Origin of the sequence: Nitrosomonas sp. Nm58 (assembly GCF_900107335.1) — a bacterium.
Taxonomy (GTDB): Bacteria; Pseudomonadota; Gammaproteobacteria; order Burkholderiales; family Nitrosomonadaceae; genus Nitrosomonas.
Genome location: NZ_FNPQ01000021.1, coordinates 1 through 52,555, shown reverse-complemented (window position 1 = coordinate 52,555; position 52,555 = coordinate 1). Strand labels below are relative to the sequence as shown.

General features: G+C 45.3%; 49 protein-coding genes and 4 pseudogenes. 21 read left to right on the top strand and 32 right to left on the bottom strand.

The window, feature by feature from the left end; genetic code table 11:
* Window positions 1-187: 187 nt before the first annotated feature.
* Window positions 188-1,129 carry an IS701 family transposase gene (locus tag BLW34_RS09530; RefSeq protein ID WP_143037902.1) on the bottom strand — a complete coding sequence of 314 codons (942 nt, stop codon included), beginning with the start codon at window positions 1,127-1,129 and terminating at the stop codon, window positions 188-190.
* A gap of 404 nt (window positions 1,130-1,533) precedes the next feature.
* Between BLW34_RS09530 and BLW34_RS09525 the strand changes: the two genes are divergently transcribed.
* From BLW34_RS09525 to BLW34_RS16930, 3 genes are all read left to right on the top strand, one after another.
* Window positions 1,534-4,077 (top strand): hypothetical protein, encoded by a 2,544-nt coding sequence (locus BLW34_RS09525; protein WP_090578745.1) that lies wholly within the window; start codon window positions 1,534-1,536, stop codon window positions 4,075-4,077.
* A 148-nt stretch (window positions 4,078-4,225) separates the two neighbouring features.
* A complete protein-coding gene (locus tag BLW34_RS16935; protein WP_256203723.1) occupies window positions 4,226-4,945 on the top strand; it encodes a transposase in 720 nt (239 codons plus the stop codon).
* A gap of 15 nt (window positions 4,946-4,960) precedes the next feature.
* Entirely contained in the window at window positions 4,961-5,761 is an 801-nt protein-coding gene (locus BLW34_RS16930; RefSeq protein ID WP_256203722.1) for a transposase, read from the top strand.
* Window positions 5,762-5,783: 22 nt separating this feature from the next.
* On the opposite strand, the gene BLW34_RS09510 is transcribed toward BLW34_RS16930, so the two are convergent.
* Both BLW34_RS09510 and BLW34_RS17400 read right to left on the bottom strand, forming a co-directional pair.
* Window positions 5,784-5,996 carry a hypothetical protein gene (locus tag BLW34_RS09510; RefSeq protein WP_177166005.1) on the bottom strand — a complete coding sequence of 71 codons (213 nt, stop codon included), beginning with the start codon at window positions 5,994-5,996 and terminating at the stop codon, window positions 5,784-5,786.
* A gap of 42 nt (window positions 5,997-6,038) precedes the next feature.
* A complete protein-coding gene (locus BLW34_RS17400) occupies window positions 6,039-6,218 on the bottom strand; it encodes a hypothetical protein (protein WP_143037901.1) in 180 nt (59 codons plus the stop codon).
* On the opposite strand from BLW34_RS17400, the gene BLW34_RS16120 reads away from it, so the two are divergent.
* A complete protein-coding gene (locus BLW34_RS16120) occupies window positions 6,166-6,345 on the top strand; it encodes a hypothetical protein (RefSeq protein WP_177166002.1) in 180 nt (59 codons plus the stop codon). The genes BLW34_RS17400 and BLW34_RS16120 overlap by 53 nt on opposite strands.
* A gap of 36 nt (window positions 6,346-6,381) precedes the next feature.
* Here the strand turns inward: BLW34_RS16120 and BLW34_RS17395 are convergent.
* A pseudogene (locus BLW34_RS17395) lies at window positions 6,382-6,546 on the bottom strand (Arm DNA-binding domain-containing protein); the annotation flags it as partial.
* A gap of 176 nt (window positions 6,547-6,722) precedes the next feature.
* Here BLW34_RS17395 and BLW34_RS09500 point away from each other — a divergent pair.
* Both BLW34_RS09500 and BLW34_RS09495 read left to right on the top strand, forming a co-directional pair.
* On the top strand, window positions 6,723-7,178 hold the full coding sequence (locus BLW34_RS09500) for an EVE domain-containing protein (protein WP_090578739.1): 456 nt from the start codon (window positions 6,723-6,725) through the stop codon (window positions 7,176-7,178).
* 76 nt (window positions 7,179-7,254) lie between these two features.
* Window positions 7,255-8,055 (top strand): sulfite exporter TauE/SafE family protein, encoded by an 801-nt coding sequence (locus tag BLW34_RS09495; RefSeq protein ID WP_090578735.1) that lies wholly within the window; start codon window positions 7,255-7,257, stop codon window positions 8,053-8,055.
* Between the two features lie 8 nt (window positions 8,056-8,063).
* Here BLW34_RS09495 and BLW34_RS09490 read toward each other — a convergent pair whose 3' ends face one another.
* Genes BLW34_RS09490 through purE form a run of 3 tightly spaced genes read right to left on the bottom strand, consistent with a single transcriptional unit; the run spans window position 8,064 to window position 10,624 of the window.
* On the bottom strand, window positions 8,064-8,960 hold the full coding sequence (locus BLW34_RS09490) for a phosphoribosylaminoimidazolesuccinocarboxamide synthase (RefSeq protein WP_090542708.1): 897 nt from the start codon (window positions 8,958-8,960) through the stop codon (window positions 8,064-8,066).
* A 39-nt stretch (window positions 8,961-8,999) separates the two neighbouring features.
* The gene (locus tag BLW34_RS09485; protein ID WP_090578732.1) at window positions 9,000-10,136 is read right to left on the bottom strand and encodes a 5-(carboxyamino)imidazole ribonucleotide synthase; all 1,137 of its coding nucleotides are present in this window, start codon (window positions 10,134-10,136) and stop codon (window positions 9,000-9,002) included.
* Window positions 10,133-10,624: a 5-(carboxyamino)imidazole ribonucleotide mutase gene (gene purE, locus BLW34_RS09480; RefSeq protein WP_090578728.1), complete on the bottom strand. Its 492-nt coding sequence runs from the start codon at window positions 10,622-10,624 to the stop codon at window positions 10,133-10,135. Before purE ends, BLW34_RS09485 begins: the two co-directional genes overlap by 4 nt.
* A gap of 157 nt (window positions 10,625-10,781) precedes the next feature.
* Here purE and BLW34_RS09475 point away from each other — a divergent pair, with 157 nt between their 5' ends.
* From BLW34_RS09475 to BLW34_RS09435, 10 genes and pseudogenes are all read left to right on the top strand, one after another.
* Entirely contained in the window at window positions 10,782-11,216 is a 435-nt protein-coding gene (locus BLW34_RS09475; protein WP_090578725.1) for an ExbD/TolR family protein, read from the top strand.
* A gap of 93 nt (window positions 11,217-11,309) precedes the next feature.
* Window positions 11,310-11,948, top strand: coding sequence for a superoxide dismutase (locus BLW34_RS09470; RefSeq protein WP_090578722.1), 639 nt, complete (start codon window positions 11,310-11,312; stop codon window positions 11,946-11,948).
* Window positions 11,949-11,960: 12 nt separating this feature from the next.
* Complete coding sequence (hisG, locus tag BLW34_RS09465) at window positions 11,961-12,608, top strand: ATP phosphoribosyltransferase (protein ID WP_090578719.1); 648 nt, start codon at window positions 11,961-11,963, stop codon at window positions 12,606-12,608.
* A 51-nt stretch (window positions 12,609-12,659) separates the two neighbouring features.
* A complete protein-coding gene (gene hisD / locus BLW34_RS09460) occupies window positions 12,660-13,958 on the top strand; it encodes a histidinol dehydrogenase (protein WP_090578716.1) in 1,299 nt (432 codons plus the stop codon).
* A 25-nt stretch (window positions 13,959-13,983) separates the two neighbouring features.
* A complete protein-coding gene (gene greB / locus BLW34_RS09455) occupies window positions 13,984-14,577 on the top strand; it encodes a transcription elongation factor GreB (protein WP_090578714.1) in 594 nt (197 codons plus the stop codon).
* Between the two features lie 171 nt (window positions 14,578-14,748).
* Window positions 14,749-14,844 (top strand): annotated as a pseudogene (locus BLW34_RS16925) (IS1595 family transposase); the annotation flags it as partial.
* Window positions 14,845-15,162: 318 nt separating this feature from the next.
* Window positions 15,163-16,479 carry a 30S ribosomal protein S12 methylthiotransferase RimO gene (rimO, locus tag BLW34_RS09450; RefSeq protein WP_090578711.1) on the top strand — a complete coding sequence of 439 codons (1,317 nt, stop codon included), beginning with the start codon at window positions 15,163-15,165 and terminating at the stop codon, window positions 16,477-16,479.
* A 41-nt stretch (window positions 16,480-16,520) separates the two neighbouring features.
* On the top strand, window positions 16,521-16,973 hold the full coding sequence (locus BLW34_RS09445; RefSeq protein WP_090578708.1) for a SixA phosphatase family protein: 453 nt from the start codon (window positions 16,521-16,523) through the stop codon (window positions 16,971-16,973).
* 41 nt (window positions 16,974-17,014) lie between these two features.
* Complete coding sequence (locus BLW34_RS09440) at window positions 17,015-17,554, top strand: pseudouridine synthase (protein WP_090578705.1); 540 nt, start codon at window positions 17,015-17,017, stop codon at window positions 17,552-17,554.
* Between the two features lie 139 nt (window positions 17,555-17,693).
* Window positions 17,694-18,878 (top strand): DesA family fatty acid desaturase, encoded by a 1,185-nt coding sequence (locus BLW34_RS09435; RefSeq protein ID WP_090578702.1) that lies wholly within the window; start codon window positions 17,694-17,696, stop codon window positions 18,876-18,878.
* A gap of 102 nt (window positions 18,879-18,980) precedes the next feature.
* Here BLW34_RS09435 and rng read toward each other — a convergent pair whose 3' ends face one another.
* From rng to BLW34_RS09390, 9 genes are all read right to left on the bottom strand, one after another.
* Entirely contained in the window at window positions 18,981-20,435 is a 1,455-nt protein-coding gene (gene rng, locus BLW34_RS09430; protein WP_090578699.1) for a ribonuclease G, read from the bottom strand.
* Window positions 20,436-20,469: 34 nt separating this feature from the next.
* A complete protein-coding gene (locus BLW34_RS09425; protein ID WP_090578696.1) occupies window positions 20,470-21,093 on the bottom strand; it encodes a Maf family protein in 624 nt (207 codons plus the stop codon).
* 105 nt (window positions 21,094-21,198) lie between these two features.
* A complete protein-coding gene (gene rlmH, locus BLW34_RS09420) occupies window positions 21,199-21,666 on the bottom strand; it encodes a 23S rRNA (pseudouridine(1915)-N(3))-methyltransferase RlmH (protein ID WP_090578693.1) in 468 nt (155 codons plus the stop codon).
* Window positions 21,667-21,683: 17 nt separating this feature from the next.
* Window positions 21,684-22,037, bottom strand: coding sequence for a ribosome silencing factor (rsfS, locus tag BLW34_RS09415; protein ID WP_090578690.1), 354 nt, complete (start codon window positions 22,035-22,037; stop codon window positions 21,684-21,686).
* Window positions 22,024-22,710 carry a nicotinate-nucleotide adenylyltransferase gene (gene nadD / locus BLW34_RS09410; RefSeq protein WP_090578687.1) on the bottom strand — a complete coding sequence of 229 codons (687 nt, stop codon included), beginning with the start codon at window positions 22,708-22,710 and terminating at the stop codon, window positions 22,024-22,026. Before nadD ends, rsfS begins: the two co-directional genes overlap by 14 nt.
* Window positions 22,711-22,790: 80 nt before the next feature.
* A complete protein-coding gene (gene aceF, locus BLW34_RS09405) occupies window positions 22,791-24,140 on the bottom strand; it encodes a dihydrolipoyllysine-residue acetyltransferase (RefSeq protein ID WP_090578684.1) in 1,350 nt (449 codons plus the stop codon).
* 81 nt (window positions 24,141-24,221) lie between these two features.
* Window positions 24,222-26,879, bottom strand: a complete 2,658-nt coding sequence (gene aceE / locus BLW34_RS09400) for a pyruvate dehydrogenase (acetyl-transferring), homodimeric type (RefSeq protein ID WP_090578681.1) — start codon at window positions 26,877-26,879, stop codon at window positions 24,222-24,224.
* Between the two features lie 60 nt (window positions 26,880-26,939).
* A complete protein-coding gene (gene folD, locus BLW34_RS09395) occupies window positions 26,940-27,797 on the bottom strand; it encodes a bifunctional methylenetetrahydrofolate dehydrogenase/methenyltetrahydrofolate cyclohydrolase FolD (RefSeq protein WP_090578678.1) in 858 nt (285 codons plus the stop codon).
* Between the two features lie 183 nt (window positions 27,798-27,980).
* A complete protein-coding gene (locus tag BLW34_RS09390; protein ID WP_256203714.1) occupies window positions 27,981-28,628 on the bottom strand; it encodes a hypothetical protein in 648 nt (215 codons plus the stop codon).
* A 209-nt stretch (window positions 28,629-28,837) separates the two neighbouring features.
* Between BLW34_RS09390 and argS the strand changes: the two genes are divergently transcribed.
* From argS to BLW34_RS09375, 3 genes are all read left to right on the top strand, one after another.
* On the top strand, window positions 28,838-30,589 hold the full coding sequence (argS, locus tag BLW34_RS09385) for an arginine--tRNA ligase (RefSeq protein WP_090578673.1): 1,752 nt from the start codon (window positions 28,838-28,840) through the stop codon (window positions 30,587-30,589).
* A gap of 23 nt (window positions 30,590-30,612) precedes the next feature.
* A complete protein-coding gene (locus tag BLW34_RS09380; RefSeq protein WP_090578670.1) occupies window positions 30,613-31,221 on the top strand; it encodes an SPOR domain-containing protein in 609 nt (202 codons plus the stop codon).
* A 69-nt stretch (window positions 31,222-31,290) separates the two neighbouring features.
* Window positions 31,291-31,932, top strand: coding sequence for a thiol:disulfide interchange protein DsbA/DsbL (locus BLW34_RS09375; protein WP_090578667.1), 642 nt, complete (start codon window positions 31,291-31,293; stop codon window positions 31,930-31,932).
* Between the two features lie 163 nt (window positions 31,933-32,095).
* On the opposite strand, the pseudogene tnpA reads toward BLW34_RS09375, so the two are convergent.
* From tnpA to ilvD, 10 genes and pseudogenes are all read right to left on the bottom strand, one after another.
* Window positions 32,096-32,463: pseudogene (tnpA, locus tag BLW34_RS09370) on the bottom strand (IS200/IS605 family transposase).
* Between the two features lie 241 nt (window positions 32,464-32,704).
* Window positions 32,705-34,852: a RelA/SpoT family protein gene (locus tag BLW34_RS09365; protein WP_090578664.1), complete on the bottom strand. Its 2,148-nt coding sequence runs from the start codon at window positions 34,850-34,852 to the stop codon at window positions 32,705-32,707.
* A 332-nt stretch (window positions 34,853-35,184) separates the two neighbouring features.
* The gene (rpoZ, locus tag BLW34_RS09360; RefSeq protein ID WP_090542658.1) at window positions 35,185-35,388 is read right to left on the bottom strand and encodes a DNA-directed RNA polymerase subunit omega; all 204 of its coding nucleotides are present in this window, start codon (window positions 35,386-35,388) and stop codon (window positions 35,185-35,187) included.
* A gap of 50 nt (window positions 35,389-35,438) precedes the next feature.
* Entirely contained in the window at window positions 35,439-36,044 is a 606-nt protein-coding gene (gene gmk, locus BLW34_RS09355) for a guanylate kinase (RefSeq protein ID WP_090542656.1), read from the bottom strand.
* 153 nt (window positions 36,045-36,197) lie between these two features.
* Window positions 36,198-36,662, bottom strand: a complete 465-nt coding sequence (gene msrA, locus BLW34_RS09350; RefSeq protein WP_090542654.1) for a peptide-methionine (S)-S-oxide reductase MsrA — start codon at window positions 36,660-36,662, stop codon at window positions 36,198-36,200.
* Window positions 36,663-36,827: 165 nt separating this feature from the next.
* Window positions 36,828-37,139 carry a c-type cytochrome gene (locus BLW34_RS09345; protein WP_090542652.1) on the bottom strand — a complete coding sequence of 104 codons (312 nt, stop codon included), beginning with the start codon at window positions 37,137-37,139 and terminating at the stop codon, window positions 36,828-36,830.
* A 19-nt stretch (window positions 37,140-37,158) separates the two neighbouring features.
* A complete protein-coding gene (locus BLW34_RS09340; protein ID WP_090578661.1) occupies window positions 37,159-39,228 on the bottom strand; it encodes a thioredoxin domain-containing protein in 2,070 nt (689 codons plus the stop codon).
* Between the two features lie 287 nt (window positions 39,229-39,515).
* Complete coding sequence (locus tag BLW34_RS09335) at window positions 39,516-39,704, bottom strand: hypothetical protein (protein WP_090578658.1); 189 nt, start codon at window positions 39,702-39,704, stop codon at window positions 39,516-39,518.
* Window positions 39,705-39,753: 49 nt separating this feature from the next.
* Window positions 39,754-40,089, bottom strand: coding sequence for a transposase (locus tag BLW34_RS09330; RefSeq protein ID WP_177166004.1), 336 nt, complete (start codon window positions 40,087-40,089; stop codon window positions 39,754-39,756).
* Window positions 40,090-40,178: 89 nt separating this feature from the next.
* Window positions 40,179-41,852, bottom strand: a complete 1,674-nt coding sequence (ilvD, locus tag BLW34_RS09325; RefSeq protein ID WP_090578652.1) for a dihydroxy-acid dehydratase — start codon at window positions 41,850-41,852, stop codon at window positions 40,179-40,181.
* Window positions 41,853-41,961: 109 nt separating this feature from the next.
* On the opposite strand from ilvD, the gene lgt reads away from it, so the two are divergent.
* Window positions 41,962-42,777: a prolipoprotein diacylglyceryl transferase gene (gene lgt / locus BLW34_RS09320; protein WP_090578648.1), complete on the top strand. Its 816-nt coding sequence runs from the start codon at window positions 41,962-41,964 to the stop codon at window positions 42,775-42,777.
* 53 nt (window positions 42,778-42,830) lie between these two features.
* On the opposite strand, the gene BLW34_RS09315 is transcribed toward lgt, so the two are convergent.
* From BLW34_RS09315 to BLW34_RS17390, 6 genes are all read right to left on the bottom strand, one after another.
* The gene (locus tag BLW34_RS09315; protein ID WP_177166003.1) at window positions 42,831-43,712 is read right to left on the bottom strand and encodes a universal stress protein; all 882 of its coding nucleotides are present in this window, start codon (window positions 43,710-43,712) and stop codon (window positions 42,831-42,833) included.
* A 65-nt stretch (window positions 43,713-43,777) separates the two neighbouring features.
* Entirely contained in the window at window positions 43,778-45,754 is a 1,977-nt protein-coding gene (locus BLW34_RS09310; protein ID WP_090578642.1) for a monovalent cation:proton antiporter family protein, read from the bottom strand.
* 195 nt (window positions 45,755-45,949) lie between these two features.
* Window positions 45,950-46,780: a posphoenolpyruvate synthetase regulatory kinase/phosphorylase PpsR gene (locus tag BLW34_RS09305; RefSeq protein WP_090578639.1), complete on the bottom strand. Its 831-nt coding sequence runs from the start codon at window positions 46,778-46,780 to the stop codon at window positions 45,950-45,952.
* The gene (ppsA, locus tag BLW34_RS09300) at window positions 46,777-49,149 is read right to left on the bottom strand and encodes a phosphoenolpyruvate synthase (RefSeq protein WP_090578636.1); all 2,373 of its coding nucleotides are present in this window, start codon (window positions 49,147-49,149) and stop codon (window positions 46,777-46,779) included. The genes BLW34_RS09305 and ppsA overlap by 4 nt, the downstream gene beginning before the upstream one ends.
* A 371-nt stretch (window positions 49,150-49,520) precedes the next feature.
* Window positions 49,521-51,245 (bottom strand): cation:proton antiporter domain-containing protein, encoded by a 1,725-nt coding sequence (gene ybaL / locus BLW34_RS09295; RefSeq protein ID WP_090578633.1) that lies wholly within the window; start codon window positions 51,243-51,245, stop codon window positions 49,521-49,523.
* A gap of 326 nt (window positions 51,246-51,571) precedes the next feature.
* Window positions 51,572-51,676: a hypothetical protein gene (locus BLW34_RS17390; protein ID WP_371263929.1), complete on the bottom strand. Its 105-nt coding sequence runs from the start codon at window positions 51,674-51,676 to the stop codon at window positions 51,572-51,574.
* A 260-nt stretch (window positions 51,677-51,936) separates the two neighbouring features.
* Here BLW34_RS17390 and BLW34_RS09285 point away from each other — a divergent pair.
* A pseudogene (locus BLW34_RS09285) lies at window positions 51,937-52,555 on the top strand (IS4 family transposase); the annotation flags it as partial.

Sequence of the window (52,555 nt, the reverse complement as noted above, 5' to 3'; positions counted from 1 at the left end):
TCGTATGGCCCTGATCCAATACCAGACTGATCGCATCTAATTTGTATTCCTTTGTATATTGCTTCCTCGTTACCATTACTTCCTCCAGTTAAGCTATTTTCTCTTAACTGGAATGTCCGGATTCATTAAACCAGGTCATAAAACCATATTTTCCTGATACGTTGTGTGCAGCTATCTAACCCACACTCTACTTTAGACATTCACCCACCACCCTTGCGTCGCCTGAGCGGTGACACAAGCTGGGAATGAAACGAGTGAGATTGATATTATTTGCTGGTGACAGCGATGCTACACTCGCAGTCTTGGGTCGCCACGCTGTTCTGGGCAAGTGAATATCGAGGATTTCTGGCTGAAGCCGTCCCTGAAAACAAGTAAAGTAAAATTCCATGCGCAGCCACTGCGCCACCAAACCGCCGGTCAGGGGTTGTTTGTTGCGCCATGGCGCTACGACCTCGACAGGAAAAGCTTCTTCCACGATCAGGCTCAATAGCTGAACCAGCGTCCACGCTGTCGAGCGAATCTGCATCCATAACTCCAGCACAGTGCGTTTCTGCTGCCACAAATTGTTCACGCCCCACCACCGCTTCAGGTTGTGAAACAAGGGCTCGATGCCCCAGCGGCGTGCATACAAATGCAGTATCTCCTTGGCACGCAAATCCGTTTCGGTTGCCAATAGCAAACGTACTTTTGACCAATGCTGTTTGTCCGTATCGTAGAATTCGCACCATACCGCGCGCACCAGCGTCCCTTTGAGAAAACGCGCCATTGCCACCACGGTGCGCAGACGAACCAACTGCTCCTTGCCATATAGTGTCAGCTTGACTTCGGTTACCGGCAAATTCCGGATTGCCTCGGGCGTCATTTTGATCCCATAGGTTTTGGGTCGTCCGCGTCCAGACTTGGGTACACCGTCTGGTGGCAGGAATAATGCGGTATCGCACCGTGCTTGACCGATGATCGGCATCTTGCGCGACAGCAGCGGCAATACCAGACGCGCCCGCATGAACCAGGGGCATCGAACAGTAGCCGGACGGGCTTGTTCATCATATAGGTCGTCCAGTGACGGCCTCTGGTAATGGCGCTGATCGCGCGGGTCACCCAACCTTCTGGAGAAATCAGACAGCCACACAGCAATTCAACAAAAGTGGCACGAGCGCGCAACGGCACGGCGGTGAGTAAATGGGTAATCCAGCTTGACAGGCGAAGACGGGCAGTTTGAGCGTAGGACATAGAGCATCAAATGAGGAGTAAAAGCTTCCTTCATTGGTCGCCACCCTGCGTACGCCAAAAACCCGCGTATGCAGGGTGGCAACCGCGCAACCTTTCCTTCTGTCAAGTAATTTTGCTCATTTTGCGAATATTTTTTACGCCTCGTATCGCTACTTTACTTCTGCCTTAATCGCAGATTCTTGGATGCTGAATGTCTAAAGGAGTAAAGTTGAACGAGTACAATGTACTATAACTATAGATCGACTCATTCACAGATAACCAAAGCTAGGCATGGTCAATTTTTAAATAAATGAGGTTTTGCCAATGGATAATAAAAAGTTCAAGGAAAAAATTTCAGCTGTTTTGAATAGGTCATCGGCAGCTGAAAAGCGAGATTTCAAGCGGCCTGTCAGCTGGTTGATGGGGAGGGAGCTTTTAGCAGGTCTTAAGTATATAACTGCTTATATATTTATGGGCGACAAACAAGATCCTAGAGATTGGATGTATGCCAAAACTATTACACCACCACGCTGCAATAACGGCGATCAAGAGTCATATTGGTTTGATTATATTGCCGATACCGGTGACGGTATGCGGGCTGTCTATAATATAGCCTACCTATGCATGAGCGATGTTTGGATTAAAAATATAAATACCCCCGGTCAAGATCAGGTCTCATTAATACCAGATAATGGATTTGAGCAGCGCTTGCCGCGCGGTGAATTCTTATTTGTGGGTGGCGATACGGCCTATCATATCGCAGACATAGCCTCTTTGAGAGAGCGCTTTCAGATCCCTTTTAATTGGGCTTATCAGGATATCAGTATTTCCAGGGTGGTTGACCAGCGCCCCATTTATGGCATACCAGCTAATCATGATTATTATGATGCTCTGGATGGCTTTAACCGGCAGTTCTGTCATCCGATCACAGACGATACCACTGATCCCTCATGTAAGCTTGATGATCTCAAAGATCCGCAGCTTGGTTTATACGGCTTTAAGCGCACCCAAACAGCAAGTTATGTTGCTTTACATTTGCCATTCGGATGGCAGCTATGGGGGCTTGATTCACAAGAAGGCAAAATGGACAAGCGCCAGCAGGCCTTTTTTGTGTCTGGTTTTTATCCAAAGCTAGTAAAAGACGGCACATTATTCGATGAGAACAAGAAAGACGAGGTTTTACAAACGCTTAAAGATTCTGCTCCCAACAAACTTATTATTGCGACACCTGAACCGAGCACCGTATTTGGCAAGCCTGCTACAAAAGACGACCAAATCACAAAAACATTTGAGCGATTAGGTTTAGAACCCAGTTTCTTAAATGGTGGCAAACTGAACCCTGACAAATGTCGCTTAGATATATCCGGTAACATCCACCACTACGAACGCTATTGGGGCACTACACCAAATAATAGTATGTCCAGTAATTATGCTTCCGTTGTCGCCGGTGGTGGAGGCGCATTTTTGCATCCTAGCCATACTGATGTGGCGGAAATCGAAAAACAGTCACTCTATCCAAATCGTAAAGATTCTCATATCGAAATTACCCAGAAAATCCTTAATCCGTGGAATATTTTTCACGGCGGGTATATTTGGTTGGCGGGAGCTATCATTAGCTTGATCACTTACTTTGCCGTGACTATTCCACAAAGTACTTGGTCTTTGTTCGAGCTTATTCCTGATAATCTAAGACCAACTATAGAAAACCAGGATTTATTGGCACGTATTAGATTGGCTCTCGACACTTCCACTAGTGCGCAAAATACTGAGCCCTTTTTAGGGTGGTATTTGTTCGATCTTATTTACATTTTACTGCTAGTTGGGTTTTTGGCTTATTGGTGGATGCGAACACCTGATGTTTTTAAATTATATAAATATAGTGATGCTAAGGAGGGGTGGTCTCGTAGCATTCTGAAGTTTATAGCACCAATTGTATTTGCGTTTATTTTCCTAATAGCTTTAATTTATTGGCACATAGAACTTTATCCACTGCCATTTCTAGCAGGATTGCTAATTGATTTGTATTTTATTGCGGCAGTGCTAATTTTTAGCCTAAGTCGCCGTTATAGCGATATTTTGATCGATCGTTCCAAGCTCCATCGGGAAACCTTGAAAGATTTAATGCCTTTATGGGTATTGGGAATAATCGGTACCGTTTATGCCGGATTTGGTTTTTTGCATTATGGCGTTTATAAGTCATCAATTATGAGTTTCGATCTGTTGGTAGCCGTCATTTGGTCATTGGCAACGATAGGCTTAGTTGCCCTTGCTTTCTTTGGTGGTGGCAAGCTGAGTTCGAATACTGCTGAGAAGGCTAAGTTTGCTGCAATTGGCCTTTGGCACTCTATATTGCAAGTAGTTGTACCCGTCTGTTTGGCTTTGTATGCCAGTTGGACAAATTTGTTGGTTATTTCCCTTATCACTGTTGCAGTTACCTTGGTTGCTGGTTATGTATTTACCCGTGAACGCTTGGTGAAGGACTTGTCAAAGGAGGACCAGAGCAAAATTGGTAATTGGTTATTTGCCGCATGGGGTATCGTTGGTGTAGTTGTACTTTTGGCAGCAGCATGGGGTGGACCCGTTGCTGTAGATAGCTGGCGTTTGCTAGCAGTTTTTGTGTTAGGTGGGTTGTTCAGTTGTATTTGGTTTGGCTGGTATTTAGCGGTATCGTTGGCGTTTAATGGTCACAATAATGAAGCCGGCGGAGGTGCGCGTTCTGAAAATTACCGACACATGATCCGCTTTAAGCTAACCGAAGATACCCTAACTGGTTATGTTATTGGTATCGATACGCCGGTTGAGAATCTTTCTACGAAGCCACCCAAATTCCGTTTAGTTGATGTATTTACCTTACAAGCTAAAAAATAGCGTTGGGATATGGAGGTTTCTGTACAGGAAAATCCATAAGTAGAGCTTACTCAAAAAGTATAAATAACTGATTATATTTATGATATGTTTAATTTTTTGGTAAAATAGTGCGCGTAAATAAGTGAAATGACACCAAAAACTGTGCACCATGATTCGCTATAAAAGTCAAAAACAACTCATGCTCGGAGGGTTTGATACACCACCCGACATAATTCTTGATCCCGAAAATCGCTGGGTAAAGCTGAGTGATTGCATTCCATGGGACGAATTGGCCGAGAGCTACTATAAGACGCTATCTCCAACGTTAGGCCGTCCAGCGAAAGATGCGCGTATCGTGATTGGCGCAGTCATTATCAAGCATAAATTATCGATTTCGGATGAAAAGTCTGTTGAACAGATCCGGGAGAATCCTTACCTGCAATATTTTATTGGCCTGAAAGGATTTCAATCGAAAGCAGCCTTCGCACCCTCACTACTGGTCGAGGTACGTAAGCGTATGGGGCAAACGGTATTTGATGAATTTCATCAAGCGATTATTGAAGCAGTTGAGTATAGCAGGGCAAAGAAGCCTGTAAAAGCTGACGATGATAATGAAGGTGGTGATGCTGCATTGAATCGCAGCGAAGCTGATTGCAGTGACAATGCTGCAATGATTACTGCAGAGCAATCTTTGGCAGATGAATCTCCGCGCAATCACGGCAAATTGATACTTGACGCTACCGTTGCAGAACAGGCGATACGTTTTCCAACGGACCTTGGGCTGTTGAATGAAGCGCGTGAATTGAGTGAACGTATCATTGATGAACTCCATGCAAAAAGCAATCGACTACAGAAAAAGAAGCCACGTACCTATCGCGAGCTTGCCTGATCAGCCTATCTCAGCTTGGTCAAGCTTAAGCGCCTCTCAAACAAAAAACGCCGCGCTGGGATCAGGAAGCAATTGCAGTTTCTGCGTCGGAGTTTAGGTCATATTGAAGAGATGTTAACGGAATACCCGCATGGTACACTCCTACCGTTACCCAATTGGTTGCTGCGTCGCTATTGGGCATTGCCGCATCTGTACCATCAGCAATATGAAATGTACAAAACCAATACCAGACGCTGCAATGACCGCATCGTCAGCATCAGTCAACCGTATATTCGGCCAATTATCAGGGGCAAGCAAGGCAAGACAGCAGAATTTGGCGCCAAAATAAGCGTGAGTCTGACAGGCGAAGGGCTGGCGCATGTTGATAAGCTTCACTGGAACGCTCAACATGAAGACCATGACCTAAAAGATCAAGTTGAAGCATACCAACAGCGTTATGGCCTTCATGTTGAGCGTTCCAAGCGCGAGCTATCGAATGGTGGAGGACAGGAGCCGTTTGACGCGCTATTGATGTTCAACGCGATCCTGCTTGGTCAGTGGCATAGTTTGTCGGATGCTGCGTTGGAGCAAGCGCTGTGCGTGTGGATTGATTTTTTACATTTTCGCGGTTTGTCCTTGTCAGATGCGATACCGGACGAAACCACCCTGTGCCGGTTCCGTAACCGCCTGGTGATCAACGACAGGCTGGCTGGTCTTCTGGCCTCTATCAATGAGCAGATTCAATCACACGGCTTGATGGTCAAGGGTATGACGGGTGCGGTGATTGATGCCACCCTGATTGAGTCAGCGGCACGTCCTTTCAAGAAGCAAAACTAACACATTGGTTTTGCTGAAAATATTAAACGGTCTCAGTAATAACGGGAGTAAGATTAAACCCCAGCTTCCGAGTGCGTACTGTCAGATGATGCAACAGGCGTTGACGGTATCGCTCATCAAAGTCATCCTGCCCCTTATCGACGTACTCGGTTCCTTTCGTTAGCATCGTGTAGATCAAGCGCGCCAGTTTGTGCGCTGTCGCTGTGATTGCCTTTGCCTTGTCGAGCCCTGCCACATAATCTCCTATAATAGGCACCCAGTGCAGACTGACTGGATTTCAATGAAACCGTCGCCATGCGCAGTGTGTCACATCGCAGATTTTCTTGTCACCTATGATGTCGGCCAACCGGTTAAGTCGATAACAAGTCGAGGGAGCACTCTTTTTTCCTGTTATGATCTTCTTCATGAATAACTCGACAGCTTCGTTGAATATCGGCAATGCAGCCTCAGCTTCCAAAGCCGCTTGCTTCGTGCTGCAATTTCTCGCTCCTCAGCTAATACCGCCTCCCATTCTGCAACCGGATCGTGCCCAGTTCGCCCCTAACAGCTTTCCAGCATCCGGCGATAGATCGAGCCTGGGTTAGTGTTTGCTGACCATGCTTTAGCCAATCGGATATACTTTCACTTGGTGCTGACCGGCGAGAATACCTCCCTATAGTGTATTTTTTTCGCTTTCCCTGAAATTCATATTCGATTATCCATGTTTTGGTTCCGTGTGGCCTTATTCGTAGAAACAGTGCATCGCCATCACCTAATAAGCGATCGCGTTCTGGATCAGGCTTCATGGTCTCACAACTCACAGTAGATAATTTCCCCATGGACTCTCCTTGGGTGGGATCTTTGGGGGGAATATGGGTGGGATTCTATATGGGCAACACCGGAATAATCGAGACAATGTATTACCAAAAAATCAAGCAATAATGAGACAAATGAAACTAATTAGGAATAAGATGGAGTATATATGCGTTACTGGCTAATGAAATCAGAGCCAACAGAAGTCAGCATCGATGATCTGGCTGCAAGACCCGGACAGACCGTTGCCTGGGATGGGATAAGAAATTATCAAGCGCGCAATTTTATGCGTAATCAAATGCAGATTGGCGATCAGGCGTTTTTCTATCATTCCAGTTGCGCCGAACCCGGCATTGTTGGCATCACGACAGTTTCCAAGCTTGCTTATCCCGATGCCACACAATTCGATCCCCAAAGCAAATACTACGATCCCAAGGCTACACCAGAAAGTCCACGATGGTTTAATGTTGAGGTCACACTCGCCCAAAAAACCCGCCTGATTTCCATCAAGGAATTGAGAAGCTATTCTGAACTCGCCAACATGAGAATCCTGCAAAAAGGCAACCGCTTATCGATTACGCCGGTCGACCCGGCAGAATGGGCATTTATTGTGAGTATCTTATAAAGTTGTTATTTTCATTACTCACATCGATGTTATTTTTATCATTAAAAGCTCAGGCTAAAGAACTGGGTTGAACGGCATGGAATGGTGGCTGGTTTATCTATTGCTAGGAGGGACGATCGGTTTTCTCGCCGGCCTGCTGGGAATTGGCGGTGGCCTGGTCATGGTGCCGGCACTTACTTTTATCTTTACAGCACAGGATTTTCCGCCTGAGCGCATTCTGCATCTCGCGCTAGGCACTACCATGGCGACCATTGTTTTCACTTCGCTTGCCAGTCTGCGCATGCATCATGCGCATGGTGCAGTTAACTGGTGGATCGTCAAGTATCTTTCTCCAGGCATTATTCTGGGGACGCTGGTTGGCTCCACGCTTGCCGGATCACTGTCTACCCAGGCATTGGGCATTATCTTCGTTATCTTCATTTATTATGCCGCAACCCAGATGTGGCTAAAAATTAGGCCTACTTCCAGTCACGTCTTGCCTGGCAAAGTTGGGATGATTGCAGTGGGCAGCCTGATAGGCGCGCTATCCAGCTTAGTCGCGATAGGAGGGGGATTATTGACTGTACCGTTCCTTTCCATGTGCAATGTCAAGCTTCAATATGCGATTGGAACGGCTGCTGCAGTGGGTTTTCCGATTGCAGTAGCAGGTACGCTTGGTTATATCATCAATGGCATGTTACAAGCACAATCCCTACCCGACTCTAGCTTGGGCTATATTTATCTACCCGCACTTGGCTGGATTGCCATAGCGAGCATGCTCACTGCTCCACTGGGCGCCAGAGTTACGCATAGCATGCAATCGGCGACGCTCAGAAAAATATTTGTGATACTGCTTTATTTCCTGGGGACTAAAATGCTGCTCAACCTTTTTCAATAAAAATAAATTTACAGGCTTTCAGTCAACCGGCGTAATGCTTCATGATATCGTTTCACCGTTTGCGCGAGAATGTCATTCGGAATAACGGGCGCAGGCGGTTGTTTGTTCCACTTAAGTTGCTCCAGCCAATCACGAACAAACTGTTTATCGTAGCTCGGTGGATTTTTTCCGGGCTGATACTGATCAGACGGCCAGAAACGTGATGAATCTGGCGTCAATACTTCATCGATCAAATAGAGATTGCCTGCATGATCTTGACCAAATTCGAATTTGGTATCGGCGATGATCACGCCTCGAGTCGCAGCATAATCGGCGGCCTCAGTATACAGTGCGATGGCTTTGCTGCGCACTTCTGCAGCCAGCGTTTGCCCCAGCAATTGTTCGCATTCGTCAAACGAAATGTTTTCATCATGTTCACCCGCCATCGCCTTGGTTGAAGGCGTAAAAATGGCACCAGCAGGTAATTTTTCCGCTTCCTGCAAACCCCGAGGCAGCGTAATGCCACTGATAGCGCCTGTTCGCTGATAATCCTTCCAGCCCGAGCCTACAATATAACCTCGCACGATCGCTTCTATCGGCAAAGGCTTGAGTCGTTTGACGACAAAGGCACGATCGACCACCTGCGCGCGCTCTTCCTGTGACACCACTGACTCAGGCAGAATACCCGTCAAATGATTGGGCAGGATGTGGTTTAGTTTCTCAAACCAGAAATTAGATAATTGCGTCAGCACCTTGCCTTTTCCTGGCACCGCTGTTGGCAGCACCACATCGAATGCTGATAGGCGATCTGTCTGGACAATTAATAATTTATCTTGATCGACGGCATAAATATCGCGCACTTTGCCGCGGTGCAGCAAAGGCAGGGTTTTTATGTGGGTTTCAAATAAGGCCATTGAATCGCTCATGGAATGTAGATTCTGATTAAATTTCAGGAAAAGATTAAGTCAGTCATTTCTTAATGACGCCTTGATGGCCTCAGCTTGCCGCAAAGCCTGTTCAATCGTTTCGGCAAGAACAGTGAAATGTCCCATTTTCCTGCCTGATCTCGCCTCTCGCTTACCGTACAAATGCAGCTTGGCAGCAGGATTACGTAACACCTTGCGCCAATCAAGCTCTCTCGATCGCCACAGGTCTCCCAGTAAATTCACCATCACGGCGGGTGTGAGCAGCGCCGTATCGCCCTGCGGCAATCGGCACAGAATGCGCACTTGCTGCTCAAATTGGGAAGTGATGCAGGCATCGAGCGTATAGTGACCACTGTTGTGCGGGCGAGGTGCAATTTCATTGATGAGTAACCGGCCATCGGCAAGTACAAAGAACTCGATACAGAGCACGCCGCGGTAATCAAGCTTGGCCGCTACCTCTGTGGCCATTTTTCTGGCTTGTTGGGCAATCTCTTCCGGTATCCTCGCAGGAATGATACTCATATCGAGAATACCTTGCGAATGGTGATTTTCTGCTACCGGAAACAGACTGATCTCGTCATCAAAGCCACGTGCAACGATCACGGAAATCTCACAAGCAAGTGGCAATAACTGTTCCAGCACACAAGGCTGTTGTTGTAGGCTTGCGAAGGCATCCATCAGTTCATGGGGAGCATCTATTCTCACCTGCCCTTTGCCATCATAGCCAAACTGGCTGACCTTAAGGATACCAGGAAAAAATGCTGCGTTGATCTCACCCGACAAATCATCGCTATTGCGGATAACCATAAACGGAGCAACAGAGAAACCATTTGCTGCCAAAAACTGTTTTTCCAGCATACGGTTTTGTGCAATGGAAACACTCCGTGCATGAGGACTTACAACGCAATGTTGCTCCAGAAACTGCAGCGCCTCAGCAGGCACATTCTCAAATTCTGTGGTCACCCCTGCGCAGGTAGCGCTCAATTCGCGCAAAGCATCAGGATCATGGTAATCCGCGCACAAATGTCGCTCTGCAATATTGCCAGCAGGGCTGTCCTCAGAAGGATCCAAAACAGTGACGCGATAACCCATGCTCTGAGCGGCCATGGTAAACATGCGTCCAAGCTGTCCTCCGCCCAGCAGGCCAAGCATCGCACCTGGCATAATGCTGCTCATGATTCAGGCAATGTCATAGCAGCAACTGAAGCGGCTTGAGCTGCACGAAATGATTCGAGGTGCTCCGCAAGTGCTCTGTTACCGATCGCCAACAATGCAACTGCAAAGAGTCCAGCATTAGCTGCGCCCGCTTCCCCAATGGCAAAAGTAGCAACTGGAACACCTTTGGGCATTTGAACAATGGAAAGAAGCGAATCGACGCCTTGCAGCTGCTTGGAAGTCACCGGCACACCGAGTACCGGCAAGGTCGTTTTGGCGGCGATCATGCCAGGTAAATGCGCAGCGCCTCCCGCCCCTGCAATAATGCACTGTACGCCACGTTTTATTGCTGTTTCGGCAAATTCAAACATGCGATCCGGCGTGCGATGCGCTGAAACGATCAAGGTTTCGTGTGAAATATTAAAATCCTTGAGAACCTGGACAGCATGTTGCATGACACTCCAGTCACTGCTACTGCCCATGACAACACTTACTAATGGATTATCCATTCAGAACGGAATAATGTATTAAAAAATCATTGAAGATGACGAAAGCGGTAATAATAAACTAGAATTTGGTTTTCAAGCCGGATGTTTTAACAGTTTACGCCGTGTCTTGTGGTAACCTCACCTGTATGAAATGCATTAACTGGCAATAAACAACCCTATGAATTTTCAACGCGGTCAAAAAAAAGAAGAACCAGAGATCAATCTTGTCCCCATGATCGATGTACTACTGGTCATCCTGATTTTTCTGGTGATTACCACGACATACTCAAAATTTGCCGAGCTCGAGATTACGCTACCAGAAGCAACCGCCACAGAAATTGACAAAAATATCAAACAATCCAATACCATCGATGTTACAGTGAGTGCAGCAGGCAGCTACACCATTAACCTAGTGCCGATAACCTTTTCCAGCATTGAAGGATTACGTGACGAATTACAAGCTGCTGCCAAGGATGAGAAAAATCCAGTTATCATTATCAATGCAGATGCAAAAGCTACTCACCAATCTGTCATAACAATCATGGAAGCTGCTCGGCTTGCCGGGTACAATCAAGTAACATTTAGTACTGAAGCAAAAAATAACACCGAGTAATTTATTGTGACTTCGGATAATATTTTTTCTTAATCAATCATTATTCATACGCTAATGACTTCTTTATTCAATTTTATTTTTAAAGGAAGAAAAATGAGCAATAATCTGGAAAATTTTTCTCAAACTGCACAATCTGGCAGCACTTACGTGCTGGCCCCCCTGCCCTATGCAGATAATGCATTGGAACCGGTCATCTCTGCTCATACCCTGAGCTTCCACTATGGCAAGCATCACAAGGCATACGTGGATAATTTAAACAAACTCGTTGCAGATACTGTATTTGCAGGACAATCACTGGAAAAAATCATCACCGCTACGGCTGGTCAAGCAGATAAAACAGGTATTTTCAATAATGCTGCACAAGTCTGGAATCATATGTTTTACTGGCATAGCCTCAGTCCCAAGGGTGGTGGTGAACCTCCCGCGGCTTTGAAACAAAAAATCGAAGCTTCATTTGGCAGTGTAGACGCCTGTAAAAAGGAGTTTGCTAATGCAGCCGTAACACAATTTGGCAGCGGTTGGGCCTGGCTGGTGCAGGAAGGAGATAAACTCGCCATCGCCAAAACCAGTAATGCTGATTCTCCACTTACAAAAAACATCAGACCGTTGTTAACCATTGATGTTTGGGAACATGCCTATTATCTGGACTATCAGAATCGACGACCTGATTATGTCAATACGATTCTTGATAAATTGATCAATTGGGAATTCGCCGCTGCAAACCTGAGTTAATTTGCCGGATTTATGACGCATATCACCATTGCGCTTTCGAAGGGTCGTATTTTCGAGGATACGGTCCCTTTTCTGAAAGCAGCCGGGATCATCGCACAGGATGATCCTGAAACCTCACGTAAATTAATCATCGCAACCAATAACCCACAGGTGCGTATCATCATGGTGCGCGCCTCAGATGTTCCGACTTACGTGCAGTATGGCGCAGCCGATCTGGGTGTAGCTGGTAAAGATGTCTTGCTGGAGTATGGCGGCGCGGGTCTTTATCAGCCGCTTGATTTGCAGATTGCCTGCTGCCGCATGATGGTTGCTGCACCTAAGGATTTCGATTACGAATCAGCTGTTTTTCAAGGCGCCCGGCTACGGGTCGCCACCAAATATTTAAAAACTGCGCGTGATCATTTTGCTGAGAAAGGGATGCATGTCGATCTCATCAAATTGTATGGTTCAATGGAGCTTGCGCCGCTGGTTGGTCTGGCTGACGCGATTGTCGATCTCGTTTCGAGCGGTAATACCCTGAAAGCCAATCACTTGAAAGCTGTTGAGGAAATCATGCCCATTTCAGCGCAATTGATTATTAATCAAGCAGCACTAAAACTAAAACGCGAGGCAATTCAGCCACTCCTTGAAGCATTTCGATCTGCAATTAAAGTAGATTAAATAGGCTCAAGTATCACTATACTCAAACCGTGCAACCATTATTCAAGCCCTATGATAAAGCTTAACCGATTGTCTTCCACCGACGCCAACTTTGATGAAGCACTGAGCGCCTTATTGGCTTTCGAAAGCACCCAGGATGAAACCGTTAACGAGACAGTGATCCACATTCTGGCTGATATCAAAAGACGTGGAGATGACGCATTACTTGACTATACCCGTCGCTTCGATCATTTAGAGGTCTATTCGATTGCAGAAATTGAATTACCTCAAAGTGACTGGCAGCGATCGCTGCAACAACTGCCATCTAACGAAAGAGAAGCGTTAGAACAAGCTGCACGGCGGATACGCGCATACCATGAGAGACAATTGTCTCAATCCTGGCAATATACCGAACCGGATGGCACATTACTTGGGCAAAAAATCACTGCGCTGGATCGCGTAGGATTGTATGTGCCTGGTGGAAAAGCCTCCTACCCGTCCTCCGTTCTGATGAATGCCATCCCGGCCAAAGTAGCAGGTGTTAACGAGCTGATCATGGTAGTCCCGACTCCTCGTGGTGAAAAAAACGATTTGGTGCTTGCAGCAGCGGCTATCTCCGGAGTAGACCGCGTTTTTACGATAGGCGGCGCTCAGGCAATTGGTGCACTGGCGTATGGCACGGTGACCATACCCAAAGTCGATAAAATCGTTGGACCTGGAAATGCTTATGTCGCAGCTGCCAAACGCTTTGTTTTCGGGCTGGTTGGCATCGATATGGTCGCGGGTCCTTCAGAAATCCTGGTGATTTGTGATGGAAAGGTTAATCCAGATTGGATCGCCATGGATCTATTTTCGCAAGCTGAGCACGATGAACAAGCGCAATCCATTTTGCTTTGTCCGGATCAAGGCTTTCTTGATGCAGTTGCTGCAAGCATTACTCGACAGCTTGAAATCATGCCGAGAAAAGAAGTTATCCGCGCTTCACTAGAAGGACGCGGCGCCTTGATTAAAGTACGCGATTTGGAGGAAGCATGCATAATCGCTAACCGAATCGCCCCGGAACATCTGGAATTATCAGTGGACCAGCCAGAGCAATGGGTCGGTAAACTGAAACATGCGGGTGCAATTTTCATGGGGCATCATACTTGTGAAGCATTGGGAGACTATTGCGCCGGACCGAATCACGTACTGCCGACTTCTGGTACAGCACGGTTTTCTTCGCCCTTGGGTGTTTACGATTTTCAGAAACGCACCAGCCTGATCCAGGTATCCCCGCAGGGTGCCTCTACCCTCGGCGCCATCGCCTCTACCCTGGCCAGGGGTGAAGGACTGCAGGCCCATGCCATGTCTGCTGAATTCCGCTACAAATAGTCATTTGAAGTAAAGCAGAGCATACATGAGCAAAGCGTTTGTAAAAGAAACCGATACAACGGACGAAATTGATGAAGAAGCATCTGTTTCGCCACTACCCACGGGCAGCAAAAACTATATTACCCCAGGCGGCCATGCTCGCCTGACAGAAGAATATCTATGGCTGCTCAATAAGGAACGGCCTGATGTCACCGCAACGGTTGCATGGGCTGCTGGCAATGGCGATCGCTCCGAAAATGGCGATTACCTCTACGGCAAGAAACGGCTACGTGAGATAGACAAACGACTGCGTTTTCTATCCAAGCGGCTGGATATGGCCGAAATTGTCGACCCGACCGCGCCACGCGAAGATTCTTCACGCATCTTTTTTGGTGCTACTGTCTGCTACGCTGATCAAAACAGCCATGAAAAAACTGTTTCCATTGTCGGAATCGATGAAATCGACCCCTTGAGAGGTTATATCAGTTGGATCTCTCCAGTAGCGCGTGCGCTGATTTCTGCGCGTGAAGGCGACAGCGTCACCCTGCGCACCCCTTCGGGTATCGAAAAACTCGATATCCTGTCAGTCGACTATCAACCGATTGCTATCCTGCCTTTTAAGCCAGTTACCTCAAAATAGCTCCCCCCTCTAAATATTAAGTAAGTAAGCTAAAAGTGGGACCACCCAGCATTGCTAGCCATACGGCAAGTTCTTAGCGTTTAAATGCATGCAATGAAAAAGTTAGGTATTATTTGTCACCCTGTTAACCTGGTAAGAAGTCACTAAGTAATCGCGGGTGTTTATCATGCCCAGAAGATCAATATCTATGACAGCCAGCTTAAAGTGTGGATGCGCCGATTTCATGGTATTGCAACTCGCTGCCTAAGCCATTACTTCGGCTGGCGGTGATTAATTGTGTGATATAACATATGCTTCATTCCTGCGGAGTATCTTGTCAACTGTACTGGACATCCCTTCCTAACAATTAATGATGATATAGCCATACTATTAAGGAACTTGTGAATATAGATATCGTCTACTGATCATCTTTTAAAAGAACCCGCCAATTGAAATCAGCTTATTTAACGACAAATTTGTTTTAAAATAGTAAGCAAATCTCAGAAAGATGCAGATAGCAGGTAAGTATTTACCCCTGATTATCTCGCTTCCTTAATAACTTTAATTAATCACTCCTGAACCTTTAGTAATAAAAAAAGAATGAATATGCGCAATAAAATCCCACGTGTTGGCTTTGTTTCACTCGGTTGCCCCAAGGCTACCGTTGATTCCGAGCGCATCCTGACGCGTCTGCGGGCGGAAGGTTATCTTATTTCACCCAACTACGAAGATTCAGATCTGGTTGTGGTCAACACTTGTGGTTTTATCGACAGCGCTATTGCCGAATCGCTCGATGCTATTGGTGAAGCGCTCACTGAAAACGGCAAAGTCATTGTCACCGGATGCCTTGGCGCAAAAGGAAATATCGTGAAACAGGCACATCCCAACGTGCTGTCGGTCACGGGCCCACAAGCTACCGATGAAGTCATGGAAGCCATTCATACGCATTTACCCAAACTGCACGACCCTTATGTTGATCTGGTGCCGCCTCAAGGAATAAGACTGACACCCAATCATTACGCCTATGTAAAAATTTCTGAAGGCTGTAACCATCGGTGCACCTTTTGCATCATTCCCAGCATGCGTGGCAATCTCGTCAGCCGCCCTGTCGGGGATGTCATGCAGGAGGCGCAAAGCCTGGTCGAGGCTGGCGTTAAAGAATTGCTAGTCATTTCCCAGGATACGAGCGCCTATGGGGTTGATCTGAAATACCGAACTGGTTTCTGGGGGGGCAAGCCAGTTAAAACACGCATTACTGAGCTCGCGCAGGCAATGGGAGAATTGGGCGTATGGGTACGCTTGCATTATGTCTACCCCTATCCGCATGTTGATGAGCTCATCCCGCTAATGGCAGAGGATAAGATTGTTCCCTATCTGGATATTCCCTTCCAGCATGCGAATGCGCGCATTCTGAAATTGATGAAACGCCCCGCTGATAGCGAAGACGTGCTTACTCGCATACAGCAATGGCGCGCCATCTGCCCTGATATCACGCTACGGAGTACGTTTATCGTTGGCTTTCCGGGTGAAACCGAAGCAGAATTCGAGGAGTTGCTAGATTTTCTTAAAACCGCTCAACTGGATCGTGTCGGTGCGTTCATGTATTCACCAGTTGAAGGTGCAGCTGCCAATAGTTTACCCAATCACGTTCATCCCGAATTGCAGCAAGCGCGTTTAGCGCGCTTGATGGCGTTACAGGAAGAAATCAGTGCTCAGCGCCTTGCACAAAAAGTGGGTAAAACCTTACAAGTGCTTGTTGATGAGGTCGATGAGCAAGGCGCAGTTGCACGCAGTCATGCTGATGCACCGGAAATCGATGGGCTAGTCTATGTGGAAAACGGTCAATCATTAGGTCAGGGTGATGTAGTAAAAGTACGTGTTACGCATTCTGATGAGCATGATCTATGGGCGGAAATCATTTGATTGATTAGCGATAACCATTATCTATCTTAAAGGAGAACATTTTGGAGCTTATATTATGGCGCCATGCAGAAGCAGAGGATGGATTCCCCGATGCTGCACGCAAACTGACTGAAAAAGGGTTAAAGCAAGCTCATAATATGGCTCAGTGGCTCAAACCCAGATTACCTAAGAAAGCACGCATCATTGTCAGTCCTGCTAAGCGTACTCAGCAAACTGCTCTGGCACTCAGTAATGATTTTGAAACGATTCAGGAAGTAGGAACCAGTGCAACCGTTGATATGATTCTCACCGCTACTAACTGGCCTTACACTGATGGCGCGGTACTTGTTGTAGGTCACCAGCCCACTTTGGGGAATATTGCTGCTTCATTGATCTGCAACAGCCGCGCCAGCTTTGGTATCAAAAAAGGAGCAATCTGGTGGTTTAGCTATAAGCAAAGCGCTGATACTGAAAATACTATCCTGCGCGCTGTCATGAATCCGGACATGGTGTAAATAAACATAAAGCAAACACATTCTCTTTCTTGAATTGAGCCATGGCACGCTTGATTCTTTTCAATAAACCTTATGGTGTAATTTGTCAGTTTACACCCCAGATTGGATATCAATCATTAAAAGATTTTGTTCCAATACCTAATTTTTACCCGGCCGGGAGACTGGATATCGATAGCGAAGGGCTGGTATTACTCACCGATGATGGAAAACTACAGCATAAAATCAGCAATCCAAGGTTCAAGCAACCCAAGATATATTGGGCGCAAGTAGAAGGTACACCCAATCAATCAGATCTTCAGCAGCTATGTGAGGGAATAATATTGAAGGGTTATAAAACCCAACCTGCAAAAATTCGTTTAATGGGTGAACCGACTCATCTTTGGTCACGAACCCCACCAATACGTTTTCGCAAAAATATTCCTACCTCCTGGATAGAACTTACCCTTACTGAAGGAAAAAATCGGCAGGTACGGCATATGACGGCAGCAATCGGGCTTCCTACGCTGCGATTGATCCGAATTGCTATTGGCAAATACACACTGACTGATCTTGATCCAGGTAAGTGGCGTATTCTTGAATAATTTACTACTTAGGGTAACCAGTAAAAAATTGGAAAATTCCTATAATAAAAATGTCACGAAATTTCTTGACTAACCTTATACATCTCTTTAGATTGCATCATTAGACATAGCTAGATTTTAAAGGAGGAATAAAACTAATATGGACATAGTTTCAGCACTATCAGGATTAATTGATCTACCATGGTGGGGATATATCATTGTTACTTTGGTAATTACCCATATCACGATTGCCGGCATCACAATTTACTTGCATCGCCATTCGGCCCACAGGGCATTGGATTTGCATCCTATCCCCAGTCATTTCTTTCGTTTCTGGCTATGGTTGACTACCGGTATGGTTACAAAAGAATGGACTGCGATTCATCGCAAGCATCATGCAAAATGTGAAACTTTGGATGATCCACACAGTCCTCAGATTTTTGGTATTAAAAAAGTGCTGACTGAAGGAGCAGAACTTTATCGGTTAGAAGCAAAAAACAAAGAAACCATGGAAAGGTATGGGCACGGTACACCAGATGACTGGATAGAACGTAATGTTTACACAAAATATAGCGCATCCGGCATTGGGCTATTACTGATCATTCATTTCATTCTGTTTGGTCCTATTGGAATTACCATATGGGCAATTCAAATGCTCTGGACACCTGTGTTTGCTGCAGGTGTTATCAATGGTATTGGGCACTTCTGGGGATATCGCAATTTTCAAGCAGAAGATGCCAGTCGTAACATCGTTCCTTGGGGCATCCTGGTTGGAGGCGAAGAATTACACAACAACCACCACGCCTACCCTACTTCAGCCAGATTATCCAATAAATGGTTCGAATTCGATATTGGCTGGATGTACATACGCATTCTGGAAATGATGGGATTGGCAACTGTCAAGAAAACCGCACCCAAACTTAACATCAACAAAACCAAAACTGAATGTGACTTCGATACTCTTCAGGCAGTTATTGCTCATCGTTATGAAGTGCTGGCAAAATATTCGCAGTCTCTCAAAGCAATGCTCAAGAAGGAAGTGGAACATTTACGAGAAGCCGCTACCCATTATGGAATAGATGGAAACACATTGAAACGGTGGATACTGGCAGATGCCAAAACCTTACAAGAAGATGAACGCATCAAACTGAATCTGGTTTTAAGTAAAACCAAAAATCTTGACACAGTCTACACGATGCGTGAAGAACTTGCTGCAATATGGCAACGTTCTACTGCTTCCAAAGACGAACTTGTCAAACAGCTTGAAGATTGGTGCCATCGCGCAGAAGAAAGTGGGATCGAAGTACTGGAGAAATTCTCACGTCAGCTACGCTGCTACGCATAATTAGGTTATAAACTGGGCAGAGGCTTTGAAGTTATACTTCTTGTCCTTTGCTCGGTAGTTGCCTGATGAAAGCTACCGACAATCTAACACTTGTTTCTAGCTTTATATCAAAATAACATCATACTGCTCTTGTGAATAAGACGCTTCCACCTGGAGGCTAATAGGTTTTTCAATAAAATCAGCTAGCTGCGCAAGACTCTGCGATTCTTCATCTAGAAATAAATCGATCACTTGCTGCGAAGCAAGAATGCGGAATTCATTAGCATCAAATTGTCGGGATTCTCGCAACAATTCACGTAAGATTTCATAGCAAACCGTTTGCGCTGTTCGGATTTGTCCGCGCCCCTGACAAGTTGGGCAGGGTTCACATAGGATGTGAGCAAGGCTCTCGCGTGTCCGCTTTCGTGTCATTTCTACCAATCCTAAAGCAGAAAATCCATTGACAGCCATACGCGTTCTATCCTTCATCAAAGTTTTGTTGAGTTCTGCTAATACAGCATTTCTATGCTCTTCATTCTCCATATCGATAAAATCGATGATGATAATGCCACCCAAGTTTCGTAAGCGGAGTTGCCGCGCTATGACCTGTGCTGCTTCTAAATTAGTTTTAAATATAGTGTCATCAAAATTACGTACCTCAATAAATCCGCCTGTATTAACATCCATGGTAGTTAGCGCCTCGGTCTGATCAATAATGACATAACCACCTGATTTCAGATCAACCCGCCGCGCAAGCGATCGCTCAATTTCTTCTTCGACACTATATAAATCGAATAATGGACGCTTCCCAGTATAATGATCGATTCTCCCTGCAACATTGCCCATATAGTTTTGAGCAAAGGCAATCATTTTCAGAAAAGTTTCTCGTGAATCCACCTGGATACGATGAGTATCATCGTCGACAAAATCACGCAATACCCGATGACTCAGATCTAAATCCTGATAAAGTAAAACAGGAAAACTAACCGTTAATGATTTATTCTGAATATCATGCCAAAGCTTGTGCAGATACTCTATGTCTGCGTATAGATCTAATTCGCTTGCCGCTTCGGCCATCGTCCGTATGATGTAACCTCCTTTTGCATCAGCGGGAAGAATTTGTTGTAATTTCTCACGCAATAATTCACGTTCAAAATTATCTTCAATACGTTGGGAAACACCAATATGGGATTCCTGTGGCAAATAGACAAGCATTCGCCCAGCAATACTGATTTGAGTGGAAAGCCTTGCTCCCTTTGTTCCAATTGCGTCTTTAATCACTTGAACGAGTATATTACTTCCCTCGTGCAATAATCTTTCAATAGGCCGGCCTTGTTCACCATTTGAGCTCAACTCCTTGATATCTCCCACATGGAGAAATGCTGCCCGTTCCATACCGATGTCTATAAAAGCGGATTGCATGCCTGGTAGTACTCGGCTAACCCGGCCATTATAAATATTACCAACGATGCCCCGGCTGCTCTCTCGCTCTATATGTAACTCCTGCACAACACCTTGCTCTATGACAGCAACACGTGTTTCCTGTGGTGTAACATTGATAAGAATCTCTTTACTCATTTAGGGGGTATAGTACAATCTCTTTTCCTGACTCTCAGGGAAATACCTGTATTCCAGACTCCTCTAGTAATTGAGTTGTCTCAAACAAGGGTAACCCCACGACCCCACTATAACTACCAAAAATCTCGATAATAAAGGCTGCCGCCATACCCTGAATTGCATAAGCACCTGCTTTATCAAAGGCCTCGCCACTGGCAACACAAGCACGAATCTCACGTTTGCCAATATCACGAAATCGCACTGTAGTAATTGACAAACGATGCTTGACATCACCCTGTGAGCTTAAAGCAATACCAGTTAGAACCTGATGTGTTCTACCTGAGAGTGTTGACAACATCTTCTCGGCTTCAGCAGCATCCTTAGGCTTCCCGAAAATACATCCATCCAATGCAACGATCGTATCAGCAACTAAAATAGGAAATAATGGCAATTTGCGCTGAATCAGACGCATCCACCCTGCCTCCGCCTTAGCATGAGTAATACGATAAACATAATCAGCTGGAGATTCGCTCGGAAAGGGTGTTTCATCAATATCGACAGACCGAGATACGGTTTCTCGCATAAGAAGCACACTATGTTTTACTCCAATTTGTTTCAGTAATTCTCTTCTACGGGAACTACGAGAGGCCAGATATATATAATTTTCGGCAAGTGTCATAATGCTTTGAGTCTGTGAAATGAGTGTTTTATTTCAATTTAAATTTTTCAACAACCTCTTTCTCGGCAGCAAATTCCCCATAACCTATTAATAATCCACCGCAAGTTATACACGATGGTAAGGATGTTGCCTGATAATTGATATGGCACGATACAGTTGTTCTGCCAATAATATGCGCGCTAAACCATGAGGAAGCGTTAGTCTGGAAAGTGCCAATACCTCATTGGCCATACTCTTGATATCACGATGCAACCCATCTGCACTACCAATAATAAATGCGACATCCCTTCCATTTCTCATCCAGTCAACTAATGCTTCGGCCAACTTAATTGTGGTGAATTGCTTACCTTGTTCATCCATAACTACAATGTAGCAATTTGGCGGTAATGCTGCTCGGATACGCTCACTCTCGGCAAATAATAATTGCTCGGTTTGCTTAGCACCTCGTTTCTCTGGCTTAATCTCGATCAGATGGATCGGGATTTCTCTTGGCATGCGCTGGTGATATTCCATAAAGCCAGCGACTATCCAATCTGGCATTTTATTTCCTACGGCTAGGATATGGAATTTCATTATTCAGATCACTCTATTTACATCAAGGAATTTTTTTCCTTAGCTGCACTGGATTCTGCCCATAGCGATTCCAAATCATAGTATTCACGGATAGTAGGCTGCATAATATGCACCACGACATCACCCAAATCTACCAATAACCATTCCCCAGTTTGTTCGCCTTCAATACTATAGACCTTACCTCCTGCAGCTTTTACTTTTTCTTGTACATGATTAGCTAACGCTTTAGTTTGGCGCGTTGAGTTTGCACTGGCAATAATCATGTAATCAAATAATGATGTAATTTTCCCTGCTTCCAGTACCAGAATATCTTGCGCCTTTAAATCTTCCAACGCAGCGGTGATTACCCTTAACAGCTCATCCGTTTTCATTTTTCCTCGTGTAGACGTGATGTGTGCCAATATAATTTAATACAATATCAGGAAGCAAATAACGCGCACTTTTTCCAGCAGCAATACAGGTTCTGATAGTTGTTGCTGAAATATCCAGTAGTGTTGTCGCTGTTGTAAAAATAAACCCAGATTGAGCAGACCTTAACATACTCACGTCGCCTACCCAACGGCTTAGATATTCATCTTTTAACTTTAGCGGCAGACATGCCTGGCTTGCTAAAGAAACATGGCCTGGACGATTAACGATTACTAAATGACTTAATTCAAACAACTCGCGCCAAAGATACCAATTGGGTAGTTTCAAAAATGCATCTATCCCCATGATAAAACAGAATGCTGTTTTCTTTCCTGCGAATTCATCTCTTAATTCACGAAGTGATTCCACACTATGACTCTCTCCAGAGCGTCTGATTTCTCGATCATCTAGCAGAAATCTTCCATTGTCATGAATTGCTCTTTGGAGCATGGTCATACGGTGATATTGCGAAGCAACAGGCTCATTACGCAAGCGTGGACGGCCTGCAGGAAGAAAGCGCATTTCATCCAGTTGTAAAATTTCAACGAGTTCTTCTGCGATCCTTAAATGTCCAAAATGCACTGGATCAAATGTTCCCCCATAGACTCCAATTAGGGAAAATGTATTATTAGACATTGTTTAATAGGCAATCTAGGAGAAGAGCTATCGAGAAATTATTCTCTGCTAGCAGAGTATGGTAACCGAGCACAGAAACTTTAAAATAATGCTAGACGCATATCCGCTAATATACTTGCCAAATGTGAAGTAAAACGAACAGCTGATGCGCCATCGATAACCCGATGGTCATAAGATAGCGACAGGGGAATAATCAAACGAGGAATAAACTCTCCATTACGATAAATGGGTTTTAAACTTGCCTGTGAGACTCCCAAGATCGCAACTTCGGGAGCATTGATAATAGGCGTGAAAGCAGTACCACCTATCCCTCCAAGACTCGAAATGGTAAAACTAGCACCTTGCATATCAGTTGGTTTTAATTTTCCTTCTCGGGCAAGTGAAGAAAGTTTTCCTAGCTCATCTGCTATCGTAATCACACCTTTTTGATCAGCATCCCGAATAACGGGCACGACGAGACCATTAGGTGTGTCTACTGCAAATCCAAGGTGATAATAACGTTTGAGAACTAAACAGGACTCTTCATTACTACTATCCAGTGATGCGTTAAACTCAGGATATTTTTTCAATGCTGTAGTCGCAGCTTTCATGAGGAAAGCTAGTATGGTTAATTTGGTACCATTCTCTCGCTGGCTTTTGTTATATTCTTTCCTGAGTGCCTCTAGATCAGTAATATCAGCCTCGTCAAATTGAGTGACGTGTGGAATCATTACCCAATTACGATGTAAATTAGCACCCGAGATTTGCTTGATACGCGATAATGGTTTTAATTCAACTGGTCCAAATTTTGTAAAATCGATACGAGGCCATGGCAATAAATCAAGTACACCACTACCCAGGCCCGTACTCTGTAATTTTGCTAGCTCTCGTTTAACAAAAGTCTGTATATCTTCTTTAAGGATACGCTGCTTTGGACCGCTCCCTACTATTCTGCTTAGATCCACGCCTAATTCTCTAGCAAAGCGTCTTACAGACGGCCCTGCGTGTGGCTTCACTTCGGCCACATGATTGGGCTGATCCAGTGTTTCAAACTGTGTAGGGGACTGTGACTGCTTGCTTTGAAAAGATTCCTGAGTTATGGAAGGAATTCCGGTCGATATTTCATGCTTTAAACTTACTACATTAGCATCACTTGCTGTTTCTTCAGTCTGATCGGACTTAGCAGTAATAGTCTTATTCTCTTGTTCTGCAGAAACTTCCATGACGAGTATTTCAGATCCCTCAGAAACCTTATCGCCCGCTTTGACACTAATTTCCTTGACAGTGCCGGAATAAGGCGAAGGAACTTCAATTGTAGCCTTGTCTGATTCCAATGTGATAAGCGAATCCTCTACCTTAAGAATATCACCAACATTGACGAGGATCTCAATGACTGGCACATCCTTAAAGTCACCAATATCAGGAATCCGTACCTTTTTAATTTCACTCACACGCTTTCCTCAATCTACATTCAATCTATCAATCAGCAGCAAAACGGCCACTTTCTTGTTTGTATTAAATATACTCGCTATCTATTGCATAACCGGATCTGGTTTATCCGGATCGATGCCGAATGCCTTGATTGCCTGGATAACTTGTTTTGCCGGAATTTTACCTTCTTCTGATAAAGCCCTAAGTGCCGCAACTACAATGTAATAACGATCCACTTCAAAAAAATGTCTGAGTTTCTCACGCGTATCAGAACGCCCGAAGCCATCCGTACCCAGCACACAATAGCGCCCCGGAATAAACGCACGTATCTGATCTGCATAGATCTTCATGTAATCAGTTGCAGCTACCACAGGTCCTTCGCGATCTTTAAGACAGCTCTCAACATAAGATAATTTAGCAGGCTCCGTCGGATGCAACATATTCCAGCGCGCAATACTGAGAGCCTCACGCCGTAATTCAGTAAAACTGGTGACACTCCAGATATCTGCGACTACACCATATTCCTGTTGCAGTATGTCTGCCGCTGCGATCACTTCACGTAATATAGCCCCTGAACCAAGCAGCTGTATACGTACTCCCTTACTTCGCTTACTGCCTTCCTTAAGTAAATAAATTCCTTTCAAGATACCCTGCTCGGCCCCTTTGGGAAGATCTGGGTGAGCATAATTTTCATTCATTACCGTGATATAGTAGAACACATCTTCCTGTTCCTGATACATGCGGCGCAAACCATCCTGAAGAATCACAGTCAGTTCGTAAGCGTAGGTAGGATCATAAGATATGCAATTGGGTATGGTGGAAGCAGCAAGATGACTATGACCGTCTTCATGCTGCAATCCTTCACCATTCAGCGTGGTTCGTCCAGCTGTACCGCCCAGCAGAAAGCCACGGCAGCGCATATCACCGGCAGCCCAGATAAGGTCGCCTACACGCTGAAAGCCAAACATGGAATAAAAAATGAAAAAAGGAATCATCTGCACGTGATGTGTACTGTATGCAGTGGCCGCTGCTATCCAGGAAGACATGGCGCCTGCTTCATTAATCCCTTCCTGAAGAATCTGGCCATGTTTATCTTCCTTGTAAAACATCAGCTGATCAGCGTCCTCGGGAGTATAAAGCTGTCCTACTGACGACCAGATACCGAGTTGGCGAAACATTCCTTCCATACCAAACGTTCGCGACTCATCAGCTACGATGGGCACGATATGTTTACTAATATTTTTATCCTTAGTCAGGATATTAAGAACGCGCACAAATGCCATAGTCGTGGAAGACTCTCGTCCTTCGCCACTGCCTTTGAGTAATGTCTCGAATGCTGACAAAGGTGGAATTTGTAAGGCTTCTGCCTTACGCCGGCGATGATGCAAGAATCCTCCTAATGCCCGGCGTCTCGCCTGCATGTAAGTAAGTTCAGGAGAATCCTTATCAAATCTGAGATAGGGAATTTCATCTATTTTATCGTCCGGCACAGGAAGGCCATATCGATCGCGAAATGCCTTAAGTGAGGTGGTACCCATTTTCTTCTGCTGATGAGTAATGTTCTGCGCCTCACCTGATTCACCCATTCCATATCCCTTGACAGTCTTGGCAAGAATCACGGTAGGCTGTCCTTGGTGTTTGACTGCGGCAGTATAGGCTGCATAAACCTTATGGGGATCATGACCACCACGATTTAATCGCCAAATATCATCATCTGACATATTGGCAACCATTTCGAGTAACTCAGGATACTTACCAAAGAAATGCTTCCTGACATAAGCACCATCTCTTGCCTTAAAAGTCTGATACTCTCCATCCACACATTCCATCATGCGCTGTTGAAGAAGACCTTTAGTATCTTTCGCCAGGAGTGGATCCCAATATGAACCCCAGATTACTTTGATGACATTCCAGCCAGCCCCTCTAAACGTTGCCTCCAATTCCTGTACGATTTTACCATTACCCCTGACAGGACCGTCAAGGCGCTGAAGGTTACAGTTCACCACAAAGATCAAGTTATCCAGATTTTCCCGAGAGGCGAGTGAAATCGCGCCCAGCGACTCGGGTTCATCCATTTCACCATCGCCCGTGAAAACCCAAACCTTGCGTCCCTCGGTATGAGCTAACTTACGACTGCCCAGGTATTTCATAAAGCGCGCCTGATAGATCGCCATCAGTGGCCCCAACCCCATCGATACGGTTGGGAATTGCCAGAAATCCGGCATCAGCCATGGATGAGGATAAGAAGATAAACCTTTCCCTCCTATTTCCTGACGAAAATTATCAAGCTGTTCCTCAGTCAACACCCCCAGCAGAAATGCATAAGCATAAATTCCCGGAGATGAATGTCCCTGGACATAAACGAGATCACCTCCTTTCTGCTCACTTGCCGCTTGCCAGAAATGATTGTAACCAACATCATATAAGGTCGCCGCTGATGCAAAACTAGCAATATGCCCTCCTACATTGGTATTCCGATTGGCACGCGCAACCATCGCCAGAGCATTCCAGCGCACATAAGAACGAATACGGTGCTCTATTGCGTGATCACCAGGTGAACGTTCCTCTTTACCTAATGGAATCGTGTTGATATAAGCAGTATTGGCACTATAAGGAAGGTATGCACCGGAACGCCGCGCTTTTTCAACCAATTTCTCCAATAAATAGTGCGCACGTTCCGCTCCTTCATTGGCAAGCACAGACTCCAACGCATCCAACCATTCCTGTGTTTCCTGTGGGTCAATATCCTGTAAATTCATATTGAGTAGCCGCTCCGTATCTCGGTTTGGAAATAATATACTGGTAGTTTTAGTCAAAAATTACATAGCCGCCCTGGCACGCTCAGCTGCTTCAATGGTATTACTCATTAACATGGTAATCGTCATAGGCCCGACCCCTCCTGGAACAGGTGTAATATGACCGGCTTTCTCCTTTACCGACGTAAAATCCACATCACCGCATAACGTCCCATCGTCCATACGGTTAATCCCGACATCAATCACTGTTGCACCTGATTTGACCATGTCAGCCGTAATCATGCGCGGCTTTCCGGTAGCCACTACTAGAATATCTGCATTTCGAGTATGTTCAGCCAAAATTCTTGTTTTAGATGTGCAAATGGTGACAGTGGCTCCTCTCTCCAGAAGCATCAATGATATCGGTTTACCCACAATATTGCTGCGCCCTACAACGACTGCATGCTGCCCTTCGATCAACACATTTCGCTCCTTTAACATCATCATGACGCCATAAGGGGTGCAAGGATAAAATAAAGCATTACCCGTTGCGAGTGCGCCGACGTTACAAGGGTGAAATCCATCCACATCTTTCTCAATTGCAATAGCAGCGATGACTCGATGACTCTCAAAGTGAAGCGGTAAAGGCAGCTGTACTAATATACCGTGAATCTCTGGATTTGCGTTTAATGCATGGATATGCTGCAGCACCGTCTCTTGAGATGTCTCACCTGGAAAATTATAAACTTCAGAGCGAATTCCTGATTCTCTACATGCTTTGGCTTTATTACGCACGTAAATACAGGAAGCTGGATCATCGCCTACCAGAATAACAGCCAAGCCAGATTGCATACCATGTTGTACAAGATTCTCGGCGCGTATTTTTAATTCAGCACGGATTTTACCCGCAATTGCATTACCATCAATGATGTCAGCACTCATTACTTTATAAAAAATAGGCTAAATTGAATATTTATGCAAAAAAAGATTTCTTTTTGGGTCACAACCATTATTGCCACAAAAAATCACAGCTGCATTTAATTTGATAGCAATCTGGATAACCCACAATGTTACTTTTTTGAACCAAGATTTAAAATAAGCATTCTAAAACTCATATCATTCTAGTTATACAGCAGGTGGAGTCTCTGAATGTTTACCTTTCTTGAATTTAAGACGATAAATTAGCAGGCCAATCAAAGATACTGAAATGACAAAAAGAAATGCGGTCAGTAAGCCAAAAGCCAGAATGAACATATCGCTACTTTCAGGCATAAAAATTGTGACAAACCATACTCCAGCAAAGCCCATCAATAAGCCGCCAAATAATATGATTTTTTTCCCTAGATCATAATGTCGCCATAAAGAACCTGAAACACCAATCTCATCAACATAATGATCAAAAATCTCAGCCAAACTCTCATCTCCCGGCTTTGATTCATGACCTATTGCTATCGCCAAAGCATCATCCCCATCTTCCAGCTTAGACATTTTCTTAAGAAAATCCACCTGCTTTTTCGCCCGTTTAGATTTAATACCATCCTTAACCATCATTGAACATAGCGTTGAAAACGCTTTTTCACGAGCCATTTCTGAAGAATTATGCTCTTCATAAAACCGCCACATCACTCCTACCAGATAAAGCTGAATCGTCATCTCTTTGAATTGAGGAGCAAAATCATAGCCTTTACCTTTGATATGTAAGATCTGCTCATTCAGCACTTCTCTCGCATGCTGAATGCAATCATCCAGCGTTACTGCTTCTTGATCGATCATTAAGTCTTCCATGCTTACAACCTTTATTTTCTTAAGCAAAATTTATAACGTACCATATTATATACTGACTAGTGAGCAGTAAAACCCAGAAAATACTCGTCAGGCAACTAAAATAGTTACTGTGCATAAAAGTGCTCACCATTAAAACTGTAAACTTCGCCTGCCTCTTCCTCGTTATAATAATGCCTTATTAAACTGATTTTTTTATCATGACAGTATCAACTCAATGTAGCTTTAAATCGCATTTATCCCAGTTACTGCTCCTCGCTTCCAAAAAGATTCTTCCTCAGAATTACGAAATTAGTATTGAGTTAGCGCGCCCTAAACAAGTTAATCATGGTGATTACTCAAGCAATCTAGCGATGCAATTGGCCAAGCATTTACACAAAAGCCCACGTGAAATCGCCACAACACTGATTGATGCGTTACCTGATTCACCTTATCTAGAAAAAGCTGAAGTTGCAGGCAATGGATTTATCAATCTCTTTTTGAAGGTCTCAGCAAAACAGCAGTTCTTATCTGGTGTGTTACAACAGGGCGATAAATTTGGTCATAATAATCTAGGAAAAGGTGAAAAAATTCAGATTGAATTTGTTTCCGCGAATCCTACCGGGCCGCTACATGTAGGACATGGTCGTGGTGCAGCCTATGGCGCAAGCCTGGCAAACATTATGACCGCTAATGGTTATTCTGTCACCCGAGAGTATTATGTCAACGATGCAGGTAGGCAGATGGATATATTAGCACTTTCTACCTGGTTACGTTACCTCGCGCAATGTGGATATGCCTTTCCATTTCCAGACAATGCTTATCAGGGCAAATACGTAATTGAAATGGCCAAGCTAATTCATAGCGCGCATGGTAATCGCTATATCCACCAATCCGATTTAATACTCCAAGAGCTCGCCCAAGTTGAAGCAGAGCTTGAAGATGATGAGCGCCTAGACCAGCTAATTGCTATAGCAAAAAAAACATTAGGAGAGGATTACGCTTATATTCACAATTTTGTTCTTACTGAACAACTAGGCGATTGCCGCAATGATTTAATGGAATTTGGCGTGGAATTTGATACCTGGTTTTCAGAACAATCACTGTTTGATAACGGCTTGGTTGGCCGGGTTATTCAATTGCTGGATGAGAAAAATGCCTTGTATAAACAAGATGGCGCCACTTGGTTTCGCTCCACCTATTTCGGGGACGAGAAAGATCGTGTAGTACAGCGAGAAAATGGACATTACACTTATTTTGCTTCTGATATTGCTTATCATCTCAACAAATTTGAACGTAATTTTGTACATATCATCAATGTATGGGGTGCAGATCACCACGGCTACATTGCGAGAGTAAAAGGTGCAATCAACGCATTAGCACTTGATCCCAATATACTGGAAATTGCTTTGGTCCAATTTGCCGTACTCTATCGTGAGAGCAAAAAAGTACCTATGTCCACCCGTTCTGGAGAATTTGTTTCATTACGGGAATTGCGTCAAGAAGTCGGCAATGATGCAGCACGTTTCTTTTATGTACTACGCAAGAGCGATCAACATTTGGATTTTGACCTGGATCTTGCAAAATCACAATCCAATGATAATCCAGTATATTATGTGCAGTATGCCCATGCGCGTATCTGTAGCGTACTCACTCAATGGGGTGAAGATGAAGCTATGCTCTCTACTATTGACACCGATTTGCTGATAAGCCAAGCAGAATTGATGCTTCTGCAAAAATTAATTGATTATCCAGATACACTAGAAGCAGCTGCAAATGAACGTGCTCCTCACCTACTTGCCTTTTATCTTAAGGACTTAGCCAGCGAATTCCATAGTTATTATAATTCAACTCGTTTTCTCGTATTGGAACAATCACTTAAACGGGCGAGACTAGCATTGATTGCAGCTATTCGGCAGGTGCTAGCAAATGGATTGAAATTATTAGGCGTAACCGCTCCCAGTAAAATGTAACTGAACCATATATAGGAATTTTCATGAGCAGAGACTACAAATCTAAGAGTATGGCAACTGCAAGGAGCAGTGGTTCACTTATTCTAGGACTCTTTATCGGATATGCGCTTGGCATAGCAAGCGCAATAGGTGTATGGGTATTAATCAATCAGGCTCCAAGTCCATTTCTTACCGAAGAAAAGCTAGTCAAAAATAAACCTGATGAAAGTATTACCAAAAAAATACAGAATAACAGTGCTACCAAAGAAATTGATCAGGTCAGTGTAAACAAGCCTCGTTTTGATTTCTATAATATACTTCCAGGTATAGATGAACCTTTAACCGAAGAACCATTCGATCAAGTAACACAGTCAACTCATACTATAATAAACAACGCGAATACGACAAGTGATTATTTCCTGCAAATTGGTTCGTACAAGAATGCAAATGAAGCAGAAAGAATGAAAGCAGAACTGGCATTACTAGGAATGATTGCTTCTGTTCAAACAACAGAATCTTCTGACAAAAGTACGTGGTACAGAGTGCGTATAGGTCCATACTCAAAAATCGATGAAATTGATCAAATGCGCGCCTCATTACAAGAAAATGGAATAGAAGCTAATTTTGTCAAGATTCCCAAGAAAATACCATAGCAATCCTGATTTGGTAGATTCTATTACTTAATAGAATCTATTTAACAATTTATAGAAGAGAAAAATAGAATGAATAAATTTTTTAAATTTTTCTTATTATTCGTTGGCCTTAATCTGATAGTCACGTTGACTGCGCATGCAGAAATCGTTGAGGGGCGCGATTATATCGTTCTCGCAAACCCCCAGCCTACTGAAGATAACCGAAGTATTGAGGTCATTGAGTTCTTCTGGTATGGTTGCCCACACTGCAATGAGCTACATCCCCATATAGATAATTGGCGCAAAAATGCTCCAAAGGATGTAAAGTTCCGATATGTTCCAGCGATTTTCCGCGCTAATTGGACTCCTGCCGCAAAAACTTTCTATGCGATGGAGATATTAGGCATAACCCAAGAATTTCATGATAAGGTGTACAAAGCTATTCATCGTGACAAAATTGATTTGTCCAAGGAAGCTATTCTATTCGATTGGATTGAGAAGCAAGGCATTGACCGGGAGAAATTTATCAATGCTTACAATTCCTTTTCTGTTCAAAATCAAGTAGCAAAAACTTCCCAAATGATAAGGCAATTCAAATTAACCGGTGTACCAGCCTTAGTGATCGATGGAAAATACATAACTAGTGGAAAGATGAGCGGTACACCACGCGATACGACTCAGGTATTAAATGAGTTAATTGACAAAGTGCGGAAAGATAGGAATTCGAAGTAAGTATCCCCCGGCAAAGCTGAGGGCTTTAATTTTGTGAGCCGCTCAAAGCAGCAAAATGGGGTTGCTTACACGGCCCCTACCTTTGTGACTACCTGAAGATAGCCTGTTATCACCACAGATTCATCTGATCCAAGCGCTTGTCTTCTTTCTCTTGGTGGCGAATTTACTCCCGTATCATTTGTTTATCTCGTCCCACCGTTGATACAAAGTAGCCTCTCGCACAAAAAAAGTTGCGCTTACGCTCTCCGTACACTCGCGCCAGATGAATGGCACTCTTGCCCTTGATGTATCCGACTACTTGAGACACCGCGCGCTGCGGCGGAATCGATATCAGTATATGTGCATGATCCAGTATCAGATGTCCTCCTTCTATCCTGCTGTCTTTGTATTCGGCCAATCTCTTGAAAACATCCCCAAGGTTGTGGTCTCAATTGCTCATACAACGTCTTCCTCCAGCATTTCGGTATGAATATGATGTGGTTTTTACTTGCACTCCCATTTACTATGGCTTAGGCTTTCGCCCTCGTCCATCTCGATTCTCCTTTCTTCGTGTGCTAGGCGGCTCACGAGTGGAGTTTCGCTGATGGACTCCCATATCTGTCAAACTTTTACTGTCACCCCGACATAGCCGGGGGATTTCCCGTCATGAGCTAATTATCCTGACACATAGAGACACCGTTCCAGGATAATTGCTTACTAACCCGAATATTTCATAAATTGGCACGTGCCAATTTATGAAATATTCGGACTAAGTTATTTATGCAATAAACGCCTAATTCTTCGCCCGACCAAGTTTTACAACCTCCTGAATATGCCTCAGGCCCCGCATGATTTGGGCAAGATGCCGACGATTCCTGGCTTGCAAAATAAAGTGCATGGTGGTGTAATCTTTATCACTTTCCATGGTGACGTCATCGATATTCGAATCGTCCTTGGCAATTTCTGCGGCGACCCTAGCGAGTACACCACGTTGATTTACTACTGTCATAGTGATACCAATCTCAAAAGTTCTGGTTATATCTTTACCCCACGTCACATCTAGTACATTCTCAGAGTTTCTCTGAATTTTCATTACGGCTGTACAATCATGCGTATGAATCACTAAACCCTGATCTTTCTTAATCAACCCAACGATCATATCCCCTGGAATTGGATAGCAGCATCGAGCAAACTGTACTGTCATACCTTCCGTACCAAGGATCACCACAGGATTACTTGTTGTGCTAGTGATTTCGGATATCGACTCTCCAGGTACCGCTAAACGCTTAGCAATCACGGCTGAAAGCTGTTTTCCCAATGTGATATCTGCAAGCAATGCTTTTTTCGACTTAGCGCCGCTATCCCTGACAAGTTTTTCCCATTGTGTTTCATTGATTGTTTCAGGGTTGATGCCAAATGATAATAAAGCCTGATTTAGTAAACGTTCACCTAGTTTTACTGACTCATCATATTGAATGGTTCTAAGAAAATAACGGATGCTTGAACGCGCTCTTGCTGTAGCAACATAAGAGAGCCAGGCAGGATTGGGATTCGCATAGGGCGCAGTTACAATTTCTACTCGATCGCCGTTCTTTAGTTTAGTACGTAAGGGCGCATTCTCACCGTTAATCTTGGCTGCAACACAGCAGTTGCCCACATCTGTATGTATCGCATAAGCGAAATCAACTGCAGTGGAGCCTCTTGATAACTCAAGTATTTTTCCTTGTGGCGTGAACACATAGACCTCCCCGGGAAACAGATCGATCTTGAGGTGTTCCAGAAACTCAATAGAATCGGAAGAGTCACTCAAGGTTTCCAGTAAGTTTTTTAGCCACTGATTTGTTTTTAGATGCAGTTCATTTACCTCTGTGCCATTATTTTTATAGAGCCAATGTGATGCAACGCCCATCTCAGCAATCCGGTGCATCTCATAAGTTCGGATTTGTATTTCTATCGGCAATCCATAAGGGCCCAGCAATGTATTGTGGAGTGATTGATAACCATTCAGCTTAGGAATCGCAATATAATCCTTAAATTTACCTGGTATGGGTTTATACAAACTGTGTAAGACTCCTAATGCCAGATAACACGAAGGAATATCCCTCACCAGGACACGAAAACCATAAATATCCAATACCTCCGAGAAGCTCAGTTGCTTCTCAACCATTTTCTTGTAGATACTATAAAGATGCTTCTCTCTCCCATTCACAATAGCATCTAAACCCGCATCTTCAAATCTATGTTTGATCGCATCAAGAATTTTTCCGACCACTTCACGGCGGTTTCCTCGCGCCGCCTTAGTCGCTTTTACCAATACCCTGTAACGATTAGGGTAGAAATAACGAAAGCCCAGCTCCAGCAATTCTTGGTAAATGCTGTTTAAACCTAAACGATGAGCAATAGGTGCATAAATCTCCAAAGTCTCCCGTGCTATGCGACGCTGCTTTTCAGGGCGCATTACTTCCAGTGTTCGCATATTGTGCAAGCGGTCAGCCAATTTAATAAGAATGACTCTTACATCCTGCGCCATAGCCAATAGCATTTTACGGAAATTTTCAGCTTGCACATCAGCTTGAGTCTGGAATTCAATCTTCTCCAATTTGGAGACGCCATCTACCAGCTCGGCTACCGAGACTCCGAATCTCTCGCTAATTTCTTCCTTAGAAATAGTCGTATCTTCTACAACGTCATGTAATAATGCAGCAGCAAGCGTAATTGCATCTAGATGGAGTTCACAAAGAATACCAGCAACCGCCACGGGATGAGAAATATAAGGTTCACCAGTCTTACGAAACTGCCCAGAATGCGCACCTTGGCTAAAAAAATACGCATTCTTGAGTAAAGTTAAATCTTCAGGCTTAAAATATTTCGTTACCGCAGAAAATAACGACGCGGCTTCTGGCGTTACCACAGAAGAGTTCGATAATGAAAGCTCTGGCATAAGAGTTCCCCCATTTTTCGCTGGGCTAATTTAACTTTATTTTACAAACAATAGACAAGGTCTTTGTAATCTCAGCTACGGCGCTGGAATTACAAATATTTCTGGTCAAGAACACTATAACTAGAGCTCTGCATCAATACTCAGGATGCTTCTGAATTTATAGCGTTCTTTATATTGTGCAAGACTAGAGGGATGAAGTTAAGAAAAGTCTTAACAAACAATTTGATAATGCTACAAATTCTATCGCCACACAATCTGTTATTTAGCAAAATATAGATTGTTTTCGTTTCTTTACTGTAATTGTCTAATTTTTACTAAAAATTTTCTCAATCTCAACGTATGGTATTAAGAATATCAATACCTATCTTACCCTTAGCTAATTCGCGTAACGCAATGACAGTAGGCTTATCTCGAGCAGCATCTACCATCGGAGTAGAGCCAATGGCTATTTGTCTTGCTCGAGTAGTTGCTGCCAATGTCATATCAAAACGATTAGGAATAATTTTTAAACAATCATCAACGGTAATACGAGCCATAAATTACACCTTTTATTTTTTATTAAAAAATTTCACCAATAAGATATCGTTTATTTAAATTGCGCTACTAGTGCACGTTGTTTGACCAGCTGATGCATTATTCTTAGGCGTTCTGCTCGAATAACACAACAAATATCTTTGAGCGCCTCGTCTAATTCGTTATTAATAACAGCATAATCAAATCTGTTCACTTGTTTTATCTCTTCACGAGCTGCTTCCAAGCGGCGCGCTATTGTTTCTGGATCATCCTGTCTACGTTGTTTCAAACGAGCTTCTAACAATGCCAGAGAAGGAGGTAAAATAAAAATGCTTACTGCCTGAGGAAAAACCTGGCGTATCTGCTGAGCTCCCTGACAATCGATTTCCATCAAAACATCTTGACCCAATGCCATGGTCTCTTCAACCCAATGTTGTGAGGTGCCATATAAGTTTCCGTAAACTTCTGCGCTTTCAAGAAATTCACCTCTCTCTAACATTTGTTTGAAAACATCCCGACTGACAAAGAAATAATCTTGACCGTTTACTTCATTGGAACGTGGTTGACGAGTAGTATGCGAAATAGACAAACTCAAATTAATGCTGGTTTGAAGTAACGCTTTGATCAAACTGGTCTTACCAGCCCCTGAAGGAGCACTAATTATAAATAAGCTACTCATTTTTTGATTATATTGGATCTCCGCTGCATTTTGAGAAGAAAATTTCTATTTAATAAGCGAGTATTTAGTATCCGCAATCACCTCAGTATTTCCGATCTGAAATTTAATATCTTAAAATTAAACTCCTGATGGAAAACCTGAGTTCAAGTTATCTTAATGTAATCCGTGTTTCTCAAAATAGCGCTGGTGATAATCTTCAGCAGAGTAGAACTCAGTAGCAGGTAAAATTTCAGTTACGATCGGATCCCGCCAATGCCCGCTTTGCTGCAATGCATCCCGCGATTGCTTCGCCGCAATCTCTTGTTCTGGCGTATAAAAAAATATAACCGACCGATATTGAGATCCTCTATCAGGTCCCTGGCGATTAAGGGTAGTAGGATTATGGCAATTCCAGAAGGTATCCAGCAAATTTCTAAAGGAAATCACTGAAGGATCATATTTTACCAGTACAACTTCTGCGTGACCTGTCTGATCTGAGCAAACATCCTGGTAGGTAGGATGGCGAGTATGACCACCGGCATACCCACTGGTGACATCACATACACCATGGATGCCACGAAAAGTAGCTTCAACACCCCAAAAGCAGCCAGCACCAAAGATAATCTTCTCCATCATCATTGCTCAAAATATGTTTCCAAGGGTATAGGAATGGTAAAGTTATCAATAAACAATCTTTACTCATTTGAGAATCAAAATAATGTATCTCTATTCATTAGATCATAAAAACCAAAACAAAAGGCCGATACGCCTTTATCACGCATCGGCCTCTCTCCATCACTCGCCTTACTTGAGCGTCAGAATAAAGTCTGCTAGAGCCTTAGCATCCGCATCGCTAACTTTTACATTCGGTGGCATTGGAATAGTTCCCCATACACCATTACTACCATTTTTTATTTTTCCTGCCAGGTAATCGGCCGCACCCTCTTGGCTTACGTATTTTGCAGCGATATCTTTAAGTGCAGGTCCAACCAACTTGGTGTCAACTTGATGGCAGTTCAGGCAGCCGCTGCTTTTTGCCAATTCAGCACTTGCTTGAACACCGCCAACCCATAATACGGTAGATGCTGCCATTATTCCTAACCATATTTTTCTCATCATTTTTTCCTTATTTGAATTATAAAGGGAATAACATTCTACCCTTAACTTCGCAGACTTGCAGCAATTCCTGTAAATCGGTGATTTCCGGCAAACACCTCTCACCTTGGCAAACCCAAGCATTGACATCTTTATCTACGGGTAAGCCTTTGTTCAGAGATTGGGGTAATCCAGTTAGTTCCATCGGTAACGCCAGAACCATCATTTCCGGCGCACCGAATACTAATGCCCGATGCCACTCAGTGAGTGTAGGGTTTTTTCCACGCAAAATAACGATTTGTGGTGGCGTAAGCCATTCTTCCAACGCCATCAATAAACTACAGTAGGAACTGGCATGTCGCCGCATTCCAGAATAAAACAATTTAAGCGTACGTTCAGCTGACTGCAAATAACGATATTCTCCAAGCAAATGGCCAAGTCGTTGCAACGATATCGCCGCCAAACCATTACCTGACGGTATTGCATTATCCTGACCTATCTTGGGTCGATGAATAAGCTTCTCATGATCATGACTTGTAAAAAAAAATCCACCTAATTGCTTATCTTCAAACTGATCCAGCATGATGTCGGCCAATGCAATAGCAAAATCAAGATCAGACTGACGAAATTCGACTTGCACGAGCACTAACAAGCCATTTAGCAAAAACGCATAATCATCGAGATATGCATTGAGATGTACTTTGCCATCCTTGTGGACAGCCAGTAGCCGATTGTTCTTCCAAAGGGTGGTGCTAATAAAATCTACTACCTGCATAGCGGAATGCACCCATTCTTTATGCTGAAAAATCATTCCTGCCCGCGCCATGCCCTTGATCATCAAGCCGTTCCAGCTAGTCAGGATTTTTTTGTCACGACCAGGATGAACACGCTGTTCCCGTATATTGAAAAGCTTGCGCCGCGCTGATTCAATCCGCTGTTGCACTTCCTCCTCGCTCACCCCCATTTCGTTAGCTATGACTGCAGCAGATTGATCAATTTCAAGATGCCAGTATTTGTTTTCAAAATTAGGAAAATGTGAAAGGCCATAGTAAGGAACAATCACAGCATATTCATCAGGTGGCAGGATTTGCACGATCTGATTTTTATCCCAAACGTAAAATTTTCCCTCTTCATGCTCTGAATCTGCATCCAATGCCGAGTAATAACCTCCTTTTTTTTGATCGGATTGCATTTCCCGCATCACCCAGGTAGCCGTCTCTTCCGCAATTCGCTTGAATAAAGGATCACGAGTTGCAAGCCAGGTATCCGAATAGAGCTGTAACAAGGGACCGTTGTCGCAAAGCATCTTCTCAAAATGGGGAATACGCCAGTACTGATCGGTACTGTAACGGTAAAACCCTCCCCCCAACTGGTCGTAAATGCCACCCTTAGCCATTCTTTCCAGGGTATAAACCGTCATATGTAAAGCTTGCTTATCACCTTCTGGAAAATAACATCTCAAGCAGAATTCCAGCTCGGCTGGATGAATGAATTTTGGTGCAGAACCAAAACCACCCCATTCCCGATCAAAATTTGCAAAAAGCTGTGTGATTGCCTGATCAATGAGATGACGGGAAAATGCAGGAATATTGGTACCCGAAGTAGGTAATGTCTCTGCAAACATTTTCAGCAGCGCAGTATTTTGTTGTTCAATATCTTCTCTACGCGTATGATACAGCTCCACAATCTTTGGCAATAAATCAAGAAAACCAGGTATACCGTGACGAGGCTCTTTGGGAAAATAAGTACCTGCGAAAAAAGGCTTTTGCTCAGGCGTCAGGAACAAAGTTAACGGCCAGCCGCCATGACGCTGGTTAAGCATGAAATGTGCAGCCTGATATATCTGATCGAGATCAGGGCGCTCCTCACGATCCACTTTAATATTGATAAAATGTTCATTCATCACTGCCGCCACTTCCAAATCCTCGAATGACTCATATGCCATGATATGGCACCAATGGCATGCCGAATAACCAATAGAAAGCAAAATAGGCTTATTTTGGTCACGTGCTAGTGCAAGCGCTTCCTCACCCCACGGGTACCACTCAACGGGGTTATTTGCATGCTGCAAAAGATAGGGACTTGTTTCACTTGCCAGATGATTGGACATGGCATTATTTAATAAATGGTTGATTATTCATTAACATATAGTCAGCAACGTGACCCGTCGCCCGATCGTTTCTTTAACAGGCCGTTGAAAAACTCGGCATTTTGATTCTGAAATTTCTCTTTTAAAAGACTGCAAGCACTTTGGTTGTTTTTTGCAGATCTATTTTTACCAAAGACGCTCATTTTTTGATCAGTTTCTGTCCGAGTTTCCTGTGAATCCTTCCTTTGTTCTTATCCGCCTGTTTTAGGCGAATTTTAGACGTACCGTCCCTATGTGCGCGAACCTGTCTACCCGCCGGTCAGACTTCCGATGCGCACCAGATCGTAAATCGCGGCAACAAACCGGAGTTGTCCGCTGATTTTCTTGCGCCCGACCAACTTCAGCTTACGCATCCCGCCTACCGTTTTCACCCAACCCAATACTTCGTCGATCGTTTGCGAATCTTCAGACAGATCGCGTAGCCTTCGCTCTGGCAAATATCATCCGGCATGGCGCTGCCTTTGCGTTTGGCCGCCACATGCGGGATCATGCCCAGCGATCGCACTGCTTTGATGTACTCATCCACATCGTAGCCGCGGTCTTCCCCCACTGTGGCTCCCGGGTTGACAAATGTTTGTCATTGCTCAGCTCCGCCCACTCCGTCAGATGCTTGACACCCGTGAGAAAATACCCAGCCCAGCAAACCAGCTGGTACCACAGGTTGTGTTCGATGTGCGCGACCAGTTGCCGTTCGGAGCGGATGGTAAACAACACTTGAAGCAGCGATGCTCGCAGCAACCACTCCGGCGGTATCGAAGGACAGCCTTCCCTCGAGTAAACAGCATCAAATGGCTGATCCATTTGCTTGAGTATCCTATCCACCCAGTACCTTCGGACGCCGCAGCGCATGATTCAGTATAGTAAGGCTTATGCAAAATTTTACCGGAGCAAGTCCGTTTTTCAACGGTCTGCTAGTCGGTAATCGCTCCACGGCTGGCGGTCGATACCAGCTTCGCATACTTCGCCAGCACACCGCGCTGATAACGCGGTTCAGGTGCTTGCCACGCCGCACGGCGTTGCGCCAGTTCCTCCTCAGAAATATTAAGCTGTAACAAACGTTGTGCCGCATCAATGGTGATGGAATCGCCCTCCTTCACCAGTGCAATCGCTCCCCCCACAAAAGCTTCTGGTGCAACATGACCAACTACCATGCCATAAGTACCGCCGGAGAATCGTCCATCCGTGATCAACCCAACCGAATCTCCGAGGCCTTCACCAATCAGCGCTGAAGTAGGCGACAGCATTTCTCGCATACCTGGTCCGCCCTTGGGACCTTCATAACGTATTACCACGACATCTCCTGCTTGAATTTCCCTGGCAAGGATGGCATTCATGCATGCTTCCTCAGAATCGAAGACACGTGCAGGACCTGTAATTTTCGGATTTTTCACTCCCGTTATTTTGGCAACTGAACCTTCTGGTGACAAATTTCCTTTGAGAATGGCAAGATGACCCTGTGCATACAAAGGATTGTCCCATTGTCTGATGACATTCTGATTCTCACGTGGCTTCTCAGGCACATCCCGTAATACTTCCGCAATAGTTTCACCACTGATCGTCATGCAATCACCATGTAGCAAACCGCGCACCAGTAACATCTTCATGACTTGAGGAATCCCACCTGCATGGTGCAAATCAGTTGCCACATAACGCCCAGAGGGTTTCAGATCGCACAAAACAGGTACCCGTGCACGTATTTCCTCAAAGTCATCAATACTCAGATCCACCTCGGCAGCGTGCGCAATCGCTAGTAGATGAAGCACCGCATTGGTTGATCCACCCACTGCCATCACCACAGAAATGGCATTTTCAAGCGATTTCCGTGTAATCAAATCGCGTGGACGAATCTGCTTATTAATTGCATTGACTAAAACTTCTGCGGAACGTGCTGCACTAAGCCGTTTTTCTTCATCTTCTGCTGCCATGGTCGATGAGTAAGGCAAGCTCATTCCCATTACCTCGATCGCTGACGACATGGTATTGGCTGTATACATTCCGCCACAGGAGCCTGCACCAGGGCAGGCATGCCGTTCTACTTCCAGTAATTCCTTATCATCGATTTTATGAGCAGTGTACTGGCCCACGGCTTCGAACGCACTCACAATTGTCAGATCTTGCCCTTTATAGTGCCCTGCCTTAATGGTACCGCCATAGACAAATATGGCGGGTACATTCATCCTCGCCAGCGCAATCATCGCACCCGGCATGTTCTTGTCACAGCCACCAATTGCAATCACGCCATCCATGCTTTCTGCCTGCACAGCCGTTTCAATGGAATCAGCGATAACTTCACGGGACACGAGTGAATATTTCATTCCTTCGGTTCCCATGGATATACCATCGGAAACCGTTATCGTGCCAAACATTTGCGGCATTGCGCCGGCTTTTCTCAATGCACGCTCGGCACTGAGGGAGAGTTCATTAAGACCCATATTACAGGGTGTAATAGTAGAAAATCCATTGGCTACTCCAACAATGGGTTTATCAAAGTCTCCATCACCAAAACCCACTGCCCGCAACATGGCACGATTGGGGGAGCGCTTTGCTCCTTGAGTAATGGCTTGACTACGCTTATTGTCTGGCATGATTTCTCCTGAAAAGCTAAAAATGCAATCTGATTAACAAGCTGCGCACTGCAGCGATATGCTTACTTACCGTATAATGTGTATTTTACCGTAAATCAGCTCGTAACCTATGCTTATCCATCCTCAATTCGATCCGGTTGCACTCTCCATTGGCCCGCTTTCCATTCACTGGTATGGATTGATGTATCTGCTTGGTTTTTCTCTTTTTATTTTGCTTGGTCGTTATCGCATTAAGCAAAATAAGCAGGCAGTATTCACCAATACTATCCTCGATGACGCACTCTTCTATGGAGTCCTTGGCGTTATCCTGGGAGGAAGACTAGGACATGTATTGTTTTACCAGCCAGGTTATTACTTACAACACCCGCTGGAAATATTCGCGATTTGGCAAGGCGGCATGTCATTCCATGGGGGCTTCATTGGTGTCATCGTGGCGATGGCGCTGCTGGCTCATAAGCATAGACTTCAATGGTTTACTGTGACTGATTTCATTGCGCCGCTGGTACCATTAGGGTTGGGAGCAGGCCGCATCGGCAATTTTATCAATGGCGAATTATGGGGACGGCCCACTGATGTAGCCTGGGGCATGATTTTTCCACACGTCGACAATCTTTCGCGTCATCCTTCTCAACTTTACGAATTTGCGCTGGAAGGGATCGCTTTATTTATCCTGCTCTGGATCTATTCAAGTAAATCACGCCCACTAGGAGCTGTCTCCGGCATGTTTCTGATCGGGTATGGCACATTCCGCTCGTTTGCAGAATTTTTCCGCGAACCCGATGATGGTTTTATGGGGATATTAACTTTGGGCGTCAGTATGGGGCAATGGCTGTCACTCCCCATGATTGCTGCAGGTATAGGATTGCTGATTTGGGCACAGCGATCATCAAGCAAACCAACATTAAAAACCAAAAATTGTCGTTAAAGCAATCTGGAAAACTGCGCCACTCTATTCTCCAAACATGCTCATGACAGCTGCTATTGCACAACCAGCACATCACAAGGACATTCTGTCAGCAGATGAAGTGTCACGCTTCCTAACAGCAATTGTTCAGTCAGAGATTTACCATGCTTGCCGACAACGACAAGATCTGCGCCGATTTCGAGCACTTTATCTCGTAATTTGGCAGGAACATGACGGCCATGTTCAATCATACGGCACACATTACGACTGTCTATTCCTGATGTTTCGATAAACCCCTTCATCTCTGCCTCAGCTTCATGGCGTGCATGGATACGGTATTTCTGAATGATTTCATCCGTAACGCCTGCATACCGCATCTTACCCTCGAAGGGTGCTTCAAAGATGTGTGTTAGATAAATTTCGCTTTGCGGGGCAATCACATTCCCGTATGCAAATGCTGTCAACGAATGCGGAGAAAAATCGACAGCAACAAGCACGCACCGATAAGCGGTTTTAGCTTCGCGTCTGACCACGAGCATAGGTTTACGGCTTTGCCGGATAAGCCGTTCGGTCGTGGTCCCCAGGGCAAAATCACGCAATGGATTTTCCCCATGCGCACCCAGTGCTAGTAAATCAAAATCCTCTGATACTTTCAAGATCGTGTCCAGAACATTACCCACGCAAACCCTTGGTTCAAACGCAAAGCCCGCTTGCTCTTGGATTTTTGCAATCAGTTGATTGAGTGACCGGGAGGCATTCGTCACCATGGATTGCTCTACTTCCACGGGCAGATTGGCGAAGTGTTTCAAGTTATCCAGCCATGATGATTTAAGCACATGGAGTATCACACCCTGCGATGCTCCTGTCGCGGCAGAAATTATTGCGGCACGTTCAGCGGCGTATTGTGCATCAGCGGAAAAATCAGTTGCCGCCAATATAGACTGTATACGTATCATGCAGTAATCTCCTATGATTGTCTCAGTATTGTTCATTGAAACGTATGTCTCAGTCAATCTTGAGGTCAAACAGACAAAGCTTTTTCTGCACGCTCCAGATCATCGGGTGAACCAAACAGTACGATCACATCACCCACTTGCAATGGAGTATCAAGTGAGGGGGCAAGCTGCCGCCTCCCTTGCCGTACCAACGCGGTTACTGCAATCCCTTCAAGATTGAATTCTCGCAGAGTACGCCCTGCAGCGCCACTATCTGGCGGCAGAATGATCGGCCTGAGCCGATCAGCATCGTTCTCCTGGAGCGTATCGGTAAATACATTGTTGCCTCGGTAAAACTCACGCAGCAAATGATAACGTTTATCCCGTTGTTGCTGCATGCGACGCATTACTCGCGAGATCGGCACATCCAGCAGCAGCAGCGTATGCGCAGCAATCATCAGTGCAGCTTCCAGCGTTTCCGGCACCACTTCTGTCGCACCACTTTCCCGCAGCTCATCCACATGACTTTCATCACGAGTACGCACCATCACAGGAAGATCCGGGCGCAAATCTCGCACATGATGCAAAACCTTATGAGCAGACATGATATCCTCGTGACTAATCACAAGAAGCCGTGCAGTGCTTACACCGACTGCCTCGAGAATATCGCGTTCTGCAGCGTCACCATAAAAAACCTGTTCACCGGCAGTATGCGCCTCCTTTACTTTCACAGGATCAAGATCCAGCGCTATGTAAGGTATCCGCTCCTCCTCCAGAAAATGAGCCACACTTTGACCAATACGCCCATAGCCGCAAATGATGACATGATCTCTTAATTTACTGGTAGTTTCAGTATTGAGTTGCAATGTCGTGTCTTCACGCTGAGAAGCTGGCTGTCGTACGAAAAGACGAGCAAGTGCATGATTATAGCGAATGAGGAACGGCCCCCCGATCATGGAAAGCAGCACCGAGGCGAGTGTGATCTGACCGGTTTCTTGGTCGATTGCCTGCATGCCAAGCGCAATCGTGAGTAAAGCAAAACCAAATTCTCCCCCCACTGCCAACAACCACCCGGTGCGCCACGCAGTTAATGTATCAATTCTTACTAACTGTACAATCTGGGCAACGATAAAGGCCTTGGAAACCATGAGAACCACAGCGCCAGCCAGTGCCCAATGCCATATCTGTGGAAATACGGATAAATCGAATAGCATGCCAATCCCGACAAAAAACAAACCGAGCAATACATCGCGAATGGGTCGAATGGTTGATTCCACTTGATGGCGAAATTCTGTTTCACCTAACACCATACCGGCAAGAAAAGCTCCAAATGCGGTAGACATCCCAAGATTCTGAGTAATCCAGGCTGCGACCAGGGAAACAAACAATACGGTCAAGGTGAATACCTCTGCCGATCGTTGCACCGCAACCAAATGAAACAAAGGTCGTAGCAGTTTTCTGCCCACGATAAACACCAGCGCGAATGCCAGCGCAGCTTTGGCAAGCGCTAAGCCGAGCGAACTCGCCAATGCGCCAATCCCCTCAGCAGCCGCGCCAAACGCAGGAATTACGATCAGGAAAGGTACCGCCGTGACATCCTGGAAAATATTCATCCCCGTACCGAGCCTGCCGTGCCGGCTGTGTTCCTCTCCCTGTTCACTAAGTGTCTTACTGATGATCGTGGTAGAAGACTGCGCAAACACTGCCCCTACCACAAAAGCTGCCGCAACCGGCAAACCCATCAGCCACACTACGACACCTACAGCTATGGTGGTCAGCAGCACCTGAGCTGTCCCTAGACCTAATACCAGACCGTGCGAAGCGTAAATTTGCGGCAGCGAGAAATTCAATCCAATGGTAAACAACAGAAAAACGATCCCGAACTCCGCCAGCATGTGAATAGGTTGTGCTTCAATGACCGATCCAGGCGTATATGAACTAAGCAGAACACCTACCAGTATATAACCCAAACTCGGCGGGACGTGAAGCCGATGAAAGGTAACCACCACAATGATCGCCGCTCCAAGCAGCATAAGGATTGGGTGAAAAAACTGCTCAATCATCAGAAACCTTTCAGGAATCTCAAAAATATACTGGGTTGTGAATGCTGCTTCTTAGGTTGCCGGCTGCCTCTCTCACCAAAAGACTTCCTGCTTCAGATTACGGTTATCAGTCAGATACATGAAATGAACCCGCTGAAACATTGTAACATCTAGCCGCAACACAACCTGGCGGCAGCTATGCGATCTTCTTTCTTATCAACCGTACAACTGCCGCTTCAAACCACTGCGATCAAGAATGATGGCGCTGATTTCTTCGATAGAGATATGCGTGGTATCCAGATAGGGAATACTGAATAGCTGAAATAAGGATTCTTGCCATTGAATTTCGCGCTGGCACTGGGCAAGCGATGCATACTGGCTATTTGGACGACGTTCCTGGCGAATAAAATGCAGCTGCGCTGCACTGAGCGTCAGTCCAAATAACTCATTTCTAACAGGTTCTAGTACTTTGGGTAGCTGTATCACAGACATATCTTCCTGGGTGAGCGGATAGTTTGCGGCGGCAATCCCATACTGCAATGCCAGATATAGACAGGTGGGTGTTTTACCAGTACGAGACACTCCCATCAGAATAATGTCGGCTTCCGTAAATTTTCCCGGGTTAACCCCATCATCATGCGCCAGCACGTAATTGATCGCTGCCATCCTCTTAAAATAAGGCAGACGGTACTGCAGACCATGAGAGCGTCCTGCCATTCTTGCAAACGGTTGGTGAAGTTCTTCTTCGATTGAGCTGACGAAGGTTTCAAAAAAATCATAGACCCGGCAATTTGCCTGTCGAATCACTCCAAGAATATCCGGTTTAAGCAACGTACTAAAAACCAGTGGTCGATGACCATCCCGCTCGGCAGCTCGATTGATCTGCTCTGCTACTACCAGGGCTTTTACAGAATCGCCCAGAAATGGCACATTGATCTTTTCCCATTCAATCCCATCAAACTGGGTCAACAAGCTGTGCCCAAGGGTTTCTGCAGTAATGCCGGTACGGTCCGATAAATAAAAAACGGTGCGTTTCTGCCTGGTCACGATTTATCTAAATTAGCCAGATGCAGCCAAGTATCCACGACGGTATCCGGATTCAGCGATAAGCTATTAATCCCCTGTTCAAACAACCAAACCGCAAAATCCGGATAATCGGACGGACCCTGACCACAGATACCGATATATTTACCCTGCTTGCGACAGGCGTCTATTGCCATTTTGAGGATCTTTTTAACAGCCGGATTGCGTTCATCGAACAAATGGGACACTAAACTGGAATCACGATCAATCCCCAGCGATAACTGAGTCATATCATTCGAGCCAATGGAGAAACCATCAAAATATTGCAAAAACTCCTCTGCCAGTATCGCATTGGATGGAATCTCGCACATCATGATCAAACGCAGCCCATTCCTGCCTCGCACAAAACCCAGTGACGCCAGCAGTTCCGTGACTTGCCGGGCTTCCTCCAGGGTGCGGCAGAATGGAATCATGATCTCAACATTGGTCAAACCCATCTCATCACGTACTTTATGCAATGCCTGGCACTCCAGCTCAAAACAATCGCGAAATGAAGCTGCCAGATAACGTGATGCGCCACGAAATCCAATCATGGGATTTTCTTCCTGTGGTTCATAACGATCACCACCAATCAGCTTGGCATACTCATTGGATTTAAAGTCGGAAGTGCGGACGATGACAGGGTGTGGATAAAAGGCTGCCGCCAGTGTTGCAATGCCTTCCGCCAGTTTATCCACATAAAAGCTGACAGGGTCAGCATAACCGGCCATTCGTCGGCCAATCTCATTTTTCAGATCTTCTGGCAAATGAGCAAACTCCAGCAATGCTTTCGGGTGGATGCCTATCATGTTATTAATGATAAATTCCAGTCGCGCCAGGCCAACTCCTTGATTCGGCAAACGTGAAAATGCAAAGGCATGGGATGGATTACCAATATTCATCATGATCTTAACGGGTAAATCAGGCAGCTCACCAATATCGGCAGTCGTATGCTCAAACAGCAGCAATCCTTCATAAACGTGGCCGGTATCTCCTTCAGCACAGGAAATTGTAACTTCCGTTCCATCCTTGATTTGTGTCGTGGCATCACCACAACCCACTACTGCCGGAATCCCCAGTTCGCGCGCCACAATCGCTGCATGACAAGTACGCCCGCCACGATTCGTGACGATCGCAGCAGCCCGTTTCATGATCGGCTCCCAGTCGGGATCTGTCATATCGGTAACCAGCACCTCTCCTGATTGGATAGTATCCATCTGATCCGTGTGCATGATCAAACGCGCTACCCCCTGCCCGATCTTTTGCCCGATGGCGCGCCCTTCGGTCAATACCTTCCCTTTCTGACTCAATTTAAAGCGCTCTACAGCGGAACCCACTCGGCTTTCAACGGTTTCAGGGCGAGCCTGTACAATATAAAGCTGTCCATCTACCCCATCTAATGCCCATTCGATATCCATCGGACGACCGTAATGCTTTTCGATAATCAGGGCCTGCTGCGCCAGCGCTTCAACTTGCGCATCAGATAAACAGAAACGCTGACGGCGTTCTACTTCCACTTCGCGCATCACTGTGGATGAGCTCTGCTCATCACCGTCGCGGTAAATCATTTCGATGGCTTTGGCGCCCAAACGCCGCGAAAGAATGGCTGGGTGACCTGTTTCTAATCCCCGCTTATAAACGTAGAATTCATCCGGATTGACTGTGCCCTGCACGATGGTTTCACCCAGGCCATACGCTGCTGTGATGAAAATCACATCCCGGAAACCCGACTCGGTATCCAGCGTGAATGCTACGCCACTCGCTCCCAGGTCGCTGCGTACCATCTTCTGAATCCCTGCTGACAGGAATACCTTGTCATGCTGGAAGTGATGGTGAACTCGGTAGGCAATGGCGCGATCGTTATATAACGATGCAAATACCACTTTGATCGCTGCAACAAGCTGCTCCAGACCGCGAACATTCAGCAAGGTTTCCTGCTGGCCGGCAAATGAGGCATCTGCCAAATCTTCAGCTGTTGCAGATGAGCGTACTGCAAAAGAAGCCCTATCACCACTATTGGTTACCAATTTTTCATAAGCCTGAGTAACTGCTTGCAGCAAGGCATCGGGCAACGATGCCTCCAGTAGCCAACCACGAATTGTTTTGCCTACAGTGGTCAGTGCATTGATATCACTGACATCCAATTGATCCAGCAAATGGTTGATGCGCTCAGTCAATCCATTGCTCGCTAGAAAATCGCGATAGGCGTGCGTGGTGGTAGCAAAACCGCCCGGCACATTGACACCTGCCCGACTGAGATGGTTGATCATTTCACCTAGCGAGGCATTCTTACCGCCGACGATGGCTACATCATCCTTACTCAACTGGTCAAACCACACGATATAATCAGTCATCGCGAAAAACTCCTGGTTTCTGAAACGAAAAGAAAGTCAGTTTTGATCGTTACACTCGTGAATTCTAGCATCTCATGACTCATATCCGTACTCCGAAATGGAAATCTTGATCTCTTTGTTCACTTCCTTAAGTCATACTCGAGCGCCACAAATATGGAAACTAATCATACAAATGTATCGCTTTGGATAGCCGACCCACTACCGGCCTGCTGCTAACCACTGACCTCAGCGCCGCTGTAATCATACTATGCCCAGCTTGCTGAAAAATAACAAGCCAAGCACCACCTGATCGATTACTCGCAAGACACTGATTCTGCGGGAATTACGCGTTGCAATCTAAAATTTTATCTTAACCCGGTTCAGCGGTGCGCTCATGCATGCTTGCCATGTGCCGGTGCTATCGACGGGGGGGCGAAGCGTTGTAAAACATGACTCGTGATACCTTTGGCAAGCTCCTCCTCACCAAAGAAGACCGTGCCAATATTCTCTTTGCGCAATAATTGCGATTCATCCTCACTATGAGTCCGCAGCACGATTTCGATGCCTGGATTGAGTGTACGCGCGGTGTCGACTATTTGGCGAACATTCAGCAGATCCGGAGTCGCGATAACAAGCATTGCCGCATCCGCAATGTGAGCTTGAATCAATACTGCCGGATCGGTAGCGTCCCCTGATACGGCGACGACTCCTTTGTTACGCAAATCCTCAACCAGTTCGCGGTTCTGCTCTGCAATCACGTAGGGAATGCCCTGCTTGTCCAAAGCATCGGCAATGCGGCGCCCAACTCGCCCGCAGCCTACCAGCACCACTTGGCCTTCAAGATACTTGCGTTCAGTACTCATCGGCAGTTCTGCGTAGGGATCTTCTCGACGCTCTAGACTGCGCGCCAGCTCAGAACGATCGAGAAGCCACTTTCTAAATGGCTCGATAGCCGTAAACAGGAAAGGATTCAGTGCGATGGAAATCAGCGCACCAGCAAGCACCAGATTCATTCCCTCAGTGGTCAATAGTCCGAGCGACAGGCCCAATCCAGCCAGAATAAAGGAAAACTCACCGATTTGAGCCAGACTGGTAGCAACCGTCAGCGCAGTATTAAGTGGATAGCGAAAAGTAAGCACCAGTACCAGTGCCGCGATTGATTTACCAATGATAATAATGGCGACCACGCCCAGTACATGAGTTGGCTGATCGATCAGTACCGCCGGCTCGAACAACATACCCACTGCCACAAAGAAAAGCACTGAAAATGCATCACGCAACGGCAAAGACTCTTCAGCGGCACGGTGACTAAATTCAGATTCGCGCATTACCGTGCCAGCAAAGAAAGCGCCCAGTGCGAATGACACACTGAATAATTCCGCTGCGCCATAGGCAATGCTAATCGCGGCAGTAATTACTGCCAGGGTAAACAGTTCCCGGGAGCCTGTGCGTGCGATCTGCCATAATAGCCAAGGCAGTACACGGTGGCCAGCGATCAACATCAGAGCGATGAAAGCTGAAACCTGTAACAAAGTTTGTCCAAGAGTGATCCACACGGAAGTAGTATTTTCGACGCCCGCAGGTGTGCCGCCCAATATACCCGCAAGCGGGGGTAGCAGCACCAAAACCAACACTGTGGCAAGGTCCTCGACCACCAACCAACCTACTGCGATGTGTCCGTTCATTGTTTCGAGAATGCCACGAGCTTCAAGTGCCTTGAGCAACACGACAGTGCTGGCACAAGATAACGATAGCCCGAAAATCAACCCGCTCCCCAGGCTCCAACCCCACCACCAGGTCATGCCCATACCTAATACTGTCGCTAACCCCATCTGCACTACTGCACCGGGTATCGCAATACGTTTTACCGCAAGCAGATCATTGAGAGAAAAATGGAGTCCAACACCAAACATCAGCAGCATAACGCCGATTTCCGATAACTGGGAGGCGATACTTACATCGGCAACAAAACCAGGTGTTCCCGGACCAATGATGATGCCTGTGATCAGATAGCCAACCAGTGCAGGTATCTTGATTCGCTCAGCAACGAAGCCAAGCATCAATGCAATACCTAAGGCGACGGCAATAGTAGTAATTAAAGAAATATTGTGTTCCATTCAGCTCCCATTTATTATGCATTGTACAAAAGTGCTCAAGCGCCTCCTTTGTTTATATGGATAGTCTATGATATTGAGCTTTCCGCCATTCAAGTCTGTCAAACTACGATTCGTAGATTAATGCTAGCTGATCTGGATCACTAGCAGCACTAAATTCACCTTATAAAAATATCTTTTTACCGTTAAATAAAGAAGTCTCACCAATTCTATCCACTTCAGAAATCAGCTGAACAGCTTCTTGCTGTAATGTGATGGATCACTTGCGTTGTTAGCCGCATTGACTGGCTGAATCGCCAATTCGCAAAAGTACTGTAATGATGACGTAGCTACGGATAAACCCCCTCTGCTGCTTGCACCATGGAAGTTCCATCGTTGGCATCTCTGGTAATCTGATTCATTCCTCGGATCTGAGCGGTAAAACGATCAGAAATTGCTAAATCTACAGCAATGATTGCAATTCATTTTGTAACACATTGAGATCACACTGTGAATTTAATCATGCCATATTAGGTGTTGATAACCTGCAATTTTGCTCTCCCAGCCTAACGTCATAGGGATCAGGTACTGAGGTATCCCCACAAAATATCATTAAGAAACAATGTATTGTTGGATGGAATTCAGATAAAAATAAGATCAAGCCGTTCTGAGCATAAAATTTCTTTCTAAAAAAATAACCTGGAAGGATAAATTTATGTCGATTATTGAACTGCTGCATAACTTATTGAAAGAAAAAGTTCCCGGCATTCATGCTACCCGTCTCCAAGCTCTGATGGCTGCTGTTCAGGCTGGTTTGAAAGGAGCGTCTGTATCGATTACGCAGCTCGGGCGATCGCTTTCCGGACCTGCCTATATCAAACACAAAATCAAACGTATGGATCGCATAGCCGGCAATTACCATCTCAACAGCGAACGCATGGAGATATACGGCACCATGACCCGATGGCTATTGCAATCCCTGCCCATGCCCTTGATCCTTATCGGCTGGTCGCCCCTGACAACAGATCAGCATCAGCAACGCTTACGAGCGGCTTTGCCTGCGGGAGGGCGTTCCGTTACCTTGTACGAAGAAATTCATCCCGTTAAGAAACCGGGCAACCGTCGGATACAGCAGCGATTTCTTAGGAGTTTGCAAGCATTGCTACCAGCCGATGTAGCGCCTATCATCGTTGCTGATTCTGGATTTCGCACGCCATTCTTTCGCGAAGTTGAAAATCTGGACTGGCATTGGCTCGGGCGAATCCGCAATCGCGATTTCATTGCCCGGGTCAACCGGCCTAACGATTGGCTGGCGGCAAAGTCACTCTACGCTA

Excerpts from the sequence above, each read along its gene's own strand:
- BLW34_RS09525 (WP_090578745.1), top strand. The coding sequence starts at position 1,534 with ATGGATAATAAAAAGTTCAAGGAAAAAATTTCAGCTGTTTTGAATAGG.
- BLW34_RS16935 (WP_256203723.1), top strand. The coding sequence starts at position 4,226 with ATGATTCGCTATAAAAGTCAAAAACAACTCATGCTCGGAGGGTTTGAT.
- BLW34_RS16120 (WP_177166002.1), top strand. The coding sequence starts at position 6,166 with ATGAATAACTCGACAGCTTCGTTGAATATCGGCAATGCAGCCTCAGCT.
- BLW34_RS09500 (WP_090578739.1), top strand. The coding sequence starts at position 6,723 with ATGCGTTACTGGCTAATGAAATCAGAGCCAACAGAAGTCAGCATCGAT.
- BLW34_RS09495 (WP_090578735.1), top strand. The coding sequence starts at position 7,255 with ATGGAATGGTGGCTGGTTTATCTATTGCTAGGAGGGACGATCGGTTTT.
- BLW34_RS09490 (WP_090542708.1), bottom strand. The coding sequence starts at position 8,960 with ATGAGCGATTCAATGGCCTTATTTGAAACCCACATAAAAACCCTGCCT.
- BLW34_RS09485 (WP_090578732.1), bottom strand. The coding sequence starts at position 10,136 with ATGAGCAGCATTATGCCAGGTGCGATGCTTGGCCTGCTGGGCGGAGGA.
- purE (WP_090578728.1), bottom strand. The coding sequence starts at position 10,624 with ATGGATAATCCATTAGTAAGTGTTGTCATGGGCAGTAGCAGTGACTGG.
- BLW34_RS09475 (WP_090578725.1), top strand. The coding sequence starts at position 10,782 with ATGAATTTTCAACGCGGTCAAAAAAAAGAAGAACCAGAGATCAATCTT.
- BLW34_RS09470 (WP_090578722.1), top strand. The coding sequence starts at position 11,310 with ATGAGCAATAATCTGGAAAATTTTTCTCAAACTGCACAATCTGGCAGC.
- hisG (WP_090578719.1), top strand. The coding sequence starts at position 11,961 with ATGACGCATATCACCATTGCGCTTTCGAAGGGTCGTATTTTCGAGGAT.
- hisD (WP_090578716.1), top strand. The coding sequence starts at position 12,660 with ATGATAAAGCTTAACCGATTGTCTTCCACCGACGCCAACTTTGATGAA.
- greB (WP_090578714.1), top strand. The coding sequence starts at position 13,984 with ATGAGCAAAGCGTTTGTAAAAGAAACCGATACAACGGACGAAATTGAT.
- rimO (WP_090578711.1), top strand. The coding sequence starts at position 15,163 with ATGCGCAATAAAATCCCACGTGTTGGCTTTGTTTCACTCGGTTGCCCC.
- BLW34_RS09440 (WP_090578705.1), top strand. The coding sequence starts at position 17,015 with ATGGCACGCTTGATTCTTTTCAATAAACCTTATGGTGTAATTTGTCAG.
- BLW34_RS09435 (WP_090578702.1), top strand. The coding sequence starts at position 17,694 with ATGGACATAGTTTCAGCACTATCAGGATTAATTGATCTACCATGGTGG.
- rng (WP_090578699.1), bottom strand. The coding sequence starts at position 20,435 with ATGAGTAAAGAGATTCTTATCAATGTTACACCACAGGAAACACGTGTT.
- BLW34_RS09425 (WP_090578696.1), bottom strand. The coding sequence starts at position 21,093 with ATGACACTTGCCGAAAATTATATATATCTGGCCTCTCGTAGTTCCCGT.
- rlmH (WP_090578693.1), bottom strand. The coding sequence starts at position 21,666 with ATGAAATTCCATATCCTAGCCGTAGGAAATAAAATGCCAGATTGGATA.
- rsfS (WP_090578690.1), bottom strand. The coding sequence starts at position 22,037 with ATGAAAACGGATGAGCTGTTAAGGGTAATCACCGCTGCGTTGGAAGAT.
- nadD (WP_090578687.1), bottom strand. The coding sequence starts at position 22,710 with ATGTCTAATAATACATTTTCCCTAATTGGAGTCTATGGGGGAACATTT.
- aceE (WP_090578681.1), bottom strand. The coding sequence starts at position 26,879 with ATGAATTTACAGGATATTGACCCACAGGAAACACAGGAATGGTTGGAT.
- folD (WP_090578678.1), bottom strand. The coding sequence starts at position 27,797 with ATGAGTGCTGACATCATTGATGGTAATGCAATTGCGGGTAAAATCCGT.
- BLW34_RS09390 (WP_256203714.1), bottom strand. The coding sequence starts at position 28,628 with ATGATCGATCAAGAAGCAGTAACGCTGGATGATTGCATTCAGCATGCG.
- argS (WP_090578673.1), top strand. The coding sequence starts at position 28,838 with ATGACAGTATCAACTCAATGTAGCTTTAAATCGCATTTATCCCAGTTA.
- BLW34_RS09380 (WP_090578670.1), top strand. The coding sequence starts at position 30,613 with ATGAGCAGAGACTACAAATCTAAGAGTATGGCAACTGCAAGGAGCAGT.
- BLW34_RS09375 (WP_090578667.1), top strand. The coding sequence starts at position 31,291 with ATGAATAAATTTTTTAAATTTTTCTTATTATTCGTTGGCCTTAATCTG.
- BLW34_RS09365 (WP_090578664.1), bottom strand. The coding sequence starts at position 34,852 with ATGCCAGAGCTTTCATTATCGAACTCTTCTGTGGTAACGCCAGAAGCC.
- rpoZ (WP_090542658.1), bottom strand. The coding sequence starts at position 35,388 with ATGGCTCGTATTACCGTTGATGATTGTTTAAAAATTATTCCTAATCGT.
- gmk (WP_090542656.1), bottom strand. The coding sequence starts at position 36,044 with ATGAGTAGCTTATTTATAATTAGTGCTCCTTCAGGGGCTGGTAAGACC.
- msrA (WP_090542654.1), bottom strand. The coding sequence starts at position 36,662 with ATGATGATGGAGAAGATTATCTTTGGTGCTGGCTGCTTTTGGGGTGTT.
- BLW34_RS09345 (WP_090542652.1), bottom strand. The coding sequence starts at position 37,139 with ATGAGAAAAATATGGTTAGGAATAATGGCAGCATCTACCGTATTATGG.
- BLW34_RS09340 (WP_090578661.1), bottom strand. The coding sequence starts at position 39,228 with ATGTCCAATCATCTGGCAAGTGAAACAAGTCCCTATCTTTTGCAGCAT.
- ilvD (WP_090578652.1), bottom strand. The coding sequence starts at position 41,852 with ATGCCAGACAATAAGCGTAGTCAAGCCATTACTCAAGGAGCAAAGCGC.
- lgt (WP_090578648.1), top strand. The coding sequence starts at position 41,962 with ATGCTTATCCATCCTCAATTCGATCCGGTTGCACTCTCCATTGGCCCG.
- BLW34_RS09315 (WP_177166003.1), bottom strand. The coding sequence starts at position 43,712 with ATGATACGTATACAGTCTATATTGGCGGCAACTGATTTTTCCGCTGAT.
- BLW34_RS09310 (WP_090578642.1), bottom strand. The coding sequence starts at position 45,754 with ATGATTGAGCAGTTTTTTCACCCAATCCTTATGCTGCTTGGAGCGGCG.
- ppsA (WP_090578636.1), bottom strand. The coding sequence starts at position 49,149 with ATGACTGATTATATCGTGTGGTTTGACCAGTTGAGTAAGGATGATGTA.
- ybaL (WP_090578633.1), bottom strand. The coding sequence starts at position 51,245 with ATGGAACACAATATTTCTTTAATTACTACTATTGCCGTCGCCTTAGGT.